The following is a 54,274-nucleotide window of genomic DNA, read 5'->3' on the forward strand; positions in this document are numbered from 1 at the left end:
GGCAGTTCACCTGGGATATGGCCGCCAGACTCCTCGGGCCTCTGCTGGCGCGCTCGACAGGCAGAATGCTGGCCTCGCAGCTGTGCAAGTTCGTGCCCGTGGCGGGCTCCCTTGCGGGGGCCGCCGTGGCCGGGGCTCTTACCTATTGTCTCGGCATGGCCTTTCATGCTCTCATGCATGGAGGCTCATGGATTGTGGATGCCGACGTGCTGCTGCGCGAGGTGGAAAAGATATGGAACGGCATGGACATCGGTGCCTTTCTGAAGGAGCTGAAGCGAAGAACGGGCATCACGTTTCCTTCCTGGAAGGGATAGGCGCAGAACATGAAGGGCGGGGCCGGGAGGTCCCGCCGTTTGCGTTCACGCTTCCGCCAGCCACTCGACCTGAGGTCGCAAATCTGGCATATTTTGCATGAAAACTGCTCCATGTCTTCAAAAGCATGGACAAGATGATGCGCCGTGGGCTCGGATCAGAAACTTGCGGCGCTCTGAAAGGACCGCCTGTTTTGCAGCGGACGGGGTCGGCAGGCGCAATGCTTCTGACGGCCTGCAGGCCACGGACAGGTTTTATCGAGGCTGGCATGTTCACGTTTCTTTTTCCTCCGGGAAAGACCCCGGATGATGCCGTTCATGAGCTCAGAGAGGACATGAAGGCTTTTTTCCGGCAGGACATGGCGCTGCCGGAAGGTATGGCGGAGCTTTTCCGCATTTTGAAGAAGCACTTTCCGCTCGACCATATTCTGGTTACCGCGGCCACGGAGCATCCCGGCGAAGAACGCATGCTCGTTTTTCCCGACATGGCCGGAGCTCGTCGAATGGCGCTCAACAGCACTCCCGAACAGTTGCTGGCACTCGGTCATGGTCCGGAACGCGTGGTCAGACTCGGCAATCAGGAGGATCACGGCATCACCCTCGGCGTCATCCACCGGCTTTTCCCCGAACGAAAGTTCTCGGCGCTCATCATCAGGGCCGTGGTCGCGCGACGCTTCATTTTTTCGCTGTCCCTCATCGATCTCGAGCATCGGGGAGAGCGCGTGTTCCAGACCTGGCACGTCGACGCGGCCTTTGCGCTGCTGGACGATCTCATGCGTTATTTCAGGCGTCACGTGTCTCTGCCTGCCGCCGGAAAGCAGACGGAGTCCGGGCGTTATCTTCCACTGGTGCAGCTTCCGGGCATGCGGCAGGTCTGCGAAATGATCTGGCAGGTTTCCCGGCAGGACTGTCCCGTGCTGCTTCTGGGGGAAACCGGCACGGGCAAGGAGGCCGTGGCCGAGACGTTGTTCCGCGCCTCGGGTCGCGTGGATGCTCCCTTCATAAAGATGAACTGCGGCAGTCTGCCGGAATCGCTCATGGAGAGCGAGCTGTTCGGCCACGAAAAGGGGGCGTTTACCGGAGCCGTGTCTTCCCGAAAAGGCTTTTTCGAACGTGCTCACAGGGGCATGCTGCTGCTTGACGAGGTGGGGGAGCTTTCTCTTCCTGCACAGACCAGACTTCTGCGCGTACTTCAGGAAGGCGTGCTGGAACGCGTGGGCGGCGACGAGGAGAGGCGCATTGACGTACGCATCATAGCCGCCACGCACCGCAACCTCGATAAGATGGTGCAGAGCGGAAGCTTTCGCTCAGATCTTTATTTCCGGCTCAGCGTGTTTCCCATAGCCATTCCGCCGCTGCGGCGTCGGCCGGAGGACATCCCCGTGCTGATACGGTTTTTCATCGCACGGAAGTGCTCCGAATTCTGCGTGCAGAATCTCCCCGAGCCTTCGCCGGAGAACATGCGGGAGCTGCTTGCCTATCCGTGGCCCGGCAATCTGCGCGAGCTGAGCAATGCCGTGGAGAGGGCCGTCATTTTGTGGATGGGCGACATGCGTCGTCCTCTGGTCATTTCTCCGAGCGCCCGCTTCATGCCTCAGGAGCAGGCGTCGGAACCGGTGATGCGCGCAGACGCCGTTCCGTCCGGTCGGGAACGCCTTGAAACGCTCGATATGGCCATGACCAGACATATCCTTCGTGCGCTGGAGCTTTCCGGCGGCAAGATCAGCGGCAAGGGCGGCGCCGCTGAAATTCTGGACGTGCACCCCAATACGCTACGGGCCAGGATGCAGAAACTGGGCATACGGCATGATTTACCAAATATGGGGAGCAAGTGATACAACATATGATGAACAGTTTACTAAATATGATGAGATTAGATTTTATCTCATTGATAATATTATATATTTTGTTTTGGCATGCTTTTTGCTTTTATTTCGGTAAAAGCAAGTTTCCGGCCCTTCAGCCGGTCATCACAGGAGTATGCCATGATCCGTTCTTATCCCCATCTTTTTGAGCCTCTTCAGGTCGGAAAGATCCGTTTCAGAAACCGCATCTGGACCGCCCCCACGGCGCAGGCCATGCACTTCATCACTCCCGAGGGATACATTCGTCCCGAGTCCATTGCGCATTTCCGCAACAGGGCTCTCGGCGGCGCGGCCTGCGTGACTCTTGGTGAAGCGGCTGTTGATCAGGATCGCGGGCGTTCTCACTTCCATAACGTGAACCTTCAGGACATCAACAACCTTCCGTACCTCACGCAGATGACCGACGCCATTCATCAGGCGGGCGCCATCGCCTCCATTGAAATCGAGCATGGCGGAAAATATGCCTTCCCGCTGGTCAACGGCGGCAGAAACCCCATTGCTCCTTCCGGCTGCGTGCTGCCCAACGGGCAGGTTGTGGATGAGATCACCGAGGAACAGATGGATCAGGTGGCCGATCACTTTGCCGAAACCTGCCACTTCCTCCAGAATGCCGGCTTCAAGATGTGCCTCGTGCACGGCGCGCATCAGTGGCTGCTCGGCGAATTCCTCTCTCCTGCGGAAAATCACCGCAAGGACAAATGGGGCGGCAGTCTGGAAAACCGTGCCCGCTTCCCCATGATGGTGCTGGACAGAATCCGCAAGCGCGTGGGTCCCGATTTTCTGCTGGAATACCGCATTTCCGGCACCGAAGGTCAGCCCGGAGGCCTGGAAATCGACGAAGCCTGCGAGTTCATCAAGATGATCGAGGACAAGATCGACCTCGTGCATTTCTCCCGCGGCAACCGAGGCGTGCTGCGCAGCCGTCCCGAAATGTTTCCCTCCGAGTTCATGCCCAAGTGCCCCAACGAATACATGGGCATTGAGGCGAAGAAGCACGGCATCAAGATCCCCGTCATCATCGTGGGCAGCATTACCGATCCCGAGGACGCCGAACGCATGATCGCCGAAGGTCACTGCGACGCCGTGGCCATGGCCCGCACCGTCATCGCCGATCCCGAATGGGCCAACAAGGCCCGTCTCGGCAAGCGCGAGGAAATCCGTCCCTGCATCAAGTGCTTCAACTGCCTGGATGAAAAGAACGCCCGCGTGTTCGGCGGCGGCATCACCGGCTTCACCAGAGACGTGGTGAAGCGCTATGCCTGCTCCGTGAACCCCCGCATAGGCATTGAAACCGACATCATTCCTCCGGCCACCGAAAAGAAGGTCGTGGCCGTGATCGGCGGCGGCCCCGCCGGCATGCAGGCCGCCATTACTGCGGCTGAACGCGGTCACGAAGTGCGCCTCTATGAAAAGAGCGATCACCTCGGCGGTCAGATCTACTTTGCCGACTACGTGTCCTTCAAGTATCCGCTCATGGAATTCAAGAACTGGCTCATCCATCGCGTGGGTCAGCTCGGCATCAAGGTGTTCCTGAACACGGAAGCCACCCCCGAACTCATCGAAGCCGCCTACCCCGACGTGGTCATCGCCTGCACGGGTTCCGTGCCCGCCCTGCCTAAAATTCCGGGCATCGACGGCAAGAACGTCATGCTGGCCACGCAGGCCTTCGTGAACCGCGACGCCGTGGGCCAGAAGGTCGTTATCGTGGGCGCGGGCGACACGGGCTGCGAATGCGCCCTGCACCTCGCTGAAGGTGGACACGACGTCACCATGGTGGAAATGGACGAGTACATTGCCCGCCGCACGGGTTACACGCAGCGCATTGTTCTGGTGGAAAAAATCGACACCAACGAGCACGTTTCCTACCTGACTAAGGCATGCTGCAAGAAGATCACCGACAAGGGCGTGGAAGTGGAAACCCCCGACGGCGTCCGCTTCCTTGAAGCCGACACCGTGGTCATTGCCCTCGGCACCCGTGCGCTGCAGAATGAGGCGGAAGCCTTCCGCGACTGCGCTCCCACCTTCTGGCTTGCCGGCGACTGCGCCGAAGGCCCGAAGAACGTCCGCCATGCCATCCGCAACGGCTACGACGCCGCCTGCAGACTGTAATCATGCGTTCCGTGCCGGCCCGAGGCCGGCACGGAACCGTTTTTCTTCCAGGGCACGCTGTTTTTTCTCCCTTCGTCTCCGGTCCGGTGAAGGGAGAAAAAACAAGGTGTTTTCATTTTGTGATCATTTGTGAAAATTATGGAAAACCATTCCCGTTCGTTTGTTGACGGAACACGGGGCATCATCTGATCAACAAGGAGATACGTATGATCTTTCCCACCGTCAAAGTCGCCGCCGTACAGGCCGCTCCCGTCTTCCTGAATTTGAAGGCGTCCGTGGACAAAGCCTGCGCGCTCATTGACGAGGCCGGGCGCAACGGCGCCGAGCTCATTGACTTCCCCGAGGCATTTCTGCCCGGCTATCCGTGGTGGATATGGATGGGAGCGCCTTCGTTCGGGCACAAGTTCCTCATGAAGCTGCATCAGAACGCGCTTACCTGCGGAAGCCCGGAAATGCGTCAGATAAGCGAAGCGGCAAGACGCAATCATATCTTCGTGTGCATTTCCGCCACGGAAGCGGACGGTACCACGCTGTATCTCACGCAGTTCTGGTTCGACAACAAGGGCAATCTCATGGGCAAGCACCGCAAGATGTCGCCTCCCGGATGCGAGAAGATCGTATGGGCCTGCGGCAACGGCAGCACCATGCAGGTATTCGACACCGAGATCGGCAAGATAGGCGGCCTTCAGTGCGGCGAGCATCTGAATCCCATGAATCTTTCCTGCCTGCTCGGCCAGGGCGAACAGATTCACTGCGCCGGCTGGCCGCCCATGCATACGCCCCGCGAAGGTCAGATGCCCCTGTTCTCTCCCTACGACATGTCGCGCACGGCCACCCGCTATGCGGCCATGGGACTGCGGGCCTTTGCCCTGTACTCCACGCAGATGATGGCTCAGGACGTCATCGACGTGCTCTGCGACGGAACGGGACATCCTGAATACATCGAGTGCCTGCCCAACGGCGTGGACGGTACGCTGGGCGGCGGACGGGCCGCCGTGTTCAACGTGGCGGGCGACTGCATCAGCAATTCGCTTCCGCACGATGTGGAAGGCTGCGTTTATGCGGAATGCGACCTTATGGAAACGCTGGGACGCCGACTCGTCATGGATCCTCTGGACAAGGACGCAAGACCCTTGGCCCTGCGCATGACGCTGGACCGCACCGACTACAAGGCCATGAACTTTGAAGGCGTGCAGCCCGACAACTCCGTTTCTTACGAAACTATTCAGAATTTATAATTAATTAAGAGCCGGAGAATGAGGGGTGAAAACTCTTTTCCGGCTCGTTTTGTATCCGGGAGATGACGCAATGAAAGAGAATCTCCATGAAATTCTCAGTCATTGGGGACTGGAAGGAAGAACGATTCAGGAGGCGAAGGACTCCGGTGCGGCCATAGCCACGGGCGTATGGCATCTCGGGCCGGACTACAGCCTGAAGACCGGGGGAAATTTTGAGGGGCTCAGGCATCACATTCATATTTCCCGAGTGCTGGCGGAGCAGGGCATTACGGCATCCTGCCCGCTTCCCACGCTGGACGGCCTCGACTTTCTTTCCTGCGGCGACCACTATTTCGTGATTACGGAACGAGTCACGGACAATTTTCTCAGCACAAAGCAGACGCCGCAGGGCAGGGAGCCCTTTTACCTTGAGCGTTACGCACGTGAGGTACGCAGCTTCGACGCCGCACTGCATGGTGGAAACAAAGACTTCGCCGAAGTCATGGCCTGGGCCGACAAAGAGACCGCCCACACGGCCAAGGCTTTCGGCATGCCGTGGAACGGCCTGCCGAAAGCCGGAGAGGAACGCTTTGTCTCCCTTTCTACGGAGACGTCGGATTTTTTCGTCTGCGCTACGGAGGTAGAGGCGTCGCCTCACTCTCTGGTGGATGCGCTCGATGCCTTTTCCCGTCCCCGCGGTCTCATGGCCATGATTGCGGTGTTCGTGGCCTGGACGGCGGGACAGCCTTCCCTCTCTTCGCTCATTCGCGGCAATCTCAGCCTTGCAGCAGCAGTTTCGCACGGTCTCTGCACCCGTGCCGACGCCTGATGCCGACCGTGGAGTTTTCATATGTCTGAATCATCCGGTCGCGTGACCAACATTAAATGGGCCATCAATTTCCTTCTGCCTCTTTCCCTCCTGCTTCTTCCCGAAAGCGAGGCGTTCACCTGGAACATCAAGGTATTTCTGGCCATCACGCTGTGGGGCGTCATGGGGTATGCCCTGGAGCTCACCGACAATCTGGTGGTTTCCCTCATCATGATGTTTCTGTACGGCCTTTCGGGCATAGCTCCCCTTCAGGCCGTGCTCGGGCCGTGGACGGCCGATCCCGCATGGATGACGCTCGGTGCTCTCATCATCGTGTCCGTCGTGCAGAAGACGACCATTCTGAAAAGAATGGCCTACTATGCGGCCATCCATACCAACGGCAGCTACATGAAGCTGGTTCTGGCCATGGCCACGCTGGCCCTGGTCGCCAGAATTTTTCTTCAGGGCACCATGGCGTGCATTGCCGTCATCGTGGTGGCCTACGGCATATGCGAGGCTCTTCAGCTCGGAAGAAGCCGGGCATCCGCCGGACTCATGGTGGCCACGGTCATTTTCTACATGGACGCCAACTATTTCATCTATTCTCCCGATTTCATTTCCATCCTTTACAACGCGGCCGCTCCCGTGGAGAAAATCGTTCCCTCGTATCCCGCGTTTTTCAAGGACAACGCCGTGTTTCTCGTGGGCAACTATCTTGTTGCCGCGGCCATCGGCCGTTACTGCCGTCCGGATTCCCCGCTCAGCGGCAGGGAGAATTTTGAAAGGGAACTGGCTGCGCTCGGTCGTCTCAGCGTGAAGGAATGGAAGATCATCATCGTCCTTGTTGCTCTGGTGATATTTCTGTTCACGCATCAGTATCATCACATCAGCATGGTGTACGGCTTCATCTTTGCACCCATGATTCTCTATATGCCCGGCATGAACGTGGGGACGCAGCAGGATCTGAAGGACGTGCAGTTCTCCGTGCTGTTCTTCATTATCGCCTGCATGGGCATAGGTTCGGCGGGCAGCGCGGTGGGATTCGGTCATTTCGTGTCGGTCAGCATCGTGCCCATGCTGCAGAACGTGAGCCAGACGACGTTTCTGTGCGCCACCTATCTTGCCGGCGTTCTTCTGAACTTCCTCATGACGCCGCTTGCGGTGCTGGCTTCCTTCGGTCTGCCTTTTGCCCAGATATGCCGGGATCTGAATTTCAATCTTGAGCCCATGTTCTACATCTTTTATCAGGGCACGGCTCAGCTCTGGTTCCCGTATGAAACGGCCGTGTATCTGGTGGCCTTTTCGCTCGGACTCATACGCGTGAAGGACTTTCTGTCCATCATGACCATCAAGTTCGTGATCAACGTTGTTTTTCTGGCTACCGCGGGCATGGCCTGGTGGGCGGCCATGGGCATACTCTAGGAGGCGTTATGGCTGTTGTGGCGTTTTTCGGACTGGGCAGCATGGGACTTCCCATGGCGGTCAATCTCTTGAAGGCCGGCCATGAAGTGCGGGTCATGGTGCATCGGAGTCCGTCCGGCCCCGAGGAGGCCGTGAGGCACGGCGCGGTGCTGGTGTCGTCCCTGAAGGACATGCTGTCGGGAGCGGACTTCGTCATAAGCGTGGTGCCGGATGACAGGGCCGTGCTTGACGTCTATGAGAACGCTCAGTTCGGGCAGTTCGTGGAAAAGGGATGCATCGTGCTGGAAATGAGTTCCTGCACGCCCGAGGCCGTGCGCAGAGTGGAGAATCTGTGTCGTCCCCGGGGAGTGCGAGTGCTGGATGCGCCCATTACCGGAGCAAGGCCCAAAGCCGTGGCCGGAACGCTGGTGGTGCTCGGTGCGGGGAAGGATGCGGATTTCGAGGCCGCTTCTCCCGTGCTTTCCGCCATGGCTGAAAAGGTGTTCAGGCTCGGAGAGGTGGGAACGGGCAAGACCATCAAGGCCATGACCAATCTGCTGGGAGCCGTGAATCTTGCGGCCGTGGGAGAATTCTACCGCTTTGCCTCCGCGCTGGGGCTGGACATGGAAACCCTTGCGGCAGTGACTCGGGAAAGCGCCGGAGGATCCACGCAGTTTTCCCGCAACTTTGGCCGCATGGTGAAGGGCGATTATGAGCCCGTGTTCACGCTGGGGCTCATGCTCAAGGACATGGAAATAGCCATGAGGTGCGCTGCCGGACATCCCGGGCTCCATATGCCTCTGGCGGAATGCGCCGTGGCGCTGTATCGCGGGGCATCCGCCTATGAGCAGAAGGACTGCAGCAGCATTGCCCTTGTGGATGCTCCGGCGGAGAATGAGAAACGGGGGTCAACGGCATAGAACTGCCGGTCGGAAGCTCCGGGGAAAAGTCGTCTTTCGGACTGCCGTCCGGTTTTTCGGCGGAACATGCGGCATGTCGCCTGGCGCGTGCTTCGACGGACATGAAAAATGACGAGGGCGGAACTTCCTTTGCGGGAAGGTTCCGCCCTCGCGGCGTCTTTTTCAGGGGAGGTTCAGCGTGCTGGCAGGACTGTTTCCGGGCGGACGGGGGAGCACGTCTGTCCGCACGGGCCGGGGCTTACTTCAGCGGCATGTTCCCGCGTTCCGTCTTCCACGGATCCGAGACTTCCTTGCTTTCGGCGTTGAAGCGCATGGTCATGCGGCGATCAAGGTCGAAGGGCGTCCATCCGGGATTGCCGGTGGTGGCGAATTTCACCCATGCGCTGTGCATGGCCTGAGCCAGAGAATCCGGGGGATTGGTGCCGAGGGTGCTCTTGATGCGCGGGGAGTCCTTGTGCAGGCTCTTGAACACGAAGGGCACGTCCACGCTGTGAGCCGCGCCGAGTCTGCCGTTGGCGGCATCGCTCTTCCATGCGAAGGAGTAGGCCCATACCTTGCCGCCGGCTTTGGCCTGGCTTTCCAGAACCTTGTTGGCGGCCATGCGGAATACGAAGTCGGACTGAAGGGCGGTGAATATTTCGCCGGCGGTCTGTCCGCGTCCGGCCTTGCGGTAGCGGTCCGCGATGTCGGCGGGGAAGCCGGTGGAGTCGATGAAGCCCTTGACCGCGCCGTCGCCGATCTTGTCGATGGCGCCGCTCGGCACGGTGTAGAGCCGCCATTCTTCTTCAGCACTGCCTGCCATGAGTTCGATGCCCTTTGCCGCGCCTTCGGCAATGGCGTCCACGGGGCGCTTCATGAGTATGTCGCCGTCGTAGTAGGGCTTGAATATGGCGATGTTGCCGCCGAGCATGCGGCACCATTCGGGCTTCTTGTTCTGCGCGGCAATGAAAGCGGAGAAGGTAAGCAGCTTTTCGGGCGAAAGGGCGGCCACGGCTTCGCGGCTGTCCTCGATGCCGTAGAAGTCGAGCAGGGCGGCGGAAACCTTGGAGGCCAGCGCGGCGTCGTATTGCGCCAGAGCTGCGGGGCTCTGGAGAATGGCGCGGCGGAAAAGTCCCTTCGTCTTGTCGGAGGAGATGAGGGAGGTGATGTGCGTGGCGCCGGCGGACTGGCCGAACACCGTGACGTTGTCGGGATCGCCGCCGAAGGCCGCAATGTTCTCCTGCACCCAGCGCAGGGCGAACATCATGTCGCGCAGGGCGAGGTTGGAGGGAACGCCCTTGATCTTGAGGAAACCGTCCACGTTCACGCGGTAGTTGATGGTGACGAGCACGACGCCGTCCTGCGCAAAGGCCGTTCCGTCGAAGCGCACGTCGTTGTTGTCGCAGCGGGTGCTGCCGCCGCCGGGAATGTAGACCATGACGGGGCACTTGGTCTTGCCGGGGGCGGGGCTCCAGATGTTCAGGCGCAGGCAGTCACCGCCGCCGAGGGGCTTGTTCTTGCCGTCGGGCTGCAGCGGAATGTCGCCGAACTTGACCGTGTCGAGCACGCCGCTCCAGGCCTGCACGGGCTCGGGCAGGGCAAGACGGTATTTTCCCTCATACGGGGGCATGCCGCAGGGAACGCCCCTGAAGACGTGCACGCCGTCCATGACAAGAGCGCGCACGCTTCCTTTGGCCGTCTTTACCACGGGGCCTTCCGTGGCATGGGCATGAAAGGGCATGGCGCTCATGAGTGCCATGGCCGCGCTTCCGTATAAAAACTGACGTCTGTTCATGTGAAGCTCCTGAAATTCGATGGTTGAAAGGCGAGTATCCGTACAGGAGAAGGAACGGATTTCGTTATTCAGACAAATCAGAAGACCTCAAAAAAATAAAGCTCAAAATTTCACATTGTTGTTCAATGAAAGGCAACAAGTCGAAAAGAATTCCGATATGATGGCTCTGAAGTTCATGCTCAGGGGGATGAAGGAGCGTTTTCGTGGGCGTCATGCGGGAAGAAAAGACACGGAATCGGGACGGAACGTTTGTTTTGGTACGGGGCTTGCATTATTTTGCACAAGTAGGGCGGATTCAGTCTCTTGCGTCCCGTCTCGGGCAGGCCTTTTCGATTGCCGGAAAGGACGATGACCGGGAATGTCCTGAATGTTTTTCGGGAAAAGAGCATGAAAAAAGCGGGAGACGGCCGCAGCCGTCTCCCGCTTTTGATGTCTGGCGGAGCGATTACATGTCTGGCGTGATGACCTTCAGGCCGCCCATGTAGGGACGCAGCACTTCGGGAATGACGATGGAGCCGTCTTCCTGCTGGTAGTTTTCAATGATGGCCACGAGAGAACGGCCGGTAGGCAGGCCGGAACCGTTCAGCGTATGCACGAACTCGGGCTTGCCGCCGCCCTTGGGACGGAAGCGGATGTTGGCGCGGCGGGCCTGGAAGTCCACGCAGTTGGAGCAGGAGGAAATTTCGCGGTAGGTGTTCTGACCGGGGAGCCAGACTTCCACGTCATAGGTCTTGGCGGAGCCGAAGCCCATGTCGCCGGTGCACAGCGTGATGGTGCGGTAGGGAAGTTCCAGCTTTTCGAGCAGGATTTCCGCGCAGCGGCGCATGTGCTCCAGCTCTTCCCAGGACTTGTCGGGATGGGCGAAGCGCACCATTTCCACCTTGATGAACTGATGCTGGCGGATGAGGCCGCGCACGTCCTTACCGGCGGAACCGGCTTCGGAGCGGAAGCAGGGAGTGCCCGCGGTATAGCGCAGGGGCAGCTGATCTTCTTCAAGAATTTCGCCGGCGTGCAGGTTGGTGACGGGCACTTCTGCCGTAGGAATGAGGTAGTAGTCCCAGGCGGGCATCTTGAACAGGTCTTCCTCGAACTTGGGCAGCTGACCCGTGCCCTGCATGGTGGCGGCGTTGACCATGAAGGGCGGCAGAATTTCGGTGGCGCCGAACTCGGTGGTCTGGGTGTCGAGATAGAAGTTCATGAGGGCGCGTTCCATTCTGGCGAACACGCCGTGAGACACGCAGAAGCGGGAACCGGCGAGCTTGGCGCCGCGCTCGAAGTCGAGTCCGGTCTTTGCCGCGCCGACTTCAAAGTGCTGCTTGGGCGGGAAGGTGAATTCGCGGGGCGTGCCCCAGCGGTGGAGTTCCGGATTGTCGTTCTCGTCGAGTCCTACGGGCACGGAGGCGTCGGGGATGTTGGGCACGCGCAGCATCCACTGATAGACCTGTTCCTTGATCTCTGAAGTTTCGGCGTCCAGTTCCTTGATGCGGTCGGAGAGCTTGCCGAGCTCGGCCACAAGAGCGGAGGCGTCTTCGCCGGAACGTTTCATGCGGGCCACTTCGGCCGACTCGGCATTGCGCTTGCTCTTGAGCGTTTCCACTTCGGTAAGAGCCGCACGGCGGCGTTCGTCCAGCTTAAGGAAGTCGTCGACGGAAATGTTGGAATGGCGGTCGGCCAGAGCCTTGGCCACCACTTCGGGATGTTTCTGAAGAAGTTTGAGATCAAGCATGGCTGATTTCCTCGAATCTGCGTGATATGCGGTAGGGCGTCATGCCCGGGCATTTGAAAGGAACGAATATTCTAGCCCGACAGCGCCGGAGCGTCAATCGCGGCCGGAAACGCGGAAGGCCCGCGCTTTGTCGGAGACTCGGCGCGGGCCCAGGAGAGCGTCGGCATGAAAGCTGCTTACATGATGCCGACGAAATTCCACCACGGAATGGCCACAAGGGCGAGCAGCACGCCGCAGAGAAGAGTGCGGACGGCAAGAGCGGGAATGACGTGGGAGAGCGTCACGCGGCCGGTGATGAAGATGTAGAGGAAGTACACGGCCTCATAGGGCAGTATGTACTGATCCACGCCGTACTGGAAGGCGTAGAAGAGCGGCAGCGGGTTCATGTTCAGGGCCTGTCCGAGTTCGCCTATGGCGGGCGTGAAGGCTGCCGTGGCGGCAAGCGGGGTCAGAAGGAAGTTGACGAACACGCCGGAGAGGTAGGCGATGAGCACGGACATGGTCTCGCCCCATCCCTGAAGCACGGGAAGCACCTGCTGTACGGCCCAGGCGTTGAAGCCCACGGCGCCGCCCACGAAGCCTATGGACATGCAGCCGGTGATGAAGATGAGGAACATGATTTCCAGCTTGCCTATGCTTTCATTGGGCAGAATGTTTATGCCGGGCATATAGCAGAGCATGGCGAGAACGGCGAACACGAAAACCGGATCGACCTGCGTCCAGGGCTGGAGCATGAAGGCGAGCACCATGCCGGCCACCAGCACGAGAAGGATTTTTTCCTTGGTGCTCACGGGGCCGAGTTCCCTGCTGCTTTCGGCAAGGAAGGCTCGGGCATTTTCCATGGAGGTCAGGCTTTCTTTGCCCTTCACCAGCCATACGACGCCCATGGACGCCATGGTGTAGATGACGGAGAACAGCGAGCCGTGCCAGGCATACTGCCAGAAATCCACGGTGGTGCCGTCCTTGAAGAGCATGGTGAAGGCCCAGATGAAGCTTTCGGAGGTGTGCAGGAAAAGAAACTGCGGGGCGGCTGCGGCCATGAAGGCCATGAGGATGATGGCCGAGGACATTCTCGACTTGTGGTCGAGCTTCAGGGTGTCGACGATGCCGGAGGCAATGGCGCACAGCACGACCATGCGGGCCAGAATGGACGGCAGAACAAGGGCAAGGGCCAGTCCGCCGACGAAGAAGCCCCACATGAGCCCCATGAAGCTGCCGCCGGCAAGGGAAAGGCAGCCGAGTGCGAGACGGCGTGCGAGCCCCGTCCGGTCCATGGCCTCGCCGATGACCACGGCGGCAAAGGAAATCCACGGCAGCACCGTGGCCCACGGACCGAAAATGACTTCCATGGGAGCGACGTTGCCGAGCGTGTAGCCGAAGGTGAGCAGGGCGGCCACGCCGATGGCGGGGAACACGTTGAAGGCCCACGCCAGCACGGCCATGCTGGTCATGGCCATGAACAGGGGGGCCTTGGGAGAAATGTCGGCCGGAGCGACGAAGTAGACGATGACGGGCAGGATGAGGGTCAGGGGCCAGCGGAGCATGAGAAGAACGTTCATGAGTGTCTCCAGACGGTGACGAAGTTCCGGGCTCGCGCCGCAGGATTCCGGGAATCGGTGCTGTCGGCGTTGTTGGAAACAGGTTCGGGCATGACGCAAGGGCCTCGCGGGAGGAAGTTTCGGAATCGGAGATGCCGGACGAGGTCCTTCAGCGGGGCGGATGCGGGGTTCCGGGAGGCGGGAACGCTCTTCCCCGGCCTTCTTGCGAAGGACCGGGGAAGAGAAGGGAGAGGATCAGATGAGGCGGTCGCGCCATTCGGTCTTTATGGCGTCGCCGTCCTTCCATACGCGCAGGAACTTGTCTCTCAGAAGAGGATTGGTGAAGGTGTAGTCGGAACGGATGTGGCGTCCGCGGCTTTCCTTGCGTTCTCTGGCCGAGATCATGAGGGCTTCGCCGAGATCGAGAAGGTTCACGACTTCGGCGGCGCGCATGAGCTCATGGGCGTCGGTGGCGAACATCTGCGTTTCGATTTTTTTGCGCAGGTCGCCGAGGTACTTGATGCCCGCCGTCAGCATGGTGTCCGAGCGCACGCGGTGCGGACCGCAGTCGGCGTATTCGGTCATGATCTGCTGCAGGGCGAAGTTGGCTTCCTGCCAGGACGCGCCGACCTTGCGTTCGTAGATGGCGCTGTAGAAGGCCATGCGCTCTTCGGCGTTTTCCTGGGAAATGTCGGACTGAGGCCGGGTGCGGTAGTCCGCCGCATGATGTCCGGCAATCCAGCCGTACACGGCCGCGGCGCCGATGTCGCCGCTGATGTTGCCCATCATGTCGCCCGCGGCGAAAAGTCCGCGCACGTTGCTTTCGCCGTTGATGTCGATTTCTATGCCGTTGGTGACGAGGTTGGCTTCGTACTGGCCGAATTCCACGGCGTGCTTTCCGGGATCGATGCCTTCCTTGTCCATGTAGTCCAGAAGTGCGGTGAGTCCCTCGCACTTCATGGCCCAGCGCATGTGTTCAAGGTCTTCCTTGCTTGCGCCGGAGCAGTCCATGTAGGCCGGGCCGCGGCCGCTCAGCTTGAGATCGGTGAAGGCAGAGGACCACACGTCGCTCGTCATGTCGCCGGTTTCCACGTTGGGCTTCGTGATGAACGGACCTACGGGACGGCCGTCGGGGTAGCGGTACACGCCTATCCACGTGGCCTTGCCGCAGCGGGCGAGGAAGCGCGGTCCCGCATGGCGGTAGGTCTTTTCCATGTTCACGAGATACGTGCCTATGCGCCACGCCTGCGCTATGGAATCGCCGGTGCCGGAAGGACACATGTTGGTGTTGAACATCTGACTCGGCGTGGGATCGGTGGTGAACAGACGGCTCACGTAGCCCGTGGCCGCAACCACGGCCTTGGCCTTCACCGTGATGAACGAAGGCTCGTCGCCGGACGCGTCGAGAGCCAGCACGCCGGTCACGCCATCCGCGTCGCGGAACATTTCCAGCACGGGGGCGTGGTTGAGAATCTTCACGCCGCGCTTCTTCGCCTGCTCGGTGAGCACCGCTTTCTGATTGTGGCCGTCGTACTTGAGGAAGATGCGCGGACGACCGGGATAGGCGTGGCCCTCAAAGTGATAATCGCCGGTGGGCTTCATGTTGATGCCCCAGTCGTTCCACATGTTCACGATTTTAGGACTGGTCTCAAGAAAGCGCATGACGAGCGGAGTGTCGTTGCTGGTGGCGTTCTGACTGTCCATGAATTCGTTGTACACCACGCTGATGTCGCCGTGCTTTTCGGGAATCCAGCACAGGAAGTGATCGTTGCCCGTGGCGCCCGCGCCGCTGCGCTTCGTGTTTGCCTTGTCCAGAAGAACGACGCTCGCGCCCTTGTCCGCCGCCGCGATGGCGGCCATGAGTCCGGCTATGCCGCCGCCGATGACGGCGACGTCGGCTTCATGCTGCTGATTGAGAGGAATCATGGATGACCTCCGGGAAATGTTGAGTGAAGAGAATTCCCTTTCGGGATGCAACGGTCGATGCGGATCCTTCTCAGCGGACGGGCAGGTCCCGGGGCTTCAGGGTGTCGGAATCCACATAGAGCAGCATGTGGGTGAGAGGCAGGCGCAGTTCTATGGCATGGGCGCGGCAGTCCAGCACACAGGCGTTGCAGTGCCAGCACTCGTAGGGGCGCTTCACTTCGGGAACCTTGTCCTTCTTTCTGTTGTGACTGAATACCTGCAGGGGGCAGACGTCGGCGCATACGCCGCAGCCGAGGCACTTTTCTCTGTCGATGACCGGGGGCATATTCCTTCTCCTTCGCAAAAAGTGAACTTCGCGTGGTGGGCATCTTGCTCAGCGATGCGTACACTTTTTCACAAAGCGAAAAAGGAAAATATCGCGCATGCGACATTTTTTCGAAAAAAGGCAGAAAAAATTATTTTTTATGTACTACTTTGAAATAATTTATGAAATTTATTAAAAAACGACAGCGTCGTTTTCAAAAAGGGAAAAAGCGGGCAGAAAGATACGGGCATGAGCCCGGTCGAAAAAGGGAAGGGCGGCGTTTGCCTCCGTCCTGAAGGCGGCACCGTCCTCCGGCGGGAAAGGCAAGGCCTGCACGGAAAAGTCGGAAGAGGGAAGGGAAAATGCCGAGCGGAAGAGGATCATGTTTTTTGATATTTTATTCACGAATGACAATCGGCAAAAATCCGTCGGCAGGCGCGCGACAGGGAGACGCGTCCGAAGGAAGGATCACAGGCCCGCGAGCGTGCGCAGCTTGTCCGGATCGAGAATGCAGACCCTGCCGCGCCGGAAGCATTCGATGACGCCGTTTTTTTTCAGGTGCTGTATGGCCCTGCCGAGGGTGGCCCTGTGCACGCCGAGCATGGCGGCGCAGCGGTCCTGCGTGATGCCGAGCGGAAAATCCGTGCTGTCGTATCGCGCGGCAAGCGACAGAAGATAGCGGCTGAAGCGGATGACGAAGTCGTCCATGAGCATGTCGGAAAGAAAGGTGCTGTGTATGAGCGCCACGGTGCCCATCTGACGCAGGGCATAGGCGGCAAGGGCGGGGCAGGCCGTGACGGCCTTTTCGTCCTTGAGCGTCGTGCCCGGCACGCGCCATATGACGCTGTCCTTCACGCACTGGTACAGGCCCGAAGCGTCCTTTTGCGTAAGGGCGCAGGCCAGATTGAAGATGCCTCCGGGCTCGAAGGTCATGAGCGCGCGCTGTCTTCCTTCCAGGGTGTCGAAGAGAATGCGCACTCTGCCTTTTTCCAGGCAGTACATGTCGAGCAGGTGGTCTCCGGAAATGTCGATGAAGGTTCCCGCCCGGATGACGAGGCGCGTGCCTTCGCGGCGTATCTCGCGCCATACGGGGGAGTTTTCGTCGGTCTCTCCATGCACCACGGGAACGGCGAAGGGCATGAATCCGGAAAGGGACGTTGTGGGAAGAAGCGGAGGGATGTGGTCTGTCATGGAGGGCCCTGCCTGCGGGGAAGCGTGTTGCTCGGGCGGCGGAGCGACATGATGTGCCGCGGCGTCTGCGGAAATTCTACAAGGAGGGAAGCGTGCAGGCAAGAGCTGAGGCAAGGCCCCTTTCCGCGGGGGCGGAAAGGGGCCTTGGAGATGCCGGGCCGGACCCGGCCTGTGTGTTCAGGTTTCCGTAACCTGCGCTGCTAGAAGAGTACCGAACCCATGATGACGATGACGGCGCTCATCAGTATCCAGGAGAGCAGGATGACGATGGGGGAGGACTTCCAGATGCTCTTGGTGCTGGCCCATTCGTTGCCGTGCAGCAGTGCGGCGCTGGAGCTTGCGGCAGGAGTGAGGAAGGCCAGATGCACGCCCATGACCACCATGATGACCGCCATTTCAGGACCGACCCCCTTGTTGGTGCAGTAGCTGAAGATGATGGGCATGAGGGCCACGCCCACGGCGCCGTTGTTGATGAACTGGGTGAGGATGGTGGCCAGAAGGCCCATGCACAGGGCGAAGAACAGCGGAGAGCCGGAACCGAACAGAGGTTCGAGAACGGACATCAGGAAAGGCGTGATGCCGCTTGCGGGATTGGCCATGGCGCCGGAGAGCGGCTGGACCATGGCAAGAATGAAGATGATGCCCCAGGCAACGCCGTCGTCGACCATGGCCTTGAAGCGGAGCAGCGGCTTGCCGTTGACCTTGATGAAGCACATGATGCCCACGAGGAACATGCATATGCCGGTGTTGCCGATGCTCTTGAGGAACTTGACGACGGCAAGATCCGCGGGCAGGAAGGCGGGGATGAGCAGCAGGGCGACCAGGGCGAAGAGGAAGCCGAGCACGGACTTCTGCACGCCGGAGAGGCTGAGGCTCTGATCCTTGTCGAGATTGCTGGCGTCGAGATCGGCGAGCTTGCTCACGTCGGGACGGAAGATGTACTTGCCGATGAGCAGGAAGAGCAGGGAGCAGAGAGCGCAGGCGACTATGGCGATGAACATGTACTTGGCGTAGTCGATGTGCGTGCCGGACATGGTTTCATAGGCGCTCATGACGGTGAGGGCGGCCTGCTTGAAGGGGATGATGGCCATGCCCACCTGAGCGGCGTACACGATGCCGAACACCATCATGGTAGGATAGCCGTCGCCTTTCTTGTAGCCGCACACTTCGCACACGCCGTACAGGATGCTCCAGCCGATGACCGCCGCGGGAGAGGCGCTGGTCAGGCCGCCGAGTAGCATGATGGAGGCGAGGAAGGTGTAGGTGAACAGCCAGGGCTTGCCGGCCACGGCCTTGCGGGTGATGAACCACAGCGAGATGAACTTGGACAGGCCGTAGTAGTTGATGGTGGCGCAGAACACGAAGATGAAGAACATCATGACGACGATGGGGTCGCCGAAGCTCTTGTTGAGAAGCGCGCCGGGCTTCATGCCGCCGACGAGCATGAGGGCGAGCAGACCGGCGATGCTGGGCCAGATGATGTCGATGAAGATCCAGCCGTAGAGCACGCCGAGGAAGATGCCGATGAGGTTCATGCCCAGCGGAGTAAGAGGTTCGATGGGGGAAAGCTGCCCGAATCCGAACATGATGACAAGGCAGATGATGGTGTGCACGAAGTACATGACGTTCGGCTTTTTGGGCGCGGCGGGAGCAGTGCTGGTGGTTGCAGCCATGATGTGTTTCTCCTGATGGGGAACGGAGTATTAGTGTTCTTCCGTGACGAAGCGGAAGTTGTCCTGATAGTACCGGGTGATGGGATGGCGGTAGCGTTCCAGGGGAACGCGCTTTCTGCTGAAGCTCATGCCGCCGTTTTCGTCCTTCTGGATGAGTATCCAGGCAAGGCCGTCCTCGGCGCGATGGGGGAAGTCTTCACGGAAGTGACCGGCGCGGGACTCACGGCGTTCAAGCGAGGCGCGCAGATAAAGTTCGCTCACGAGCGCCATGCCGCGGATTTCGCGCAGCTTGAGCAGGTAGTGCGTGTCGGCGGCGGCCATGTTCGGAATTTCTTCTTCGCGGATGCGCACGATCTCGTCGAGGGCGCGCCTGAGGGAGGCTTCCGTCTTCAGGATGGAGACGTCGTAGGGGAACATGGCGGTCTGGATTTTTCTGAGAACGTCATGGGGCGCGAGGCCTTCGCGGCCGAGAGGCGCATAGACGGCGTCGCGCAGGGCGTCGATGTCCTCGTCGACGCGATCGCTCTCCACGGGAGAGGCGGAAGCGAGGAATTCGGCGGCTCCTTCACCGGCCAGATGGCCCGTGACGGACGTGCTCATGAGCGCAAAACCGCCGGCATACACGCCGGGTTCGGTGCTTCTGGCCGTGCCGGCGGCAAACAGGCCTTCCACGTTGGTGGTGCCCTTGATGCCGGCTTCCATGCCGCCGTAGGAAATGGTCATCTGCGGCAGCCATTCGGTGTTGTCGCGGAAGAGGTCCATGCCGAGCTTGCAGAGCTTCTCATAGTTCATGAGCTGCCAGCCGTTCTGGGGGCGGAGCAGAATGAGATCGTCGGGGTTGATGCGGCTGATGTCGAAATAGATGGGGCCGCGTCCGGCACGGATCTCCATGGCCATGGCGATGGTGATGAAATGCGGGTCGGTATTCACGCCGAGCACGGGAGAATACTTTTCCATGAAGGGCTCGCCCTTGGCGTTGACGAAGCGGGCACCCAGGGGAATGAGCTTGGTCTGGCCCTCCCAGCCGAAGTAGCGGGGCATGTTCCACACGCGGCTGAACTCGAAGTCCTTGAGTCTCGCGCCGGCGTTCCATACCATTTCCACGCCTTCGCCCGTGGGGGTGTTCTTGCCGTAGGAGGTCTTCCAGCCGCCCACGCCCGTGGCCGCAATGACCACCTGCGCACGGAAGCGGTAGAAGTCGCCGCTTATGGAGTCAAAGCCCACGGCGCCCACGACACGGCCGTTCTGCTTGAGAAGGTCGGTCACCACGATGCGGCCGAGACTCGTCACGTTGGCCTTGCGCAGCTGCTTGACGAGGTTGCGCACCATGTCTTCGCCGCCGCGGCCCACAAGCTTTGCGGGATACAGCTTCACATGGGGAAGGCCGCGCTGGGGAATGCTCTTGAGCGTGCCGTCTTCCTTGCGGAAGAACTCGCAGCCGTAGCGCTGATAGTCTTCCAGACGCTCATGGGAGCGACGGAGAATTTCCTCGATCTGTTCCTGATCGCAGAGTCCGTCGAAGTAGTAGATGAAATCTTCCAGCCAGGCGTCCAGGTCGTCGCCCGGAAGCACGGCGTCGAAGTCGCCGCCGGCCATGGACATGAGGCCGCCCCATTCCTTGGGGCCCTTGTCCACGATGACGACCTTCTTTTCGGGCAGAAGCTCGGTGAAGCGCTTTGCCGCCCACAGACCGGCGGAGCCGCCGCCGATGATGAGAAGGTCGCTTTCCACGATATGGGTGTTTCTGTCAGGCATGGTAGACCTCCTTGTCCCTGAGGTCGTTGCCTTCCACGGCGTCGTACCGGGGACCCGGAAAGACCGGGGGCAGCTTTTCCTTGAACGGATGAACGAAAATGGCTCCGGCGGGGCAAAGCCTTTCGCAAACAAAACAGGTCATGCAGTCGTCGGGATACGCGATGAAAGCCTTTCCCTGTTCGTTGAGTCGAATGGTGTCCAGAGGGCACTTCTGCACGCATACGCCGCAGCCGACGCATTTGGCGTCGTCGATATGCTGTACCATTTGCCATCGTCCTCGCCAGCCGTTCGCCCCCCGGCGCACGACTGGACAAGTTCACGGTGAAAAAGGGCACATCCGAAAATCTCCGTCCATTTCCGGATGAAAAATCCTTTGCCTTGCGTTTCCGGTTTTTTCCGTCCCCTTGGAAAAGAGCAGCTTGCCTGCCCCGGAATCGCAGAAGTCGCAATCAGTTGACAGAAAAATCACATTTTAAATAAAATAAGTCAAAGCGATAATTTTTTGTTTTTGTTCGATGAAATCAAACACAAGACTCAATATCCCGAAATGTTTTGAGAGCTGCGGGATTTCCGTAAGTGCGGCCATGCTTCGCCCGCGCACGCGACGCAGAAAAGGAGCCTTTCGGCTGAAAAGGCGCGGTGAATGTGGCTTTGCATGGAGAGACAAGGTCGCTTGCCGAGCGTCTCTGGAAGGGGATTTTCCGGTTGTGACCATGAAAAAGAACGGAACGTTCCGGCCGTCGGACAGGAAGAACGGAAGACGGACGGACGCCTGTCGGAAGAGCTTGTGATTCATGGAACAAAATGTTGAAGAGGGACGACGGAGACAAGGCATAACGGCCGGAGGGCGGCGTTTTGCCGCGGGAGGACAGGCTCAGAGAAGAAGGACGCATCTGAGGCGGGGCATGCCGTTCCGTGCAGGGGTCCGTGCCTCGTGCCGGAGGAGTCGGAAGCGGCGGCTTGCTCCGGCAGCCGGGCGGGGCTTTTTTGAGCGCTTCGGGATGGGGGAGTCGCCGGGCGGGGCGGACTTCACTGCGAGGGGCCTTCAGAGCGCAAAAAAACGCCCTGTCCAGGGGAGAGGACAGGGCGTTCATTGTGCGTTCAGCCTGCGGAGGTGATTACACCTGCATGCGGAGCGGGAAGCGGAAGCCTATGGCGCCGGTGGGGCAGCTCGTGCGGCAGTTGGCGCAGTGCCAGCATTCGTCGCCGTGAGCCACTTCGGGACGGTCGAGGCCGTTGTCGAGGTGCTTGAGTTCGAGCACGTAGCCGGGGCAGTCGTCCACGCAGGTGCCGCAGCCCTTGCAGTGGCCGCAGTGCATGCAGCGGGCCGCTTCGAGCTGAGCCTGCTCGGCGGTGTAGCCGGCGTTGTTTTCCGTGAAGTCCATGTGGTTGGTGCAGGCCTGTTTCTGAGGCTCGGTCTTCTCGTACTGGAGAATGCCGTAGATCTCTTCCATGGGCACCACATAGGGTTCCTTGGTTCCGGCGAGGTCGTCGCGGGCGACGATGGTGTTGTCGTCGCCGATGGCGTACACGCGGGAATTTTCACCGGTCAGATAGGCATGCGCACCGAAGGCGGCGCGACGGCCGTTGCCGATGGCGGCAGCGATGGAAGCGGGGCCGGAGGCCACGTCGCCGGCGGCAAAGATGCCTTCGACGGAGCTGGCCTGCTTGCCGTCCACCACGATCCAGTTGCGGGGCGTGAGGTTCACGCCGGCTTCAGCCATGAAGTCGAGGTCGGTCTTCATGCCGACGGCGAAGATCACGGTGTCGCAGTCCATGGTATGTTCGCCGCCTTCCACGGGAACCAGGGTCAGATGGCCCTTTTCGTCGAAGCGGCATTCCTTCACTTCAAAGTAATCCACGCCGGCGGTCTTGCCGTCCTTGGTGCGGATGGCGGACATGGTGCAGGAATTGTGGATCTGGATGCCTTCTTCGGCAGCCTGTTCGAGATCTTCGGCGGGAGCGCGCATTTCACCGGCCTTTTCGAGGCAGATGACGTGCACTTCTTCGGCGCCGAGACGACGGGCCACGAAGGCAGCGTCGAAGCCGACGCCGCCGCCGCCCATGACGACCACGCGCTTGCCCACTTCGGGACGCAGGCCGAGAGAAGCGGCGCGCAGGAATTCAACGGCCTTCACCGCGGTTTCGGAGCCGGGGATGGGCAGGCTGTTTTCCTTGGGGGTGCCGGTGGTCACGATGACGGCGTCATGCGCGGCACGCACGTCGGCAAAGGAAATGTCGCGGCCGACCATGGTGTTCACGCGGGCACGCACGCCCACTTCGAGGATCCAGCCGATTTCACGGTCGACCACGTCGCGGGGCAGACGGAAGTCCGGCACGCCGTAGCGGGTCATGCCGCCGAGCACGGGGTTGGCTTCGTACACGGTGACGTCGTGGCCGAGAAGGGCCAGGAAGTAAGCGGCGGTAAGGCCGGCGGGGCCGCCGCCGATGATGCCGACGCTCTTGCCCGTGGCGGGACGGCGCTTGAACAGCGCGGAGCCGTAGGGGGCGTAGTCGAACACGGCGCGTTCAAGGGCGCGGGTGTTCACGCAGGCGTCGTAGCCGGCGCGGTTGCAGTTGGACTGGCAGAAGTGCGGGCACACGCGGCCGGTCACACCGGGGAAGGGGTTCTTGGCGCGCAGGTAGCGCAGGGCTTCACCGAATTCGCCCTTTTCCACAAGAGCCTGCATCTTCTGGATGGAATTGCCCGCGGGGCAGAAGTGCTCGCACGGCGAGGTGCGGAACTGCTCCTTGAGGCTGTCGCCCATGACGATGGGCAGGGTGATTTCACGACTATATCTAGGCGGCATGATAATACTCCTTGAGTGACTGATCCGCTCCCGGATGACCGGGAGGGGGGCGTCGGAACGCTGCTCCGGCGCCGGGAAACCGCCGCGGGGCGTTGCCGCCCCGGCAGACAGTTTCAGACGGAAAGGGCTCTACAGAAGAGGGGCCTTGCCCCAATGGTACTCGGTGCCGTTCTTGCCCTTGAGGAGAAGCAGAGGCTTCGCCATGTCGGGATTGAGATTGGGGTAATCGGTAATCTTGTACACGCAGCGGCCCGTTTCCTTGCGTTCCATGGTGGCCTTGATGGCCAGTTCGCACACCTTGAGCACTTCGCACGATTCATGGCAGCGCATGAGGTCGCGCAGGGTGTCGGCATGGAGCTGAGGAATCTGTTCTTCAAGGAAGGTGATCTTTTCCAGAGCGCGTTCCATGCCGGCCATGGAGCGACGGAAGCCCATGTAGTACATCATGACGTTGCGGGCGGCCTCTTCCAGTTCCTGGTAGGTCAGTTCCTGATCGTTGCCGAGGGGGGCAAAGACGCTGGACTTCACCTGGGCGGCAAGGTCTTCGTCGATCTTGCCGGCTTCGGTCATGCCGGAAGCCTTCATGGCGGCCTGACGGCCGGCTTCGAAGCCGCCGCACATGGCGCCGGAGCAGTACAGGAAGATGCTGCCGCAGAACAGTCCGGGAACGGTGGTCTCAAACTGGTCGTTCACCGCGATGGTGCCGCCGAAGATGAGTTCGCCGATTTCCACTTCCAGCAGCTTGTGCTGGAAGTCGGTGCCGGTGCAGTCGGCCCAGTCGCCGAAGGTGGCCTTGTCGCCGGGCATGAGGATGTACTGCAGTTCATGCACGATCTCGGGATCGACATGACGCATGTCCATGTAGAAAGGCGGGCCGTTGCCCTCGAGCTGTTCCTGGTAGGTGCCCTGAATCTGATTGTTGCGCACGCCGTTTTCCCACATGGGGTCGTACTTGCCCATGAAGCGTTCGCCGATGGCGCTGACTTCATGAGCGCCCGAGCTGTTGATGCCGTTCATGCCGGGGCATCCGTAGCCCTTGGGCTCCATGGTGGCGCGCTGATAGGTGTCGAGTTCGGTGACGGCGGCGCCGGCATCATAGCCGAGCACCACGCCCGCGCCCGTGTTGTAGGGGTACATCCACACGTTGTAGGGGTTGTGCGTGGAGTTGTTGTAGCCGCGGGTGGAAGAACGACCCTGAGCGGACACCACGGTCTTGGCGCGGATGATGACGAATTCACCGGTCGACACGTTCCAGCCGAGCACGCCGCAGGCCTTGCCGCCGTCGGTAAGGATCTTCATGGCCATGATGCGGTCAAGGACATGGACGCCGGAGTCGCGAACGATGCGTGCCATGACGCGCTTGATGGTCATGCCGTTGGCAATGTGAACCCACCAGGTGCCGGGCTGACCGAAGCCCTGCGTGCGCTTGTAGGTTCCGTCGGGGTTCTTGCTGAACTGAACGCCGCGGTCTTCGAGGCGCTTCAGCATGTGGTACATGTGATTGTACCAGCCGTTGACGATCATGGTGGGGGAATAGCCGGTCAGAGGCTTGGAGTAGAACTTCACGAGATCGTCTGCGGTGTCGAAAGGCGAGCCTTTTTCGTTCAGAACGGCCATGTAGTGGTCGTTGCCGCCACCAATGCAGCCAGAACTTTCCAGCTTGCCCTTATCCAGCAGCACGACATCCAGACCCTGCTCGCGGGCTCCGAGGGCGGCGCCGCAGCCGGACGCGCCAGAGCCGATGACAAGCACGTCCGTTTCGATCAGCGTGCCAAGCGGATGAGTTGAACTTTTCATGACTCCTCCCTGATTCTGAATATACATCGGATGGGAAAGAGAGCGCGGCTTTGGGCGGGGACAACGGAATGGGGGCCGCGCCGGAATCATTCCCGTCGTGTCAATGATTTCACAAAAACACGTTCAGTTGTCAAATCGAAAAAAAATTTTTATTGTTTGATGAAATCACACAGTAACACGACTGAACGCTCAGCCATGGGAGGACCGCACCATGATTGAAGAACTGGGAGGAGATTTTTTTCAGCATTTACGGGGGTTTTACTATACTGCAAAGACGGGAAGCATGCGCAAGGCCGCCCAGCTCATGAACAGGAACCCTTCCACCATCAGCTGGCAGATACGGCAGCTCGAACAGCAATTAGATACAGTGTTATTCGATAGATACATGAAAAGACTGCGTATCACTCCGGAAGGTGAGAGATTGCTCACATGGACGATTTCCACCTTTGAACTTTTGCGCGGCATGAAGTCCGACATCAGTTCTCCGTCGGGAGTGCTGCGCGGGACCATCAGCATATCGAGCAACTTGCCCTTTTCTGCACGAGTGGTGCGCATCATCGCTGCCTTTCGCAGAGAACACCCTGAAGTTCATATAAAAATCCGTCGTGCGCTGCCCTATGAGACCGTGGACGACGTGGCCAGCTCCCGCGTGGACTTCGGGCTTACCGGCATTACGCACGAAGCGCCCAACTGTTCCCTTGAGGAACTTTTCACCTCGCAGCCTCTGCTCATTGCCAGAGAAGACAACGACTTCGGGCTTCCGGAAAGGCCCACGGCGGAGGATCTCATCCGTCTGCCGTTCATTTCCTTTCTTGCGGAAAACATGGAGGAGAGCGGAGATCCTTACTTCGACACCTCTCTTGCCTCGCTCTCGCAGCCTCTTCAGACCGTGCTCAGCGTGAACAACTACCATCTCATGCTGCGCTATGTGAAACAGGGCATGGGCGTGGCCGTCATGGACGAGCTTTGTCTCATGGCCAGCAAGTACGGCAATCTCGGCGAGGGGCTGCGGTCCTATCCTCTGGAAGGCATTCTGCCGCCGGTGCACAACGGCATTCTCCTGCGCCATCACAAGCATCTGAGCCCGCAGGCTGCCGCCCTCATCGAAAAAATACGGGTGGAGGTGAAGGAGAGTCTGGCCAGGGAACAGGAACTGGCCCGCTGACGGGCGCGGAGAGTCCGGGATTTTTCCGAAGTCGGGAAACGCGCCGCCTGCGGTGCGGAAGCGGTTACGGACTGCCGCCGCTTTTTTCTGCGTGCTTGACCGGAGCAGGGGCAGGCCGTAAGGTTTTCAAGAATTTTCTGTACCTGTCGGCCCCCGCGGGCCGCATGATCTGCCGCGTCCCGTCCGTTCGGGCAGGAACGCGGCCAAAGCGGACATACATTATGGCAGCAAACGCATCCCTTGCGGCCCTGTACCGGCCGCAGACCTTTGCCGAGGTGGTAGGGCAGGACATGGTGAAGTCCATCCTTTCCCGCGCCGCCCGCGAGGACCGTGTGGCTCCGGCCTATCTTCTCAGCGGCACGCGAGGGGTGGGCAAGACCACCATAGCCCGCATATTCGCCAAGGCGCTCAACTGTGAACACGCCCCCACCGGAGAGCCCTGCAACGAGTGCGAGGCCTGCCGTCGCATCACGCAGGGCAACTTTGTGGACGTGGTGGAAATAGACGGCGCGTCCAACCGAGGCATAGACGACATACGCCGTCTGCGCGACGCCGTGGGCTACGCGCCTCTTGAGGGCCGCTACAAGGTCTTCATCATCGACGAAGCGCACATGCTCACCAAGGAGGCGTTCAACGCCCTGCTCAAGACGCTGGAGGAACCCCCTGCGCGCGTGACCTTCATCATGGCCACCACGGAGCAGCACAAGTTTCCCGTGACCATCGTGAGCCGCTGTCAGCATTTCGTGTTCCGGCAGATCCCCGAAGCCACGCTGGAGGCGCACATCTGCGACATTCTTCAGCGCGAGGGACGTCCCTTTGAGAAGGAGGCCGCTCATCTCATCGCCCGCCGGGCGGCGGGCAGCGTGCGTGACTCCATGTCGCTGCTCGGGCAGGTGCTGGCCCTCGGCTGCGCACCGGACGAACCGCTTACGGCGCGGCAGGCACGCGAGGTCCTCGGTCTTGCCGGTCAGGAAGTGATGGACAGGCTGCTGGACGCGCTTTCCGGGCAGGATGCCGCGGCCATCACGGTGCTTGTGCGCGAGCTTCTGGCTCAGGGCGCGGACATGGGCTTCTTCCTGCGGGAGCTTTGCGGCCTGTGGCGCAATCTTTTCCTCATGAAGCAGACGGGCAGGGAAACGGCAAAGGATCTCGATCTGCCTGAAAGCGAGCTTGACCGTCTGTCTTCCATGGCGTCGCGCTTCTCGCTCACCTACATTCATGCCGCCTGGCAGATGACGCTCGACTCTCAGCGCCGCATTCTGACGAGCCTTGAGCCTTCCGCCGGTCTTGAGCTTCTGCTTTTGAATCTCGCCATGCTGCCGAGACTGCTTCCGCTGGAGGAGCTGGCGCCGCTTTCTCCTTCCGCCGCGCAGGCCGCGCCCTCCGCGCCCCCCGTTTCCTCGGCGGCGTCTTCCGCGTCTTCGGCCGCGTCCGGAGAAACGTCTTCCCCGCTCCGGGCCGAAGAGCGCGCTCTTTCGCGTCCCGCGCCGCAGACGTCGGCTCCGGCCGCACCGTCGCGTCCGGCAGAACCGGAACGTCCCGTCATTCCTGCCGCGTCCGCCTTTGTTCCCCCGGTCGCGGCAACGCCCGCTTCCTCTCCCGCTCCCGTGCCTTCGGCAGAACCTTCCGCGCACTTGACGGAAGGAACGAAACCTGTTGAAACTCGGGCTCCGGCGCCGCGTCGCCCTTCTTCGGAATGGAAGGACGTGCCGGTGGATCCTGCCCTGACGTGGGCGGGCTTTCTTGAGACCTGTCAGGACAATCGCGACATTCCTCTGCCCATGCTGCGTCAGGTCACGGGCGAGGTGCGCGGCGACTGGCTCGTGCTTCAGGCGCTCTCGCAGGTCATCGGCATGCAGCTTCAGCGAACCGAAAAGCTCCGCGTGCTTGAGAATCTTGTGGCCGCATGGGCGGGCAGGCCTCTGCAGATCGTCTTTCGTCCTCCGCAGAAAATCGTGCGCACCGAGGCCGAACTCAAGGAAGAGATACAGTCGCATCCCGTCATCAAGAAATTTCAGGACGTCTACGACGCCAGACTGGTGCGCTGTACCCCCATCAACCGTTAACATGACGACAGAAGGGCCTGCGGCCCCTGTCCTTCAAGGAGACAAGGCATGAAGAACATGAACGATCTGCTGCGCCAGGCTCAGGTGATGCAGAACAAGATTGCGAAGCTCCAGCAGGAAATGGCCGAGAAGGAAGTGGAAGCTTCCGCCGGCGGCGGCATGGTGAAGGTCGTCATGAACGGCCGTCAGGAAATGAAGTCCATCACCATCGACAAGTCCGTGCTGGAAAGCGGTGACACGGAAATGCTGCAGGACCTCATCATCACCGCCGTGAACGAGGCCGTGCGCATCGGCCGCGCCAACCTTGACCGCGAAATGGCCAACATCTCCGGCGGCATTCATTTGCCCGGAATGTTCTAGTCCCTTCCGGGCAGGTCCCGGAGGCGATGAAAGGGCTCCGTTCCTCTTCGTGAGGGCGGAGCTTTTTTGTACTCGAAGATGCGTGGGCAGGGCCGGAATCCGTTTTTTCAGCAAAGGGGCCGCATTTTGCTTCTTCGGAGGAAAGGAAGCGTTTTCGAAGGGATTTTTCCTTTCTTGTCGGGCAGAAAGAAGTTCTTTATGATGAAGAAAAATGCCTCTGGAGGATGCCCATGTTCCGTAGGGTCCCCCTTGTCGCCTTTCTGCTTCTGTGGTCCGTGGCCGCCGCCTTCGGCGCTTCCGAAATTTCTCCGGCCTTCATCCGCGCCGTGGTGACGGCTCCTCTGGAGGGAGATGCTCCGCTTCGGGTCTGGCTTGATTCCGACGAGCCGTTGTGCCGGGAGACCTACGGGGAGGAATGGACGAGCCGCTGTTTCGTGGCGCCCGGCAGGGAGGGAGCCGTCGTGCGCGGCGTCCGCCTTGTGCCGGAAATTCCCGGGGAATGGCGCTGGGACGATGAAAGAACGCTTGTGTTCCGGCCGAAGACTCCGTGGCCGGCGGGACAGAACTTCGAGCTTGTTCTGGACGATCTGCCGCTTCCGTCCCGCGCAAGGCTCACGTCCTCCCGTGCCGACTTTGCCACGCCGCCTCTGGCGCTTACCCGTCTGAGTGCGGACGTGTGGGTGGACCCCGATCTTGACGGCGAACGGGCCGTTTCCTTCGACATGAACTTCACCACTCCTCCGGATCGGGCGATCGTCGAACGGGACGCGCGTCTTGACGTCGCCGACAGTGCGCTTCGCCTCGGCAGACCTGAATTCATATGGGGAGAGGGCGGAACCTGCCTTGTGAGGGCGCGTGTGCTGTCTCTGGCAAGGCAGCCTTCCGCGGTTACGTTTTCCCTTCCCGGCGTGGCCGGAGAAGTACGGAGCAATGGAGCTTTCTGGAACGTTCCCAGAGGACGGGAAACGGCTGTTGCCCAGGTGACGGTTCCCGGAACGGAGACGATTTTTGCGGTGAACAAGGCTTCGCTTGAGCCGTCGAGGGATGAAAATCTTGCCGGAGAGTACCGCCTCACGCTGGAAACGAGCCTTCTGGTCAGACCGGACGAGCTTGCCCGCGCCATGAAGGCGCTGCGCCTTCCCCGCACGCAGAACGCGCAGGCCGTGTCCGCCACGGTGTGGACGGCTGCGCCCGTCATCGACGAGGAAACGCTTTCCCGCGCCGTGCCCGTGACGCTTGTGCCCCTGCAGCAGGCCGACGTTCCTTCCGGCAGGATAAGCTTCAGCGTGAAGACGGAGCCGGGCAGCTATCTTCTCTTTCATCTGCCGCAGGGCTTCGGGCCGTCGGCCGACTTCACGCTGGCTTTCCCGTGGAACGAGGTCTTTCATGCCGCGCCGTTTGAGCCGGAGCTTGATTTTCTTCAGCCCGGCAACGTGCTGGCCCTCGGCGGAGAACGCAGGCTGGACATCCATTCCAGCGGGCTCACCTCCATACGCTGGAGAGCATCGCGCGTCATGGATTCCTATCTCGGTCTTCTTGCCGCGCATCCCTCGCCGTTTTCCGCCCGGGGTATTCTTTTCGACGTGTTCTCCGAAGCGGCCGAAGGCAGCATTTCCCTTCGGCGCACCGAACCCGGGGAGCCGCAGTTTTCCGTGCTTGACGCCGCGCAGCTCTTCAAGGACGGACACGGTCTTGCCTACATAGAGCTTACGGGCATGGACGGGGACAGAAAGGTGGCGGAGGCCTCGCGCTTCGTGCTTGCGACCGACCTCGGACTCATCGTCAAGGAGGGGGCGGCAGGCGGGCGCGACGTGTTCGTCTGTTCGCTTTCCGGCGGAAAGCCCGTGTCCGGGGCTAAGGTGAGCATAGTGGGGGCCAACGGACTTGCCGTGGCCGAGGCTGTGACCGACGCCGACGGTCGTGCCTTTCTGCCGTCCGTTTCCGGCCTTGCGCGTGAGCGCATGCCCGTGGCCGTGACGGCCCGTGCGAAGGGGGCGCGGGGCGAAGACATGGCCTGGATGCCTCTTGGCGACGAGAGCCGCGTCGTGGATCTTTCCAGATTTGCCACGCAGGGGCAGACCAGCCGGGCCGACGGCGTGAACGCCTATGTGTTCAGCGAACGCGGTCTGTTCCGGCCGGGAGAGACGCTGCGCTTCGGCATGCTTCTGCGCCGGGGCGACTGGAAGGCGCTTCCCGCGGATATGCCTCTCTTTGTCGAGCTTGCGGATCCCTCAGAACGCACGGTGTTCCGGCGCATGATCACGGTCGGTGCGGACGGCATGGCGGAAGTGAGCTGGAAGGCTCCGGAGAACGCCGCCGCCGGACGATACCGGCTTGACGTTCGTACTCCGGACGGTCGGGGCATGGACGTGGTGCTCGGTTCCGCCGCGGTGAGGGTGGAGGAATTCCAGCCGGACGTCATGGCGCTTTCCCTTTCGCTTTCGCCGGAGCCCGGCAGAGGCTGGCTCAGGGCGTCTTCCGCGTCCGCGAATGTGACGCTCCGCAATCTTTTCGGCTCGCCCGCGGCGGACAGGCGCGTCCGGGGACAGCTTTCGGTGTGGCCTGCACCGCTTTCCTTTGACGGCTACGGCAGTTTTGCGTTTCACGACTCCGTGCCTTACAAAGGATCGCCGCTGACGCTGGAACTCGGCGAAACCCGTACCGATGCGGAGGGCAGAGCCTCGCTGCCGCTGCCTATTGAAAAGCTTCGCGGCGGAACGCTGCACTGCCGGCTTCTGGTGGAGGGATTCGAGAGCGGCGGCGGGCGTTCGGTGACGGAGGAAAGGGAATTCGTCGTGTCTCCGCTCGACTGCGTGCTCGGCTTCCGCCCTTCCGGCACGGGAGGCAATCTCGACTTCATTCCCCGGGGCGGCGACGCCGCGCTGGAATTCGTGGCCGTCGGCTCCGACCTTGCTCCCGCAAGTCCCGGAGAGCTTTCGTTTCAGGTGTCCGCAAGGCGCTACGTGACTTCCCTCGTCACCGACGGCGAGGGCAGGTATCGCTATGAGGATACGCCGGTGGATCGCGTGATTTCGGAGTCAAAGGTGACCTTCGACCGCGACGGGCGGGCGCACTGGGCCGTTCCCACCGAAACGTGCGGGGAATTTCTGCTGGAGGTGCGCGACGGGGAAGGGCTGGTCATGGCTTCCGTGCCCTTTACCGTGGCCGGAAACTCGGATCTGCGTCTTGCCGCGCTTTCGACGCTGCCGTCGGGATCTCTGAGGATGCACCTCGACCGCGTTTCGCTCTCTTCCGGGGATACGGTGCGGGCCTTCATTTCTTCGCCGTACGAGGGGACGGGGCTCATCACGCTTGAGCGCGACAGCGTGGTGTCGTGGCGCTGGTTCCATGCTCCCGCAGGCGACAGCGTGCAGGAAGTGTCTGTTCCCCGAGATTTTGAGGGACGCGGTTATGTCAGCGTTTCTCTTGTGCGGTCCCTTGCCTCGCCGGACGCCTTCATGAATCCTTACGTCTTTGCCGTGGAGCCCGTTTCCGTGAACGTGGAGCGGCGGGACATGAAGCTTGCTCTGAAGGGACCGGAACGCCCCGTTCCGCCCGGATCGAAGGTTCCCGTGACGCTCACCTCCTCCCGGCCGGGCAGAGCCCTTGTTTTTGCCGTGGACGAGGGAGTGCTGCGGCTTACCGCCTTTCCCACGCCGGACCCGCTGCGCTATCTTCTGAACGACAGGGCTCTTGAAGTGGAAACGAGGCAGATGTTCGATCTGCTCATGCCCGAGCATGGCACCTTCCGCATGCCCGCCTTCGGCGGCGGCATGGCCGCTGCCGGAGGCCGCTTCCACAATCCCTTCAAGCGCAGGGGCGAGCCGCCGCTTGCCTGGTGGTCGGGACTTGTGGACGTGAAGGCAGGGGAGAACAGCTTTGAGGTCCCCGTGCCCGCCTATTACAGCGGCACGGTGCGTGTCATGGCCGTGGCGGCCTCGCCGGACGCGGCGGGAAGCTCCGAGACCTCCGTCGTGGCTCGCGGTCCCGTAGTCATCACTCCGCAGCTTCCCGTTCTGGCCGCTCCCGGAGACGAGTTCGAGGCTGCCGTCGCCGTGGCCAACAATACCGGCGCGACGCTTCGTGCAGCCCTTTCGCTTTCGCCCGATCCGGCGCTGCGACTGGTGACGCTTCCGCCTTCCGAGATCACGGTGGAGGCGGGGAAGGAGCATGTCTTTCCCTTCCGCGTGGAAGTTCGGGATGCGCCGGGCGGCGCAAATATCGGATTTTCGCTGTCCGGCGAAGGGGTGGAGGCCCGACGCTCGGCTTCTCTTTCCGTCCGACCCGCTTCGCCGCTGCGAGGCTCTCTGGTACTCGGCACGGCATCTTCGTCCGTTTCGCTGAGCACGGGAAGGGAGCTTTATCCGTACGGAGCAAGGGGGTCGGCTTCGGTTTCCGCGCTGCCCATTCCTGCGCTGCGCGCTCTTGTGCGCTATCTTGACTCCTGTCCCTATTCCTGCACGGAACAGCTCATAAGCCGGGCCATGCCCTGTGCCCTGCTTCTGCAAAGGCCTGCGATTTTTGCCGACGGACGGCCGCAGGATGAGGCGGTCCGCCTCATGCGCGAGAGACTGGACGAGGCGCTCCGGGCCGTGGAAGCCTCGCTGTCGTGGCGCGGCGTTTCCCTGTGGCCGGGCGGAGAGCCGGATCTTCTGGTCACGGCCTGTGCCGCCGACTTTCTTCTGACTATGCGCGAGGCCGGGGCCGAGCTGCCCGGAGGCCTTCTTTCCGACGTGTTCAACGCCCTTGAAAAGGCTGTGGACAGAGCGCCTTCCTCCCTTGAGGAAGGGAGAACGCAGGCCTACGCCCTGTGGGTGCTCACCCGGGAGGGGCGCATCACCACGCAGGCGCTGGAAGCGTTGCTTCGTCGTCTGGAAGAGGATTTTCCGGCATGGCGGCAGGACGTGACCTCGACCCTTGTCGCGGGGGCTTGGGCCGTCATGCGCATGAAGGACGAGGCGCAGCGATTTGTGGAGATGTACCGCAGGCCGGGGCCGGAGTTTCGCGGGGAAGGTCTTGATGCGCTCTCTTCGCTCAGCCTGCGCGCCTCCGTGCTGGCCAGACATTTTCCGGACAGGCTGGAAGATCTGCGCGGGGAACTTTCCGAGGAGCTCTTCGACGCCGCGGGCGGCGGATACGTGACGCTTTCCGCCGCGCTTGCCGTGCGCGCCCTGCTCGACATGGAAAGGGCTGCCCCCGTGCCGGAGGGCGTGTCGCTGGTATGTACGGCCATGCAGCCCGGTTTCGACGACGTGGCGTTTCAGGCGCAGAACGTCGGGAACATGCTTACGCTTTCGGCTCCGGGATGCTCATCCTATGCGCTCAGCCTTCCCGAGATGGGACAGACGCTGTATGTCGAAGTGTCCGATGAGGGCTTCGACCGCAGACCTCCGGCGGAAGCCCTGTCCGAAGGCATGGAGGTGACGAGGCGGTATCTTGACGCCGAGGGCAATGTCGTGACCGCAGTGAGGCTGGGCGACGTGATCACGGCTCAGGTGACGGCCCGCGCCTACGGCGGGACGGTGGAGAATGCGGCGATCGTTGACCTTCTGCCCGGCGGCTTTGAGATGGAACTTTCCTCTCTTCCGGCTGCGGAGACTTCGGCCGCTTCCGGTGACGGAACCGTGATTGCCGACCGCAGGGAAGACCGCATGATCTTCTTCACTCCGCTCGGTACGGAGCCTTCCTCGTTTTCCTATCGTCTTCGTGCGGTGAACCGGGGCAGCTTCGTGCTGCCGCCCGTGCAGGCGGAAGCCATGCATGACGCCGGTGTGCGTGCGCATTCGTCCGCCGGAAGAATCATCGTGGAATGACGGACCCGCCCTCTTCCCGGCGGAAGGGGGCGTTCGGGGAGGATGAACGTTGCGCGGCACGGCGGGAAAGATCGTTTTTGCGCTCATGGCGGCCCCGGTCGTCGTCTTCTGTCTCTGGCTGGCGTTCAGCCCCCGGCCTCCGCTTCTGGACGGCGTGGAGTTCTCTTCCCTCGTGCTCGACGGTGGAGGAGGGCTGCTCCGCATGGGGCTGACGCGCGACGAGAAGTACCGGATACGGGTGTCGCTGCACGAGGTGGCCCCGGAAGCCGTGCAGGCCGTGCTTTTGTACGAGGACAGACACTTTTACCGGCATCCGGGCATAAATCCCCTTTCGACGCTGCGGGCGGGACTTTCCATGCTGGGCGGCTCGAGGCGCATGGGCGGTTCCACCATCACCATGCAGGTGGCGCGTCTCAGACTCGGCCTTTCGACCTCCACGGCCGCGGGCAAGCTCGTGCAGATGGCACGCGCGCTTCAGTATGAGCGGCACTACGGCAAGGATGAGATTCTCGAGGCTTATTTCAATCTTGCGCCTTATGGGGGCAACGTTGAGGGCATAGGAGCCGCCTCGCGCATCTATTTTCACGTGCCGCCTTCCCGGCTTTCCCTTTCGGAAAGTCTGGCTCTTGCCGCGGTGCCTCAGAATCCCGTGCGGCGTTCGCCCCTGAACGGCCCGGATTTCGAGAGCGCACGGGCGAGAATGACGCGGCTTGTCCTGCCGGAACGACAGAACGGTTCGGAAGGCCGGGGCCGGGCGCCTTTCTCCGGCATGGCCTCCCTGCCGCCTCTTCGCGTGTACGGGCCGGCTTCGCTTCCCTTCGACGCTCCGCACGTGTCGGGCGAGCTTCTGCCGCTTTCCCGCGACGGCGCGCCTGTTCGATCCTTCATCGACCGGAGACTTCAGGGCATTCTGGAGCGATCCCTGGCCGGTTTTGCCGCACGGGGCAGACGCTACGGCCTTACCAACGCCGCCGCACTGGTCATTCACTGGCCGAGCATGGAAATCCGGGCTCTGGCGGGCTCCGCAGATTTCTTCAACGACGCCATTGCCGGTCAGGTGGACGGCACGAAGGCAAGACGTTCCCCCGGTTCGACGCTCAAGCCCTTCATTTACGGCATGGCTCTTGATCAGGGGCTCATCCATCCCCGCACGCTTCTTGAAGATTCCCCCCGCAGCTTCGGCGGCTACGATCCCGAGAACTTCGACCGCGTCTTCCGCGGTCCGCTGCCCGCAGAGGAGGCGCTTCGCGCAAGCCGCAACATCCCCGCCATCGTGCTGGCCTCCAGGCTCAGACCGGGATTTTACGGCTTTTTGCAGAGAGCGGGCGTGAAGATGCCCTTTTCCGAAGAGCATTACGGACTCAGTCTCGTGCTCGGCGGCGCGGAAGTGAGCATGCGCGAGCTCGGAGGACTGTACGCCATGCTCGCCAATCGCGGCGTGTGGCGCGAGCCGAAGCTGTATGCGGGAGAGAAGACGCGGCCCGCCGCACCGCTGCTTTCTCCGGAAGCGGCGCTGGTCACGCTGCGCATGCTGGAAGACGGCGTGCATTTCGTGCGTTCCGCCTCCGGTCCCGTGCCTCTGCGCTTCAAGACGGGCACGTCCAACGGTTTTCGAGACGCATGGACGGCGGGCGTGGCCGGTCCCTACGTGCTGGTGGTGTGGGCGGGCAATTTCGACAATTCTCCCAATCCTCTGCTTGTGGGCGGCGAGGTTGCGGCCCCGCTTTTTGCCGACATGGCTCAGGCCGTGGCCTCTTCGGAGAGGGATTTTGCCGACCTTGTTCCGCGTCAGCAGGAAGGGCTGAACATCACGCGGGAAAAGGTATGCGCGGCCACCGGAGACCTCGACACGTCTTTGTGCCGCGAGGTCGTGGAAACCTGGTACATCCCCGGCCGTTCGCCCACGCGGCCGTCGGGCGTGTTCCGCACCATTCTCATCGACCGGGAAACGGGACTTCGTGCCTGTGAAGCCGTGCCCGGCCGCACGGAAGAGGTGGTGTGGGAGTTCTGGCCCTCCGATCTGCGCGCGCAGTTTCTTCGGGCGGGCGTGGTCAAGAGCGTTCCTCCGCCCTTCGGCCCGGGGTGCGGAACGCAGCCTGTTTCAGGCTCGCCCCCGCGCGTGGTCTCGCCGAAGGAAGGGGTGGTCTACCGGCGCAGCCTTTCGGCTCCGGAGAAGACCGGAATACCGCTTACGGCCGAGGCGGACGCCGATGCGAAGGCCGTGTTCTGGTTCGTGAAGGAACGCTTCATCGGCCGCTGCGTTCCGGGAGAGACGCTGCGCTGGCTTCCGGAAGACGGCGTGCACGAGCTCAGAGTGGTGGACGACAGGGGCCGGTCCTCCTCGCAGACGGTGACGGTGCGCGCCGTTCCCTGAAACTGCCGCTTGGCGAATCTCCCGTGGTAGGAGGCGGAATGCCGCTTGCCGCGGAAGATTCGTTCTTCCGACGGAACACCGCCGGATGTTCGTCAGCGCCCGGGATGGGGGGAACGGCGTTTTTCGTTCTTTCCGGGCTTTCCCTTCCAGGCCCACGGGCCCTTCCACGGCGGCACAAGCTCGAAGTCGAGCTTCGTTCCGCCGGGCACGGGGATGGTCAGTCGGAAGGCATGCAGCTTCAGAGCCTCGCGGGGCGATTCCTCGCCCGTGCCGTACCAGGGATCTCCCACGACGGGGTGCCCGCGTGAAGCAAGCTGCACGCGTATCTGATGGGTGCGTCCGGTAAGAAGATGAACGAGCAGAAGCGTGCGCTCCCTGCCGTGAACAGTACGGCACGCAAGAGCTCTGACCACGCAGCGGGCTTCTTTTGCCGTGTCGTCTCGGTCGGAGGCAACGGCCTTCATGCGCTGCGCGCGCGGATCTTTGGTCAGAGAGTCCCTGAGTTCCTCGGGGCCGTCCTTGGACCAGCGCCCTTCCACCCAGGCCAGATATTCCTTGTGCGGACGCTCTTCGCCTCTTCCGGCAAGGGCGTCGGTGAGAAGACGCACGGCCGCGTAGGTCTTGCCGGCCACGAGAAGTCCTGAGGTGTCCCTGTCCAGCCGGTGCACGGGCGCGGGCACGAAAGGGGCGTCCGCGCGCTCTTCGGCCAGAATGGAGGCCACGCTTTCCCGGTGCCCGGTGCCTCCCTGCACGGGAAGGCCCGCGGGCTTGGCCAGAACGAGCACGTCGTCGTTTTCAAACACGACGTCGAGACGCGAACGCTTCTTTTCGGCGGTTGCAGCAGCGGCGCTTCCCGCGGGCAGACGCTCGGCAAAGGGGGGAACCCGCACCATGTCGCCCTCGTTCAGCCGGTCGAAGGCCTTCGCTCTCGCGCCGTTCACACGCACCTGTCCCGTGCGTATCCAGCGGTGGAAGTCCGCCGTGGGGGCGTTGACGCGTCTGTGAAGAAAATTGAGGAGTTTCTGCCCTGATTCCGCCCTGCTGACGGAAAGAGCCCGTGTGTCCCTTTCGTTGTCCATGCTCTCTGAACGTTCCTTTTGCATCGCTTATGACGTGTTTTACTTTGCTTTATCGTAGAATTTTTCTCTTCTTGCGTCCAGATTGCGGACAAGCAAGAAAAAAGAGTTTTTCCCGGGAAGGAGGACAGAAACAACTTGTGCATCCATGGCATTCCTGCTATGTAGAGAGACCTGCCCGACGAGGGCAGAAATCTGTTTGTTAGGTTGGAGGATCCGTATGGCAACTGCCGAAAACATGGAAAACCAAATCGATTCCGAAATGAGCTTTGCGAGCGCACTCGAAGACTATCTCACCCCCGACATGGGCGACCTTGAAGAAGGTTCCATCGTCAAGGGCGAAGTCGTGCGCGTGGACGACGATACTGTGCTGGTGGACGTGAACTTCAAGTCCGAAGGCCAGATCCCCGCTGAGGAATTTCGGGACGCTCAGGGCAATATGACGGTCAAGGTCGGCGACCGCGTCGATGTGTACGTTGTCCGCAAGAACGAAATGGATGGCACCATCACCCTTTCGTTCGACAAGGCCAAGCGTATGCAGCTGTTCGACCAGCTCGAAGACGTGCTGGAAAAGAACGGCACCATCACCGGCACCATCACCCGCCGCATCAAGGGCGGCTACACCGTCGATCTCGGCGGAGTGGAAGCCTTCCTGCCCGGTTCTCATGTGGACCTCCGTCCTGTTCCGGACATGGACGCTCTGGTCGGCCAGCAGTTTGAGTTCCGCGTTCTCAAGATCAACCGCCGCCGCAGCAACGTCATCGTTTCCCGCCGCGTGCTGCTTGAAGAAGAACGCGACACCAAGCGCGCCGCTCTGCTCCAGACCCTGGCCGAAGGCCAGATCGTCAAGGGCAAGGCCAAGAACATCACCGAGTACGGCGTGTTCGTCGACCTCGGCGGTCTCGACGGTCTTCTGCACATCACCGACATGTCCTGGAAGCGCATCCGTCATCCCCGCGAAATGGTGTCTCTGGGTCAGGAACTGGAACTCAAGGTTCTTTCCTTCGACAAGGAGAACCAGAAGGTTTCCCTCGGTCTCAAGCAGCTTGTTCCCGATCCCTGGCAGGACATCACCGCCCGCTTCCCCGAAGGCTCTCACCATGTCGGCAAGGTGACCAACCTCGTTGACTACGGCGTGTTCGTGGAACTCGAACCCGGCGTGGAAGGCCTCGTGCACATCTCCGAAATGTCCTGGACCCGCAAGCTCCGTCATCCTTCCCAGATGGTGCATCAGGGCGACGAGGTTGAAGTGGTCATCCTCGGCGTGGACAGCGAGAAGAAGCGCATTTCCCTCGGCATGAAGCAGGTCAAGCCCAATCCCTGGGAACTCGTCGGCGAACGCTTCCCCGAAGGCACCGTCATTGAAGGCGTCATCAAGAACATCACCGAATTCGGCATGTTCATCGGCATCGAAGACGGCATCGACGGCCTCATTCATGTGTCCGACATTTCCTGGACCAAGAAGCTGCGTCATCCCGGCGAACTGTACAAGGTGGGCGACGTGGTTCAGGCCAAGGTTCTCACCGTGGACCAGGAGAACGAAAAGTTCACCCTCGGCATGAAGCAGCTCACCGAAGATCCCTGGAGCACCGTGCCCGCCCGTTATCCCGTGGGCAACATCATCACCGGCACCGTGACCAACGTGACCGACTTCGGCCTGTTCGTTGAAGTGGAAGAAGGCATTGAAGGCCTCATCCACGTGACCGAACTCGGCAAGAAGGTGAAGTCTCCTTCCGAACTCTACAAGGAAGGCGACGTGGTCCAGGCCAAGATCATCCATGTTTCCGCTGATGAACGCCGTCTCGGCCTCTCCATCAAGCAGATCAAGGACGACGAAGAACGCCGCAAGCCCAAGGATTATCATTCCGGCGACAACAGCATCAGCCAGACCCTCGGCGACCTGCTCAAGCAGAAGTTCAACGACTAATCGCTGAGTCTGCATGAATGTACGCGGGGCGGAAAGCACAGCTTTCCGCCCCGTTTTTTATAAGACGAAGCGCGCAGGAGCGTTGTCGGCGCTAAAGCGCGGAACAGCGTGCCGGTGCATGGAAAAAAGGAGCGGGAACGCATGAAGCAGCAGGAAATCGAACGCAAGTTTCTGGTAAAGGGCGACGGCTGGCGCGGCCGGGGCAAAACGGAGCTGTTTCGGCAGGGCTACATCGCCCGCACGCAGGACCGCACGGTCAGGGTGCGCGTGGCGGGGGAAAAGGGCAGGCTCACCATCAAGTACAGGGGAGAGGGCATAGCCCGCAGCGAATTTGAATACGATATCCCGCTTGACGAGGCACAGGCGCTTCTCGACGGTCTTGCTCCGGGAGAAATCATTGAAAAGCTGCGCCATACGTTCACCTGCGAGGGCAGCGTGTGGGAAGTGGATGAGTTTCTCGGCGCGAATCAGGGGCTTGTGGTGGCCGAAATCGAGCTGGAATCGGAAGATCAGCCCTTTGTCCGGCCGGAATGGCTGGGCGATGAGGTGAGCAGAATTTCCCGCTATCTCAACGTGGAGCTCTCCCGCCTGCCCTACACGGCCTGGACCCGGGAGGAGAAGGAGGATCACGGAAACGGCTGAGAGGCCTTTCACGCGCTTCCGTTGCTTCTGGTCGCGGGCGTACGTTCTTCGGGGCGGCATGAAGCCTGCGGCCGTCCCGCAGAGCACTGTGCTGCGGCCTTTCAGCCGGTACGGCGCTGAAGCGGCTGCGGTTCTGTTTCGGGACACTTTTCATGCGTCTGGAATTATTTAATTTCAAAAGTAATCCGCTCCCGGGGAAAAACGTGTCATGATGTGATCAGGGACACAGTTTTTGGAGGAAAAGCTCCGTAGGTTCGAGAGACTCGGAATCCTGTATTTTTTATCGCACAGACAACATCGTGGAGGAAAGGCAATGAGCGAAATGTTCTGTTTTCAGTGTGAACAGACCGCGGGCGGCAAGGGATGCACGAAAGGCGGCGTCTGCGGCAAGAAACCCGGCACGGCACAGCTTCAGGACATGCTGGTGGGCGAACTTGTCGCGCTGACGGCAGGCGGCAGCTGCACCCGCACGGCCGAGCTGGACACGCTGGTGGAAAACGCTCTTTTCACCACGCTGACCAACGTGAACTTCGATGATCTTTCTCTGGCCGCCATGGTGGAGCAGGTGCGCAAGATACGCAAGGACAGCGGCGTGGCCGACGCCTGGGACATGAATCGTCTCTGGAACGCCCCGGAAGACGTGCGCAGCCTGAAATCGCTGCTGCTGTTCGGCATGAAGGGCATCGCCGCCTATGCCAGCCATGCCCGCGTGCTCGGAAGAAACCTTGAAGAAGTGAGCGGTTTTCTGTATCGCGGCCTGGCCCTTCTGGCGGCGGACGCCGGCAGGGAAACGCTGCTCGACGCCGTCATGGAAGCCGGCAAGGTGAATCTGGCCTGCATGGAGCTTCTGAACGACGCCAACAGAACCTACGGTACGCCCGTGCCCGTCACCGTGTCCCGTACGGTGGAAAAGGGCCCCTTCATCATCGTGTCGGGCCATGATCTGCACGACCTTGCGCTTCTTCTCCGTCAGACGGAAGGCAAGGGCGTGAACGTCTATACGCACGGCGAAATGCTGCCCGCCCATGCCTACCCCGAACTGAAGAAGTATGCGCACTTCAAGGGCCATTTCGGCACGGCCTGGCAGAATCAGCAGAAGGAATTCGCCTCCGTTCCTGCGCCCGTTCTCTTCACCACCAACTGCATCATGCCCGTGAAGGAAAGCTATGCCGACCGCGTGTTCACCACGGGCGTCGTCCGCTTCCCCGGCATGACGAACATCGGGGACGACAAGGACTTTTCGCCCGTCATCGCCAAGGCTCTGGAGCTCGGCGGCTACGCGGAAGATACGCACTTTGCCGGCATCAACGGCGGCGAGAGCGTCACTACCGGCTTCGGCAGCGAGGCGGTGCTCGCCCATGCCGGAACCATCGTGGAAGCCGTGAAGTCCGGCGCCATCCGTCACTTCTTCCTTGTGGGCGGCTGCGACGGCGCAAAACCCGGCCGCAACTACTATACTGAATTCGTGAAGAAGACCCCTGCCGACACCGTGGTGCTCACGCTCGCCTGCGGCAAGTTCCGCTTCAACGACCTTGATCTCGGCACCATCGGCGGCATTCCCCGTCTTCTGGACATGGGCCAGTGCAACGACGCCTACGGTGCCATTCAGGTGGCGCTCGCCCTGGCCGGAGCCTTCAACTGCGGCGTGAACGATCTGCCGCTTTCGATGGTGCTTTCGTGGTATGAACAGAAGGCCGTGGCCATTCTGCTCACGCTGCTGTATCTCGGCGTGAAGAACATTTATCTCGGACCTTCTCTGCCCGCATTCGTTTCTCCCGCCGTGCTCGACTTCCTCGTGAAGGAGTTCGGCATTCGTCCCATCTCCACGCCCGATGAAGATCTGAAGGCCATTCTCGTCTGATGCCGGGACAGCCGGGATCTTTTAACGGAAAGAAGAGCTTCCTGCGCGCATCGCACAGGGCTCTGACCTCGGCGGCGTTGCCGCCGTTTTTCGGGACGTTCCGAAAACCTTTTTGAAGCCTGCCCCCGCACGCCTCCGCGTGCGGGGGCTTCTCGTTCCCGGGCAACTCTGGTAGCCTGTGCTTCATGGAAGGCAAAAAGCATTACAGACGATTTGCGGGGTTCGACCTCGGCAAGAGATCCGGCAGGACCTCCGCGCTCAGCGACGGACTGGACGGCTGGCTCTCCGCGCACGGCATGGAGCCGAGGCACGGGATGCTCGCGCAGCTGTGGAAGAACTGGGAAGTCGTCATGGGGCCGGATATCGCCGCGCTGGCGCATCCTCTGGGACACCGCAAGGACATTCTGCTCGTCGGAGGGGAGGATTCCTGCGCCATGCAGGAACTTTCCTACGCCGTGCCGGAAATGCTGGAACGCGTGAATGCCTTCATGGACGAGGATTATTTCCACAAGGTGGAACTTCATCTGCTGCTCGGCAAGGAATCCCTGCGCCGCGTGGACATTACGCCGGTTCCCGTGATCCCTCCACCTCCAAGACCGCCCCGCCTGGGCGCCCTGAAACTGCCGCCGGACTCTCCCGTGGCCGCCTGCTATGCGGCCTATGTTCGCTGTTTCGACGGCGGGGACGACAAAACATAGGAAGGACGTGCTGCCGTCGTCCTGAGCCGCGCCTCTTCTGACCTTCTTCAGACGGAACATCCGCGCCTTGTCTCCGTCCGGTCGCAGGGAAAGTCTTTTCCCGGCCGGACGGGCAGAAGCGCGGATGTTTTTTTGAGAAGACGTCTTGCCGGGACGGCTTATCCCAGGTGGAAGTCCGAGCCGAGATAGACCTCTCTTGCCCGTTCGTTGTTCACGATTTCGTCGGGCGTGCCCGAAAGGATGATGTTGCCCTGGAACATGAGGTAGGCCCTGTCGCAGATGGAAAGGGTTTCGCGCACGTTGTGGTCGGAAATGAGCACGCCTATGCCGCGTTCCTTGAGGCTGCGGATGAGTACCTGAATGTCGCCGACGGCCAGAGGGTCGATGCCTGCGAAGGGTTCGTCGAGCAGCACGAACAGCGGATCGCGGATGAGGCAGCGGGCGATTTCGAGGCGTCGACGCTCGCCGCCGGAAAGATAGGAGGCATAGGACTTTTCCAGTCTCGTGAGACCGAATTCCTCCATGAGCTGATCGGCGCGCTTTTTCTGATCGGCGCGGGAGAGACCGGTATGCTCGAGAATGATCTGGAGATTCTGACGTACCGTGAGCCTGCGGAACACGGAACTTTCCTGCGGCAGATAGGAAAGGCCCACCCTGGCGCGCTTATACAGCGGCCAGGTGCTGATTTCCTGGCCGTCGAGCAGGACCTGGCCTGCCGTCGGCTTGATGATGCCGGTGATCATGTAGAACGACGTGGTCTTGCCTGCGCCGTTGGGACCGAGAAGTCCCACGATTTCCCCCTGCTGCATGGCCACGGACACTTCATGGACGACTTCCTTCTGACCGTAGCGCTTGCACAGGTGCTGGGCGGAAAGCGAGGATTTCATGCTTACTTTCCCTTCTTGTCGTTGGAGGAGAACACGGCGTGCACGCGCTGCTTCGGGCCTCCTTCCACGACGCTGCGGTTTTCATCGACAAAGTAGCGGATGACGTTGCCCCGTATGGAGTTGTCGCCGTCGTGCAGGATGGGATCGCCCTCGAGAACGAGCAGATTTTTTGCGGAATAATAGGTGGCCTTCTGCGAGGAGCCCGTCTGCGTGCCGTTCTGGAAGCGGACGTTTCTTTCCGCGACTATGCGGTCAAGATCGCTTCCCTGCATGGCCTGCGTGGTCGAGTTTTTCGTTTTCTGGGAAGAGTCTGCCCGGGACTTGAGGTAGAGGGTCAGGGTGTCCGACCACATTTTGAACTCTCCGCGCACGGCCTCCACGCGTCCCTGAAAAACGACGGTGTTTTTGTCCGCGTTGTAGACCATGTTGTCCGCCGTGACGTCCACGGGAAGACTGCTGTCGCCTCCGGGAAGCGGCGCGGCCGTGGCGAGGGTCGTGCAGAACGCGCAGATGAGAAGGGTGAAGAGAAATTTTTTCATGAATGGCTTTCCTCCTGCGCGTTCTTTGGCGCAGCATCGGATGAGGGATCGGCGTCGACTGCGCCGTCGGAAGAAGCGGTGCCGGACGGGATCCAGCGCATGTGCACGCCCCGGTCGCCCGTCAGAATGTTGGTGTTGAGGTCCCACACGAGGCGGGATGCCGTGCCGGAAAGCACGGGGCCGTCGAGCACGGCTCCGTCGGGAAAGGTAAGGGTTCGGTCGCTGTTGAGAAAAACGGCCAGATCGCCGGTGAGCACGCTGTCTTCATAGACGGTCTTCACACTGCCGGACATGGAGATTTTCTGGTTGCCGTCCTCCACGCGGCCTACGCTTGAGGTGGCGTGAACGACGCGGTCCGGTTCCCCTTCCGCCTTTTCCAGCATGTAGTGAATGTCGGGATCGCGCACGGTGATGGCGCCGGAGTCCTGGTTCAGCGTGGCCCAGTCGGCGTCGAGGTCAAAGCTTTTCTGGCCTTCGTGCCCCTGCGAGAGGTGTATGCCCCGCACGGCGAGATCCACGGAGTTCTTCACTTCTTCGGGCGGGTCCGACAAAAGCTTGTTCAGGTCGGCGGAGCGCACCACGTTTTCCATGGCTTCCAGCGCCTGCCGCGTCTTCCAGCTCTGCCATCCGTACCAGCCGCCCCACAGGGCGGCGCCCAGCACGATAAGCGCGAGGGTTCGCTTGAAAGAGTCGTTCATGACCTGGCCGGTCCCGTGGCCGCGGTCCAGAGATCCGCGGGGTTTTTGCCGTCCCTGCGGGAGGCGAGCAGAAATTCGACGGCTTCGCGGACGGCGCCTTCTCCGCCGTGCGCGGAAGTGACGTAGAGGGCTTCCTTCTTCACCTGCGCGACGGCGTTGGCCACGGCCATGGGCATGCCCACGGAGCGCATGGGGTCAAGATCGATCCAGTCATCGCCGAGATAGGCCATCTCCTCTTTTCTGAGATGATATTTCCGGCGGATGGCCTCAAGCTTGGGAAGCTTGGACTCGAAGCCGGCGTAGTAGTCCCTGACGCCGAGCTGCGACATTCTCGCGAGCACGCAGGGGTCGTTTCTGCCCGTGATGATGCCGATGCCTATCCCCGCCATGAGGGCCGTTTTTATGCCGATGCCGTCCTGAGCGTTGAAGCACTTCAGGGGATGCCCGTTTTCCTGAAAGTAAAGCTTGCCGTCGGTGCATACGCCGTCGACGTCAAGGACCAGAAAGCGGACGGCCGAGGCCGCGCGAATGACGTCTTCGCTGACGGACAGGCCGTTGAAAAGGATGGAAGTTTCTGCGGACATGATTGCTCCGAAGGGCGGAATGGAATCGTTGACCAGTTCTTTTTTATATCCGCCTTTGCTGCGCGAGTCAAAAGGAGAGACGGGGAGTCCTTGGCTTTGGCATGGGGCTGTGGTATGCTGCCCTAAAATTGGGGGGATGCGTTCTATGCCCGGCATGAAAGTTGCGGCACTTATTCCTTTTCGTAATGAATCCAGAATGTTGCCACTGTGTCTGGCGTCTCTTAGAGGGGTGGCCGATCTTGTCGTCGGCATGGATGACCATTCTTCCGACCGTTCGGACGACATCGTGAGAGAGCACGGCGGCCTGGTGCTGGAGATGGACGGCGATCTTTCGGGCTTTTCCCAGGGCAGGGAAAAGGTGATCCGGCAGGCGCTTGTCGATGAGGCCCGCAGGCAGGGAGCCACGCATTTTCTGTGTCTGGATGCCGACGAGGTGCTTACCGCGCCTTTTCGTCGTCATGGTCGAACGCTCATGGAAAATCTTGAGCCCGGACACAAGCTTTCGCTTCGGTGGCTTACGCTGTGGGGCAGCCCTCATGTCTACCGGGACGGTGATTACAGCAAGTTTCATCGGATTTACCGGGGCATCATCGTTCGTGACTCGCCGGATCTGCCTCCCTACGGGGGCTTTCTTCACATGCCGCGCACGCCGGGCTCCGACGCCAGAGACAACGTGACGAAATGTCCTCTTGAACAGGGAGCCATACTTCATTTTACCGCGGCGGAGCTTCTGCCGTATCAGTTGAAGATCGCATGGTATCACTGCGTGGAGCTCGTGCGTCGTCCGGACGAGGCGGAGCGCATCAACCGCTTCTACTTCCGTGACTGGGACGAAAAGCACATCAGGCTGCGCCCGGTGCCGGACGAGTGGTACGACGGCATTCCGGTCTCGGAGCTGTCCGCCTGTCCTCCGAGCTGGCAGTGGAAGGAGATGCTGCGCCTTTTCGACGAAAAGGGCATAGAGTTCTTTGAGCCTCTGGAAATATGGCAGATTCCCGAACTGCGTGACGAGTTCGTGCGCAGAACGGGACGGGAGCCCCGGGGCATGGACGTTTTGACCCGTCTGCGCAGAAGCTGCCGGCGCGAGCGCAAAAGGTTTGACCGCTGGTTCGTGGACATGTGCCGCAAGGTTCGCGGCGAAGAGGATGAATGATCGCATCGGGACGCTTTCAGCGTCCCGTTTTTCTTTTCGGCGCGTTCCTTCTGCAGGACCATTTGGGGACGCATCATGCGCGGGCCTTCCCGTCGGGTTGTCCTTCGCGCGGCGTATGCGTGACGAAGGTCCCGCCTCTGCAGGCCGGAAAGCTTTGAAGCCGTAGGACGTCGATGCCCCGCCTGCGGCAACAGCAGACGGGGCATCGGAAACGGGGAGACCATGCGCCGCAGAAGAGACGCGGCGCATGACGAAGACCTACAGATCCAGAATGACCTTGCAGGCGACGGCCACCTGGTACAGGATTTCGGACACTTCCTTGACGGCCTGCATGTTCTTGGAGTCCACGCGGGGCAGAACCAGAATCTGATCGCCGGGCTGGACCTTTTTGGCCTTGGGCGTGACTTCGCCGTCGGGATGCACGACGAGGATGTTCGTGGAGTCGGCGCGGTTGCTGAATCCGCCGGCGCTCTTGATGTAGTCTTCCATGTCGCGGTCTTCGTTCCATACCACGGCCTGCGGCATGATGACTTCGCCGCTTATCATGACCACATCCGTCTTTTCGGGAATGACGATGACGTCGCCGTCTTCCAGCGCGATGTCCGCAATCTTGCCGCCGCTGCCCACCACGACGATGCCTTCAGGTTCCACCTTGCGGGCGCGGTCGATGAAGCTGGAGAGCATTTCGGCTTCCTTGGCGCGTATCTGCGCTTCGTCGTTGCTGGAGGAGGTCGCCGTGTAGGCGTTGTGTTCCAGGCGGTTCAGGGCGTCCTCAATGGCTTTTTTCTGCTGCTTGGCCGTGCTTATGCGCTTGATGTACAGGCCGGAGAGGTTGGCTCTGTCCGGGTCCACGGAAATGTAGCTCAGCACTTCCTGGAGTCGGGCGTTGCGTCTGACAGGGAAGCGGGAGGAACCGAGAATGGCGCCCTGCGCTTCCACCATGATGGTGCTGCCCGTGGTGTCGGCCTGAAAGCGGACCTGATCGTCGTTTTCCAGCTTGAGCTTGTTGAATTCCTTGATGGACAGATACTGATTGTAGGGCACGCCGTTTCTGAAGCCGGAAATGCTTACGTGTGAGGCCTTGGAGTTGGGGTCGGCCAGTCTGGCAAGGGCCTCGCCGTTCATTTTGCCTTTTTCAAATTCAAAGCGGGCGGCGTTGCGCACCTCTCCGCTGGCCGAAACCGAGGGGCCCTTCTCGCCCACGACGATGGTGTCGCCGTCGTTGAAGCGGATGGAGGGAATCTGCCCGTGCAGGATGAAGGGATAGAGGTCGGCGGTGGAGAGCACCTGCTGATTTCTCAGAACGCGGATGTCGCGGTAGCTGCCGCGGCGCGAGTCGATGCCGCCCGCCTTGTCGAGAAAGGAGAGGATGTTGTCGGAGGCCGTGCCCTGATAGCTGCCGGGATGATTGACGAAGCCGGTAACGAACACGGAGACGTTCTGGGTGTCGAGAGGACGCGCGTAGACCTGCACGTCGGTGATGCCGGAGACGTTCAGCTTGCTGATGATGGACTGCTGAATCTGCGCGGCGTCGCCACGGGGCAGGCCGAAGAGCGGAACGCTTCCTATTTCGGGTAGATCGAGAGAGCCGTTCGGAGAAACGGTGAACACGTCGTCGAGGGTGCGGCTTCCCCACAGGCGGATGAGAATGCGGTCTCCGCTTTGTATGGTGGATGCCGATCCTCCGGCAGAGAAGTTGCCCTGAAAGAGATTGCTGCCGAAAGGCTGAGGATCCTGGGAGGATGCCGAGGAGGAAGCCGTGGCCGTGGCTGTGGCAGTCGCCGTGGCCGTGGCCGTGCTGGTCGACTGTGCGGCCGTCGCCGGCGACGCGATGGCGAACATCACGGCAAGGATGAGAAGAATGAGACGCAAGACGAAACTCCTGCCCGAAGGCTGGCAAAAAAACGAGAGGAAAAGCGATGAACGGGAAGAGCGGACTATTCGAGACCGCGTCCCCAGACGCGGGGCATGAGCTCCCATCCGTCGCCCTGACGACAGAGAACCACGATTTCCGCTTCATGGGGGGGCTGACTGACCACGGCACGGCGGCAGTCGCGGCCGGATGCGGAGGTGAACGAGCCTTCCACCATGACGTCGACCACGCCGCCGAAGGCGGGATCGTCGATGGAGGCCTGTGCGCCGGCATTGTTCATGGAAATGAACTGAGGCACGGGAGAGAGGGGCGTTTCCGGTATGGGGACTTCGGGCGCGTCGGTCGAGCCGAAGGGACTGGCAAGGCAGCCGCTCAGAACGATGCTGAGCGCAATGGGAATGAGAAATATGCGCATGGGGATACCCTTATGAAAAATTCCGCGGAACATTCCGCGCAAATAATATATGTCCGGGGAGCTTGTCCTGTCCAGAGGGGGCCTGGCGGCCCGAGGAAAAAGACGGGGTGAGCATGTCGCGCAAGGCCCTGCGGCGGAAGCATTCCGGAAGGGGCACGGAGACCGGGACAGGTGCCGCTCACGAGGCGGTCGTCATGCCTGATCCTTCCGGTACCAGTTCCAGGCGTCGTGTATGATGTCTTCCACTCCCGAGCGTTCGGCCTTCCAGCCGAGCACGGATGCCGCTTTTGAGGCGTCGGCCACGAGGCTCGGCGGATCGCCGGCCCGGCGGGGGCCGGTGGTAAAGGGCATTGAACGGCCCGTCACCTTTTCGACGGCGTCGAGAATCTGCTTTACGGACAGCCCGGAGCCGGAACCGAGGTTCAGACTCAGCCCCTCGCCGTCGCTTTGCGAAAGCAGGCGTTCCATGGCGAGAAGGTGGGCTTTGGCCAGGTCCTGCACGTGGACGTAGTCGCGGATGCAGGTGCCGTCCGGCGTGGGATAGTCGTTGCCCATGACGTGGAAGTCGGAAATCTTGCCGTCCAGAGCCATGAGGGCGCGGGGAATGAGATGGGTTTCGGGGTCGTGCCGCTCGCCTGTTTCTCCCCCGGGATCTGCGCCGGCGGCGTTGAAGTAGCGCAGGGCCGTCCACGAGATGCCGTGTGCGCGGGCGAAGTCTGCCAGCATGCGTTCCATGAACAGCTTGGTTTCACCGTAGGGGTTGATGGGGGAGGCCGGGCTTTCCTCGGTGATGGGCATGACCTCGGGAACGCCGTATACCGCCGCCGTGCTGGATACCACGATGTTGCGCACGTTCGTGTCGCGCATGGCCTCAAGGATGTTCAGCGTGCCGCCCACGTTGTTGCGGAAGTACTTGCCCGGATTCTGCACGGATTCTCCCACGAGAGAAAAGGCCGCGAAGTGCAGAATGCCGTCGGGTCGGACGTTCTTCATGCACGAGCGCAGCCGCTCCGCATCCAGAGCGTCGCCTTCAATGAGGGGGCCCCACTTCACGAGATCCCGGTGACCGGTGGAAAGATTGTCGTATACGGTAACGTTGTGTCCGGCCGCGGCAAGGGCCTTGCTGGTGGAGCTGCCGATGTATCCGGCTCCGCCGATGACGAGGATGTTCATGTCTGTCTCCGGAAAAGAGGGCGCGAATGCGCCGGACGGCGTGTTCCCTCGGAGCGTTGCGGTTGTGCGGGCCTTTGTTCAGCCATGGTCCGCATGGTTGTGCGGAAATACCATAACATATGAGAACAATAAAGGAAAGACGGAAGAAAAACGGATGGAGCTCAGTGTTTCCTGCAGGCGGAAATGCTCTGCTCCAGCGCGTGAGCCGTAAAGAATGCGCCTCCGAGACGGGGGAAAAGCCAGTCCCTGAACCTTTCCCTGACTTCGGTCCTGTCGGACACGGCCGCCGCCTGCTCGAGCATGATGTTCACGACGTCCTTCGGGGTGTGCGCCACGCGGAGCAGGCCCGCTTCTTCCAGAGAAGGCATGGACGGATCGCCGATGCCCATGGCCCACAGAAAGTTGTGCGCCGAAGGACCGATGCAGGGAATGCGTCCTGCCGAAAGGGCTTCGAGAAAGTTTTGTCCGCCCTGACCGAAGCTTCCGCCGACGAATACGGCCTGCGCCGAGGCGTAAAGCTGAGGCAGATCGCCGAAGCGGTCCCAGATGAGCGCATGCCTGCGCGCAAGCGCGCTGCCGGGTGCAAGCTCCGAGAGCAGCACGGGCATGAACGCCAGATCGTCCAGAACGCTTTTCCAGTAGGCGACGCGATGCAGATGCCTGGGCACGATGACGACGACGGCGTCGGGGACGGCCTTGTAGAGTCTGGCAAGCTGTCCGGGAATGCGGGTTTCCTCGCACTGACGGACGGAGGCGAAAAGAAAGACCGGCCCGGAGGCCCGGAAGGCCTCGGAATGCTCGGAAAGCGGAATTTCGAGCGCCTTTGATGCAAGATCGAACTTGATGTTCGGCATCATGTCCACGGAACAGGGGAAAATGGCGGCAAAGGCCTGCCTGTCATATCGTGAGATGGCGTGCACGGCCACGGGGGAAATCTCGGCCATGAGGGAGGAGAACAGGCGACCGAAGTGGGAGGTGGAACTGTTGATGCGTCCGTTGAACACATGGACGGGGACGTTCCTTTCACGGCAGGCGGCAAGAAGGCCGGGCCACAGTTCCGTTTCCAGCAGCACCACCATGCGGGGAGACGCCGCGGCAAGAGCCCTGCGGACAATGTCGGGATGATCGAAGGGGGCGAAGCGCACCAGGACGCGCAGACCGGGATGACTTTCCTTCAGTTCGTCGAGGGCCTTTTCCATGACGTCCCGACCCTGCCTTGTCCATGTGGTCATGAGAATGCGCAGGTCGGAGTCGGGGGCGAAGTTCCGGCATATTTCCACGGCGAGACGCGCCTCTCCGCCGGAGGCCGCCTGAATCCAGATGTCCGTCGCGTGACCGTCGGCGTCGGAAAAATCTTCGGGAATCCAGCCGGAGGGGGCCAGCCGTTCCTTCCAGCCGTCGGAGAGTCGTTTGCTGCGCCGGAGAAAGGGACGCGCAAGGGTCCAGAGCAAGCGGTAGAGGCGGAAGAACGGACGGGAAAAAAGAGATGCTGCCATAAAGTCCTCTCGGCTCACTATGCTACATCCGGCCTGAGCACGCAAGACGTGCGGAGGAGATGCCGGTGCATGCGGAAAAAAAGCGGGACAGTCCGGAATGTTCCGGCCTGCCCCGCCTTTGCTGTGCTGAGGACTGGAGGGAAACGGAGATGGTTTCCCTCCGCGAAGTCACGGGCGTTTCAGCGGCGATCAGAACTTTTCTTCGTCGCCGCGCTTGCGCAGAGCGGTGTGGCCGCCGGCGGAGTTTGCGGCCTCGATGCCCATTTCACGCAGCTTGAGCTGCGCTTCGTAGGCGCGGGTGCCGGTATTGCACACGAGAGCCACGGGACGGTCGGTGGGAATTTCCTTCTTGGCGCGGGCGTTGAATTCTTCCAGCGGCAGGGAGAGATACTGACCGGGGTGACGTTCTTCGATGGGCTTGCCGGCCTTGGCGGGACGGATGTCCACGAAGAGGTAGTTGTTTTCGTCGCGGTGATTCCACAGGTCGACGAACTCATCGGGAGTGATGATGTTGTGATAGCCGTTCACCACGTTGTCGGCCACGTTGCCGGCGGCGTTGATGACGTCCATGGCGGAGGCGAAGGGCGGCGCGTAGCAGACTTCGAGGTTGGACAGGTCGTTCAGCGTGGGACGGGAAACCTGCAGCATGGCGGCCACGGCGTCGGTGCGGGCCTTGACGGCGGAGCCGTCGGTGCTCATGCCCTGAATGCCGAGAACGCGGCGGGTCTGCTTGTCCACCACCACGTTGATGCTGGTGTTGGTGTGTCCGGGATAGAAGTGAGCCTTGTCGGAGCCTTCCATGCTGACTTCGATGGCGTCGAAGCCGGCCATGCGGGCCTGATGCAGGGTAAGACCGGCGCCGGAGGCGTACATCTTGTTCAGCTTCACGCACCAGGAGCCGACCACGCCTTCAAAGGTGGCCTGTCCGCCGGCAAGGTTGGTGCCGATGACGCGGCCCTGTCTGTTGGCCATGGAGCCGAGGGGCAGATAGGTGAGGTCGCCGGAAATGAGGTTGCGCAGCACGACCACGTCGCCGCCGGCATAGATGTCGGGGTCGGAGGTCTGCATGTGCGTGTTCACCAGAATGCCGCCGCGGGGATGGCAGGCGATGCCGGCGTCGGAAGCGATCTTGGAGTTGGGGGTCACGCCGATGGAGAAGATGACTTCGTCGGCTTCAATGGTGCGCTTGTTGGTCACCACTTCGCACACGGCGCCGTCCTTGCCCTTGAGTTCCTTCACGGCTTCGCCGGTGAGCACGGTGATGCCGAGTTCCTCAAGGTCGTGCTTGGCCATCTGGCTGAAGTTGTAGCAGAGCTGGGCGGGAAGAACGTGGTCCACCATTTCGATGACGGTGACCTGGATGCCCCACATGTCGGCAAGGGCCACGGCCATTTCCAGACCGATGAAGCCCGCGCCGATGATGACGGCATGGTTGATCTTGCGGGCGGCGCACTGCTCCTGAATGGCCTTGGCGGCTTCAAGGCAGGTGACGGAGGTGACGTTCTTCAGATCGGCGCCGGGAATGGGAGGAATGCGGGGGCTGCTGCCCGTGGCGATGACCAGCTTGTCGTAGGGCATGTCGCTCTTTTCGCCGGTCTGGGTGTTCTCGACGGTGACGGTCTTTTCCTTGCGGTTGATGGAAAGGGCACGCGTGTGGCAGATGGCGTTGACGCCCTTGAGTTCCTTGAAGAAGGCTTCGTCGCGGACGACGCCGGCGTTCGTGGTGCGCAGACCGTTCATCTGAGGAACGTCGCCGCCCACGAAGTAGGGAATGCCGCATCCGCCGTAGGAAATGTAGGTGCCCTGGTCGATCATGGTGACGTTGCTGTCGGGCATGAGGCGCTTGGCGCGGGCGGCAGCCTTGGGGCCGAGGGCGACGCCGCCTATGATGAGGATATTGAGAGCCATGGTAAAAACCTCCAGAGAATAAGGTTCATATAGCCAAAGAAAAACTATCGGCCGATACTTTACCAGCAAGTTGTCTGAAATTGCAAGATAATTACGAGTACCCGCGGGCTCTTCACAAACGGCTTTTCAGGAACGATTCATTTTGGATGTTTTGAAAATAAAGTAAAATCGAGAGGTTGAATGTCGTTTTTCGAAAGAAGGCCGGCATTGTTAAAGTTCGGCGGCGCAATCTTCGCGCAGAAAAAAAAGTCGGAGCCTCTCTTCCGGGAAAGGAGAAAAGGGGAAAGATCCGTCGTTTTTTTTAACCTGCCGAAGCCTTTGGAGAAAAATTTGTTATTTTTATAACAAAATGAGCTGAACAGGCATTTTTCTACGAAGAGACGCCCTTTTTTTCGCCAGAATGAAGAGTCTCGTCAAGAGGCAGATGGAAGGGGGATTCTT

Annotated in this window: 39 protein-coding genes; 17 read left to right on the forward strand and 22 right to left on the reverse strand. The window is 61.0% G+C overall.

Going from position 1 to position 54,274, the window contains the following annotated elements:
• The 7 genes from QZZ60_RS01055 to QZZ60_RS01085 form a co-directional block, all read left to right on the forward strand.
• A partial coding sequence (locus tag QZZ60_RS01055) for a hypothetical protein (RefSeq protein ID WP_295636584.1) occupies positions 1 to 314 on the forward strand: 314 nt, incomplete at its 5' end.
• A gap of 266 nt (positions 315 to 580) precedes the next feature.
• Positions 581 to 2,146: a sigma-54-dependent Fis family transcriptional regulator gene (locus QZZ60_RS01060; protein WP_295636587.1), complete on the forward strand. Its 1,566-nt coding sequence runs from the start codon at positions 581 to 583 to the stop codon at positions 2,144 to 2,146.
• Between the two features lie 150 nt (positions 2,147 to 2,296).
• Entirely contained in the window at positions 2,297 to 4,285 is a 1,989-nt protein-coding gene (locus tag QZZ60_RS01065; protein ID WP_295636590.1) for an FAD-dependent oxidoreductase, read from the forward strand.
• Positions 4,286 to 4,491: 206 nt separating this feature from the next.
• On the forward strand, positions 4,492 to 5,523 hold the full coding sequence (locus tag QZZ60_RS01070; RefSeq protein ID WP_295636592.1) for a carbon-nitrogen hydrolase family protein: 1,032 nt from the start codon (positions 4,492 to 4,494) through the stop codon (positions 5,521 to 5,523).
• Between the two features lie 70 nt (positions 5,524 to 5,593).
• Positions 5,594 to 6,331 carry a hypothetical protein gene (locus QZZ60_RS01075; protein ID WP_295636595.1) on the forward strand — a complete coding sequence of 246 codons (738 nt, stop codon included), beginning with the start codon at positions 5,594 to 5,596 and terminating at the stop codon, positions 6,329 to 6,331.
• 21 nt (positions 6,332 to 6,352) lie between these two features.
• Positions 6,353 to 7,732 (forward strand): anion permease, encoded by a 1,380-nt coding sequence (locus tag QZZ60_RS01080; protein WP_295636598.1) that lies wholly within the window; start codon positions 6,353 to 6,355, stop codon positions 7,730 to 7,732.
• 8 nt (positions 7,733 to 7,740) lie between these two features.
• Positions 7,741 to 8,631 (forward strand): NAD(P)-dependent oxidoreductase, encoded by an 891-nt coding sequence (locus tag QZZ60_RS01085; protein ID WP_295636601.1) that lies wholly within the window; start codon positions 7,741 to 7,743, stop codon positions 8,629 to 8,631.
• Between the two features lie 238 nt (positions 8,632 to 8,869).
• Here the strand turns inward: QZZ60_RS01085 and QZZ60_RS01090 are convergent, their stop codons facing one another.
• The 12 genes from QZZ60_RS01090 to QZZ60_RS01145 all read right to left on the reverse strand — a co-directional run bounded on the left by QZZ60_RS01090 (position 8,870) and on the right by QZZ60_RS01145 (position 25,125).
• Positions 8,870 to 10,405, reverse strand: a complete 1,536-nt coding sequence (locus tag QZZ60_RS01090; protein ID WP_295636603.1) for a carboxylesterase family protein — start codon at positions 10,403 to 10,405, stop codon at positions 8,870 to 8,872.
• A 445-nt stretch (positions 10,406 to 10,850) separates the two neighbouring features.
• The gene (gene serS, locus QZZ60_RS01095; protein WP_295636606.1) at positions 10,851 to 12,131 is read right to left on the reverse strand and encodes a serine--tRNA ligase; all 1,281 of its coding nucleotides are present in this window, start codon (positions 12,129 to 12,131) and stop codon (positions 10,851 to 10,853) included.
• Positions 12,132 to 12,307: 176 nt separating this feature from the next.
• Positions 12,308 to 13,690 carry an SLC13 family permease gene (locus tag QZZ60_RS01100; RefSeq protein ID WP_295636608.1) on the reverse strand — a complete coding sequence of 461 codons (1,383 nt, stop codon included), beginning with the start codon at positions 13,688 to 13,690 and terminating at the stop codon, positions 12,308 to 12,310.
• 234 nt (positions 13,691 to 13,924) lie between these two features.
• Complete coding sequence (locus tag QZZ60_RS01105; protein WP_295636610.1) at positions 13,925 to 15,595, reverse strand: FAD-binding protein; 1,671 nt, start codon at positions 15,593 to 15,595, stop codon at positions 13,925 to 13,927.
• 70 nt (positions 15,596 to 15,665) lie between these two features.
• On the reverse strand, positions 15,666 to 15,920 hold the full coding sequence (locus QZZ60_RS01110) for a ferredoxin family protein (RefSeq protein ID WP_295636613.1): 255 nt from the start codon (positions 15,918 to 15,920) through the stop codon (positions 15,666 to 15,668).
• Between the two features lie 447 nt (positions 15,921 to 16,367).
• Positions 16,368 to 17,090: a Crp/Fnr family transcriptional regulator gene (locus QZZ60_RS01115; protein ID WP_295636616.1), complete on the reverse strand. Its 723-nt coding sequence runs from the start codon at positions 17,088 to 17,090 to the stop codon at positions 16,368 to 16,370.
• Between the two features lie 200 nt (positions 17,091 to 17,290).
• The gene (locus tag QZZ60_RS01120) at positions 17,291 to 18,763 is read right to left on the reverse strand and encodes an SLC13 family permease (RefSeq protein WP_295636619.1); all 1,473 of its coding nucleotides are present in this window, start codon (positions 18,761 to 18,763) and stop codon (positions 17,291 to 17,293) included.
• Positions 18,764 to 18,793: 30 nt separating this feature from the next.
• The gene (locus tag QZZ60_RS01125) at positions 18,794 to 20,518 is read right to left on the reverse strand and encodes an FAD-binding protein (protein ID WP_295636622.1); all 1,725 of its coding nucleotides are present in this window, start codon (positions 20,516 to 20,518) and stop codon (positions 18,794 to 18,796) included.
• Entirely contained in the window at positions 20,511 to 20,783 is a 273-nt protein-coding gene (locus tag QZZ60_RS01130; RefSeq protein WP_295636625.1) for a ferredoxin family protein, read from the reverse strand. The genes QZZ60_RS01125 and QZZ60_RS01130 overlap by 8 nt, the downstream gene beginning before the upstream one ends.
• Positions 20,784 to 20,990: 207 nt before the next feature.
• Positions 20,991 to 21,314, reverse strand: a complete 324-nt coding sequence (locus QZZ60_RS01135; RefSeq protein WP_295636628.1) for a hypothetical protein — start codon at positions 21,312 to 21,314, stop codon at positions 20,991 to 20,993.
• 322 nt (positions 21,315 to 21,636) lie between these two features.
• A complete protein-coding gene (locus QZZ60_RS01140; protein ID WP_295636631.1) occupies positions 21,637 to 23,328 on the reverse strand; it encodes an FAD-dependent oxidoreductase in 1,692 nt (563 codons plus the stop codon).
• A 129-nt stretch (positions 23,329 to 23,457) separates the two neighbouring features.
• Positions 23,458 to 25,125 (reverse strand): FAD-binding protein, encoded by a 1,668-nt coding sequence (locus QZZ60_RS01145; protein WP_295636634.1) that lies wholly within the window; start codon positions 25,123 to 25,125, stop codon positions 23,458 to 23,460.
• 211 nt (positions 25,126 to 25,336) lie between these two features.
• Between QZZ60_RS01145 and QZZ60_RS01150 the strand changes: the two genes are divergently transcribed.
• The 5 genes from QZZ60_RS01150 (at position 25,337) to pbpC (ending at position 36,903) form a co-directional block, all read left to right on the forward strand.
• Complete coding sequence (locus QZZ60_RS01150) at positions 25,337 to 26,290, forward strand: LysR family transcriptional regulator (RefSeq protein WP_295636637.1); 954 nt, start codon at positions 25,337 to 25,339, stop codon at positions 26,288 to 26,290.
• Positions 26,291 to 26,511: 221 nt separating this feature from the next.
• The gene (gene dnaX / locus QZZ60_RS01155) at positions 26,512 to 28,356 is read left to right on the forward strand and encodes a DNA polymerase III subunit gamma/tau (RefSeq protein WP_295636640.1); all 1,845 of its coding nucleotides are present in this window, start codon (positions 26,512 to 26,514) and stop codon (positions 28,354 to 28,356) included.
• A gap of 48 nt (positions 28,357 to 28,404) precedes the next feature.
• Positions 28,405 to 28,716: a YbaB/EbfC family nucleoid-associated protein gene (locus QZZ60_RS01160; RefSeq protein WP_295636643.1), complete on the forward strand. Its 312-nt coding sequence runs from the start codon at positions 28,405 to 28,407 to the stop codon at positions 28,714 to 28,716.
• Between the two features lie 230 nt (positions 28,717 to 28,946).
• Positions 28,947 to 34,529, forward strand: coding sequence for an MG2 domain-containing protein (locus QZZ60_RS01165; RefSeq protein ID WP_295636646.1), 5,583 nt, complete (start codon positions 28,947 to 28,949; stop codon positions 34,527 to 34,529).
• A 49-nt stretch (positions 34,530 to 34,578) separates the two neighbouring features.
• Positions 34,579 to 36,903: a penicillin-binding protein 1C gene (gene pbpC / locus QZZ60_RS01170; RefSeq protein WP_295636649.1), complete on the forward strand. Its 2,325-nt coding sequence runs from the start codon at positions 34,579 to 34,581 to the stop codon at positions 36,901 to 36,903.
• A gap of 92 nt (positions 36,904 to 36,995) precedes the next feature.
• Here pbpC and QZZ60_RS01175 read toward each other — a convergent pair whose 3' ends face one another.
• A complete protein-coding gene (locus QZZ60_RS01175; protein ID WP_295636652.1) occupies positions 36,996 to 37,982 on the reverse strand; it encodes an RluA family pseudouridine synthase in 987 nt (328 codons plus the stop codon).
• A 217-nt stretch (positions 37,983 to 38,199) separates the two neighbouring features.
• Here QZZ60_RS01175 and QZZ60_RS01180 point away from each other — a divergent pair, with 217 nt between their 5' ends.
• The 4 genes from QZZ60_RS01180 (at position 38,200) to QZZ60_RS01195 (ending at position 43,107) form a co-directional block, all read left to right on the forward strand.
• A complete protein-coding gene (locus QZZ60_RS01180) occupies positions 38,200 to 39,906 on the forward strand; it encodes a 30S ribosomal protein S1 (RefSeq protein ID WP_295636655.1) in 1,707 nt (568 codons plus the stop codon).
• Between the two features lie 141 nt (positions 39,907 to 40,047).
• Positions 40,048 to 40,548: a CYTH domain-containing protein gene (locus QZZ60_RS01185; RefSeq protein ID WP_295636658.1), complete on the forward strand. Its 501-nt coding sequence runs from the start codon at positions 40,048 to 40,050 to the stop codon at positions 40,546 to 40,548.
• 322 nt (positions 40,549 to 40,870) lie between these two features.
• Positions 40,871 to 42,409, forward strand: a complete 1,539-nt coding sequence (gene hcp, locus QZZ60_RS01190; protein ID WP_295636688.1) for a hydroxylamine reductase — start codon at positions 40,871 to 40,873, stop codon at positions 42,407 to 42,409.
• Positions 42,410 to 42,594: 185 nt separating this feature from the next.
• On the forward strand, positions 42,595 to 43,107 hold the full coding sequence (locus tag QZZ60_RS01195) for a DUF721 domain-containing protein (protein WP_295636661.1): 513 nt from the start codon (positions 42,595 to 42,597) through the stop codon (positions 43,105 to 43,107).
• 158 nt (positions 43,108 to 43,265) lie between these two features.
• Here QZZ60_RS01195 and lptB read toward each other — a convergent pair whose 3' ends face one another.
• Genes lptB through QZZ60_RS01215 form a run of 4 tightly spaced genes read right to left on the reverse strand, consistent with a single transcriptional unit; the run spans position 43,266 to position 45,815 of the window.
• Positions 43,266 to 43,994 carry an LPS export ABC transporter ATP-binding protein gene (gene lptB, locus QZZ60_RS01200; RefSeq protein WP_295636664.1) on the reverse strand — a complete coding sequence of 243 codons (729 nt, stop codon included), beginning with the start codon at positions 43,992 to 43,994 and terminating at the stop codon, positions 43,266 to 43,268.
• Between the two features lie 2 nt (positions 43,995 to 43,996).
• Positions 43,997 to 44,533, reverse strand: a complete 537-nt coding sequence (gene lptA / locus QZZ60_RS01205) for a lipopolysaccharide transport periplasmic protein LptA (RefSeq protein WP_295636666.1) — start codon at positions 44,531 to 44,533, stop codon at positions 43,997 to 43,999.
• Positions 44,530 to 45,231 (reverse strand): LPS export ABC transporter periplasmic protein LptC, encoded by a 702-nt coding sequence (gene lptC, locus QZZ60_RS01210; protein ID WP_295636669.1) that lies wholly within the window; start codon positions 45,229 to 45,231, stop codon positions 44,530 to 44,532. Before lptC ends, lptA begins: the two co-directional genes overlap by 4 nt.
• The gene (locus QZZ60_RS01215; protein ID WP_295636672.1) at positions 45,228 to 45,815 is read right to left on the reverse strand and encodes an HAD family hydrolase; all 588 of its coding nucleotides are present in this window, start codon (positions 45,813 to 45,815) and stop codon (positions 45,228 to 45,230) included. The genes lptC and QZZ60_RS01215 overlap by 4 nt, the downstream gene beginning before the upstream one ends.
• 154 nt (positions 45,816 to 45,969) lie before the next feature.
• On the opposite strand from QZZ60_RS01215, the gene QZZ60_RS01220 reads away from it, so the two are divergent.
• The gene (locus QZZ60_RS01220) at positions 45,970 to 46,968 is read left to right on the forward strand and encodes a glycosyltransferase family 2 protein (RefSeq protein ID WP_295636691.1); all 999 of its coding nucleotides are present in this window, start codon (positions 45,970 to 45,972) and stop codon (positions 46,966 to 46,968) included.
• A 258-nt stretch (positions 46,969 to 47,226) separates the two neighbouring features.
• Here QZZ60_RS01220 and QZZ60_RS01225 read toward each other — a convergent pair whose 3' ends face one another.
• The 5 genes from QZZ60_RS01225 to QZZ60_RS01245 all read right to left on the reverse strand — a co-directional run bounded on the left by QZZ60_RS01225 (position 47,227) and on the right by QZZ60_RS01245 (position 53,833).
• Entirely contained in the window at positions 47,227 to 48,840 is a 1,614-nt protein-coding gene (locus QZZ60_RS01225) for a polysaccharide biosynthesis/export family protein (protein WP_295636675.1), read from the reverse strand.
• Between the two features lie 65 nt (positions 48,841 to 48,905).
• Positions 48,906 to 49,256 (reverse strand): DVU3141 family protein, encoded by a 351-nt coding sequence (locus QZZ60_RS01230; protein WP_295636676.1) that lies wholly within the window; start codon positions 49,254 to 49,256, stop codon positions 48,906 to 48,908.
• Positions 49,257 to 49,448: 192 nt separating this feature from the next.
• The gene (gene galE, locus QZZ60_RS01235; protein WP_295636679.1) at positions 49,449 to 50,429 is read right to left on the reverse strand and encodes a UDP-glucose 4-epimerase GalE; all 981 of its coding nucleotides are present in this window, start codon (positions 50,427 to 50,429) and stop codon (positions 49,449 to 49,451) included.
• A 161-nt stretch (positions 50,430 to 50,590) separates the two neighbouring features.
• Positions 50,591 to 51,925, reverse strand: a complete 1,335-nt coding sequence (locus QZZ60_RS01240; protein ID WP_295636682.1) for a glycosyltransferase N-terminal domain-containing protein — start codon at positions 51,923 to 51,925, stop codon at positions 50,591 to 50,593.
• A gap of 189 nt (positions 51,926 to 52,114) precedes the next feature.
• Positions 52,115 to 53,833 carry an FAD-dependent oxidoreductase gene (locus QZZ60_RS01245; RefSeq protein WP_295636685.1) on the reverse strand — a complete coding sequence of 573 codons (1,719 nt, stop codon included), beginning with the start codon at positions 53,831 to 53,833 and terminating at the stop codon, positions 52,115 to 52,117.
• Between the last annotated feature and the right edge of the window lie 441 nt (positions 53,834 to 54,274).

The organism is uncultured Mailhella sp., from assembly GCF_905187505.1.
GTDB lineage: Bacteria > Desulfobacterota > Desulfovibrionia > Desulfovibrionales > Desulfovibrionaceae > Mailhella.

Excerpts from the sequence above, each read along its gene's own strand:
- QZZ60_RS01215 (WP_295636672.1), bottom strand. The coding sequence starts at position 45,815 with ATGTCCGCAGAAACTTCCATCCTTTTCAACGGCCTGTCCGTCAGCGAA.
- lptB (WP_295636664.1), bottom strand. The coding sequence starts at position 43,994 with ATGAAATCCTCGCTTTCCGCCCAGCACCTGTGCAAGCGCTACGGTCAG.
- QZZ60_RS01090 (WP_295636603.1), bottom strand. The coding sequence starts at position 10,405 with ATGAACAGACGTCAGTTTTTATACGGAAGCGCGGCCATGGCACTCATG.
- QZZ60_RS01180 (WP_295636655.1), top strand. The coding sequence starts at position 38,200 with ATGGCAACTGCCGAAAACATGGAAAACCAAATCGATTCCGAAATGAGC.
- QZZ60_RS01160 (WP_295636643.1), top strand. The coding sequence starts at position 28,405 with ATGAAGAACATGAACGATCTGCTGCGCCAGGCTCAGGTGATGCAGAAC.
- QZZ60_RS01220 (WP_295636691.1), top strand. The coding sequence starts at position 45,970 with ATGAAAGTTGCGGCACTTATTCCTTTTCGTAATGAATCCAGAATGTTG.
- QZZ60_RS01240 (WP_295636682.1), bottom strand. The coding sequence starts at position 51,925 with ATGGCAGCATCTCTTTTTTCCCGTCCGTTCTTCCGCCTCTACCGCTTG.
- QZZ60_RS01125 (WP_295636622.1), bottom strand. The coding sequence starts at position 20,518 with ATGCCTGACAGAAACACCCATATCGTGGAAAGCGACCTTCTCATCATC.
- serS (WP_295636606.1), bottom strand. The coding sequence starts at position 12,131 with ATGCTTGATCTCAAACTTCTTCAGAAACATCCCGAAGTGGTGGCCAAG.
- QZZ60_RS01165 (WP_295636646.1), top strand. The coding sequence starts at position 28,947 with ATGTTCCGTAGGGTCCCCCTTGTCGCCTTTCTGCTTCTGTGGTCCGTG.
- QZZ60_RS01060 (WP_295636587.1), top strand. The coding sequence starts at position 581 with ATGTTCACGTTTCTTTTTCCTCCGGGAAAGACCCCGGATGATGCCGTT.
- lptC (WP_295636669.1), bottom strand. The coding sequence starts at position 45,231 with ATGAACGACTCTTTCAAGCGAACCCTCGCGCTTATCGTGCTGGGCGCC.
- hcp (WP_295636688.1), top strand. The coding sequence starts at position 40,871 with ATGTTCTGTTTTCAGTGTGAACAGACCGCGGGCGGCAAGGGATGCACG.
- galE (WP_295636679.1), bottom strand. The coding sequence starts at position 50,429 with ATGAACATCCTCGTCATCGGCGGAGCCGGATACATCGGCAGCTCCACC.
- QZZ60_RS01070 (WP_295636592.1), top strand. The coding sequence starts at position 4,492 with ATGATCTTTCCCACCGTCAAAGTCGCCGCCGTACAGGCCGCTCCCGTC.
- QZZ60_RS01120 (WP_295636619.1), bottom strand. The coding sequence starts at position 18,763 with ATGGCTGCAACCACCAGCACTGCTCCCGCCGCGCCCAAAAAGCCGAAC.
- QZZ60_RS01145 (WP_295636634.1), bottom strand. The coding sequence starts at position 25,125 with ATGAAAAGTTCAACTCATCCGCTTGGCACGCTGATCGAAACGGACGTG.
- QZZ60_RS01105 (WP_295636610.1), bottom strand. The coding sequence starts at position 15,595 with ATGATTCCTCTCAATCAGCAGCATGAAGCCGACGTCGCCGTCATCGGC.
- QZZ60_RS01140 (WP_295636631.1), bottom strand. The coding sequence starts at position 23,328 with ATGCCGCCTAGATATAGTCGTGAAATCACCCTGCCCATCGTCATGGGC.
- QZZ60_RS01080 (WP_295636598.1), top strand. The coding sequence starts at position 6,353 with ATGTCTGAATCATCCGGTCGCGTGACCAACATTAAATGGGCCATCAAT.
- QZZ60_RS01065 (WP_295636590.1), top strand. The coding sequence starts at position 2,297 with ATGATCCGTTCTTATCCCCATCTTTTTGAGCCTCTTCAGGTCGGAAAG.
- QZZ60_RS01175 (WP_295636652.1), bottom strand. The coding sequence starts at position 37,982 with ATGGACAACGAAAGGGACACACGGGCTCTTTCCGTCAGCAGGGCGGAA.
- QZZ60_RS01245 (WP_295636685.1), bottom strand. The coding sequence starts at position 53,833 with ATGGCTCTCAATATCCTCATCATAGGCGGCGTCGCCCTCGGCCCCAAG.
- QZZ60_RS01185 (WP_295636658.1), top strand. The coding sequence starts at position 40,048 with ATGAAGCAGCAGGAAATCGAACGCAAGTTTCTGGTAAAGGGCGACGGC.
- dnaX (WP_295636640.1), top strand. The coding sequence starts at position 26,512 with ATGGCAGCAAACGCATCCCTTGCGGCCCTGTACCGGCCGCAGACCTTT.
- QZZ60_RS01130 (WP_295636625.1), bottom strand. The coding sequence starts at position 20,783 with ATGGTACAGCATATCGACGACGCCAAATGCGTCGGCTGCGGCGTATGC.
- QZZ60_RS01115 (WP_295636616.1), bottom strand. The coding sequence starts at position 17,090 with ATGACAGACCACATCCCTCCGCTTCTTCCCACAACGTCCCTTTCCGGA.
- QZZ60_RS01100 (WP_295636608.1), bottom strand. The coding sequence starts at position 13,690 with ATGAACGTTCTTCTCATGCTCCGCTGGCCCCTGACCCTCATCCTGCCC.
- QZZ60_RS01085 (WP_295636601.1), top strand. The coding sequence starts at position 7,741 with ATGGCTGTTGTGGCGTTTTTCGGACTGGGCAGCATGGGACTTCCCATG.
- QZZ60_RS01110 (WP_295636613.1), bottom strand. The coding sequence starts at position 15,920 with ATGCCCCCGGTCATCGACAGAGAAAAGTGCCTCGGCTGCGGCGTATGC.
- QZZ60_RS01135 (WP_295636628.1), bottom strand. The coding sequence starts at position 21,314 with ATGAATCACAAGCTCTTCCGACAGGCGTCCGTCCGTCTTCCGTTCTTC.
- lptA (WP_295636666.1), bottom strand. The coding sequence starts at position 44,533 with ATGAAAAAATTTCTCTTCACCCTTCTCATCTGCGCGTTCTGCACGACC.
- QZZ60_RS01075 (WP_295636595.1), top strand. The coding sequence starts at position 5,594 with ATGAAAGAGAATCTCCATGAAATTCTCAGTCATTGGGGACTGGAAGGA.
- QZZ60_RS01150 (WP_295636637.1), top strand. The coding sequence starts at position 25,337 with ATGATTGAAGAACTGGGAGGAGATTTTTTTCAGCATTTACGGGGGTTT.
- QZZ60_RS01195 (WP_295636661.1), top strand. The coding sequence starts at position 42,595 with ATGGAAGGCAAAAAGCATTACAGACGATTTGCGGGGTTCGACCTCGGC.
- QZZ60_RS01230 (WP_295636676.1), bottom strand. The coding sequence starts at position 49,256 with ATGCGCATATTTCTCATTCCCATTGCGCTCAGCATCGTTCTGAGCGGC.